General features: G+C 69.0%; 54 protein-coding genes (2 of these 54 only partly in view). 41 read left to right on the top strand and 13 right to left on the bottom strand.

Annotated features, from left to right (window positions below):
* The 6 genes from JOF42_RS01560 to JOF42_RS01535 all read left to right on the top strand — a co-directional run.
* A protein-coding gene (locus JOF42_RS01560; RefSeq protein ID WP_210096244.1) for an alpha-galactosidase crosses the window boundary here: on the top strand, positions 1-1,488 show its 3' portion. 633 nt of this gene lie to the left of the window's left edge; only the last 1,488 of its 2,121 coding nucleotides appear in the window; its start codon lies beyond the left edge, outside the window; it ends in the stop codon at positions 1,486-1,488.
* 160 nt (positions 1,489-1,648) lie between these two features.
* A complete protein-coding gene (gene rpmB / locus JOF42_RS01555) occupies positions 1,649-1,885 on the top strand; it encodes a 50S ribosomal protein L28 (RefSeq protein WP_042540533.1) in 237 nt (78 codons plus the stop codon).
* Complete coding sequence (gene rpmG / locus JOF42_RS01550; protein ID WP_017203558.1) at positions 1,885-2,055, top strand: 50S ribosomal protein L33; 171 nt, start codon at positions 1,885-1,887, stop codon at positions 2,053-2,055. Before rpmB ends, rpmG begins: the two co-directional genes overlap by 1 nt.
* Before the next feature lie 3 nt (positions 2,056-2,058).
* Complete coding sequence (rpsN, locus tag JOF42_RS01545; RefSeq protein ID WP_042540535.1) at positions 2,059-2,364, top strand: 30S ribosomal protein S14; 306 nt, start codon at positions 2,059-2,061, stop codon at positions 2,362-2,364.
* Positions 2,365-2,624: 260 nt separating this feature from the next.
* Positions 2,625-3,743, top strand: a complete 1,119-nt coding sequence (locus tag JOF42_RS01540; protein ID WP_210096243.1) for an Ig-like domain-containing protein — start codon at positions 2,625-2,627, stop codon at positions 3,741-3,743.
* A 344-nt stretch (positions 3,744-4,087) separates the two neighbouring features.
* Positions 4,088-4,912, top strand: a complete 825-nt coding sequence (locus tag JOF42_RS01535; protein WP_372443540.1) for a DUF559 domain-containing protein — start codon at positions 4,088-4,090, stop codon at positions 4,910-4,912.
* A gap of 274 nt (positions 4,913-5,186) precedes the next feature.
* Here the strand turns inward: JOF42_RS01535 and JOF42_RS01530 are convergent, their stop codons facing one another.
* Positions 5,187-6,011 carry an alpha/beta hydrolase gene (locus JOF42_RS01530; protein WP_210096241.1) on the bottom strand — a complete coding sequence of 275 codons (825 nt, stop codon included), beginning with the start codon at positions 6,009-6,011 and terminating at the stop codon, positions 5,187-5,189.
* A gap of 149 nt (positions 6,012-6,160) precedes the next feature.
* Between JOF42_RS01530 and JOF42_RS01525 the strand changes: the two genes are divergently transcribed.
* The 3 genes from JOF42_RS01525 to JOF42_RS01515 all read left to right on the top strand — a co-directional run bounded on the left by JOF42_RS01525 (position 6,161) and on the right by JOF42_RS01515 (position 9,395).
* On the top strand, positions 6,161-6,769 hold the full coding sequence (locus JOF42_RS01525) for a TetR/AcrR family transcriptional regulator (protein WP_210096240.1): 609 nt from the start codon (positions 6,161-6,163) through the stop codon (positions 6,767-6,769).
* Positions 6,770-7,012: 243 nt separating this feature from the next.
* A complete protein-coding gene (locus JOF42_RS01520) occupies positions 7,013-7,300 on the top strand; it encodes an HU family DNA-binding protein (protein WP_042541574.1) in 288 nt (95 codons plus the stop codon).
* Between the two features lie 187 nt (positions 7,301-7,487).
* The gene (locus JOF42_RS01515) at positions 7,488-9,395 is read left to right on the top strand and encodes a bifunctional copper resistance protein CopD/cytochrome c oxidase assembly protein (protein ID WP_210099036.1); all 1,908 of its coding nucleotides are present in this window, start codon (positions 7,488-7,490) and stop codon (positions 9,393-9,395) included.
* A 51-nt stretch (positions 9,396-9,446) separates the two neighbouring features.
* Here JOF42_RS01515 and JOF42_RS01510 read toward each other — a convergent pair whose 3' ends face one another.
* Positions 9,447-10,517, bottom strand: coding sequence for a hypothetical protein (locus JOF42_RS01510; protein WP_210096239.1), 1,071 nt, complete (start codon positions 10,515-10,517; stop codon positions 9,447-9,449).
* A 114-nt stretch (positions 10,518-10,631) separates the two neighbouring features.
* Here JOF42_RS01510 and JOF42_RS01505 point away from each other — a divergent pair, with 114 nt between their 5' ends.
* The gene (locus tag JOF42_RS01505) at positions 10,632-12,026 is read left to right on the top strand and encodes an ATP-dependent DNA helicase (protein WP_210096238.1); all 1,395 of its coding nucleotides are present in this window, start codon (positions 10,632-10,634) and stop codon (positions 12,024-12,026) included.
* 14 nt (positions 12,027-12,040) lie between these two features.
* On the opposite strand, the gene JOF42_RS01500 is transcribed toward JOF42_RS01505, so the two are convergent.
* Complete coding sequence (locus JOF42_RS01500; RefSeq protein ID WP_210096237.1) at positions 12,041-12,688, bottom strand: biliverdin-producing heme oxygenase; 648 nt, start codon at positions 12,686-12,688, stop codon at positions 12,041-12,043.
* A gap of 54 nt (positions 12,689-12,742) precedes the next feature.
* Positions 12,743-13,057, bottom strand: a complete 315-nt coding sequence (locus JOF42_RS01495) for a DUF2470 domain-containing protein (protein WP_210096236.1) — start codon at positions 13,055-13,057, stop codon at positions 12,743-12,745.
* Between the two features lie 89 nt (positions 13,058-13,146).
* On the opposite strand from JOF42_RS01495, the gene JOF42_RS01490 reads away from it, so the two are divergent.
* The 11 genes from JOF42_RS01490 to JOF42_RS01440 all read left to right on the top strand — a co-directional run bounded on the left by JOF42_RS01490 (position 13,147) and on the right by JOF42_RS01440 (position 29,083).
* The gene (locus JOF42_RS01490) at positions 13,147-14,430 is read left to right on the top strand and encodes a serine hydrolase domain-containing protein (RefSeq protein ID WP_210096235.1); all 1,284 of its coding nucleotides are present in this window, start codon (positions 13,147-13,149) and stop codon (positions 14,428-14,430) included.
* Between the two features lie 49 nt (positions 14,431-14,479).
* A complete protein-coding gene (gene corA, locus JOF42_RS01485) occupies positions 14,480-15,496 on the top strand; it encodes a magnesium/cobalt transporter CorA (protein WP_210096234.1) in 1,017 nt (338 codons plus the stop codon).
* A 181-nt stretch (positions 15,497-15,677) separates the two neighbouring features.
* Positions 15,678-17,024, top strand: coding sequence for an ABC transporter substrate-binding protein (locus JOF42_RS01480; protein WP_245340691.1), 1,347 nt, complete (start codon positions 15,678-15,680; stop codon positions 17,022-17,024).
* 70 nt (positions 17,025-17,094) lie between these two features.
* Positions 17,095-18,006, top strand: a complete 912-nt coding sequence (locus JOF42_RS01475; protein WP_210096233.1) for a carbohydrate ABC transporter permease — start codon at positions 17,095-17,097, stop codon at positions 18,004-18,006.
* The gene (locus JOF42_RS01470; protein WP_245340690.1) at positions 18,003-18,929 is read left to right on the top strand and encodes a carbohydrate ABC transporter permease; all 927 of its coding nucleotides are present in this window, start codon (positions 18,003-18,005) and stop codon (positions 18,927-18,929) included. The genes JOF42_RS01475 and JOF42_RS01470 overlap by 4 nt, the downstream gene beginning before the upstream one ends.
* Positions 18,926-19,621 carry a hypothetical protein gene (locus tag JOF42_RS01465; protein WP_210096232.1) on the top strand — a complete coding sequence of 232 codons (696 nt, stop codon included), beginning with the start codon at positions 18,926-18,928 and terminating at the stop codon, positions 19,619-19,621. Before JOF42_RS01470 ends, JOF42_RS01465 begins: the two co-directional genes overlap by 4 nt.
* On the top strand, positions 19,618-21,678 hold the full coding sequence (locus JOF42_RS01460; protein ID WP_210096231.1) for an alpha-galactosidase: 2,061 nt from the start codon (positions 19,618-19,620) through the stop codon (positions 21,676-21,678). The genes JOF42_RS01465 and JOF42_RS01460 overlap by 4 nt, the downstream gene beginning before the upstream one ends.
* A complete protein-coding gene (locus JOF42_RS01455; RefSeq protein WP_210096230.1) occupies positions 21,675-22,568 on the top strand; it encodes a family 43 glycosylhydrolase in 894 nt (297 codons plus the stop codon). The genes JOF42_RS01460 and JOF42_RS01455 overlap by 4 nt, the downstream gene beginning before the upstream one ends.
* Positions 22,565-23,566 (top strand): hydroxyacid dehydrogenase, encoded by a 1,002-nt coding sequence (locus JOF42_RS01450; RefSeq protein ID WP_210096229.1) that lies wholly within the window; start codon positions 22,565-22,567, stop codon positions 23,564-23,566. Before JOF42_RS01455 ends, JOF42_RS01450 begins: the two co-directional genes overlap by 4 nt.
* Positions 23,566-25,161: a glycoside hydrolase family 43 protein gene (locus tag JOF42_RS01445; RefSeq protein WP_210096228.1), complete on the top strand. Its 1,596-nt coding sequence runs from the start codon at positions 23,566-23,568 to the stop codon at positions 25,159-25,161. Before JOF42_RS01450 ends, JOF42_RS01445 begins: the two co-directional genes overlap by 1 nt.
* A gap of 94 nt (positions 25,162-25,255) precedes the next feature.
* Complete coding sequence (locus JOF42_RS01440; RefSeq protein ID WP_210096227.1) at positions 25,256-29,083, top strand: carbohydrate-binding protein; 3,828 nt, start codon at positions 25,256-25,258, stop codon at positions 29,081-29,083.
* Positions 29,084-29,157: 74 nt separating this feature from the next.
* Here the strand turns inward: JOF42_RS01440 and JOF42_RS01435 are convergent, their stop codons facing one another.
* Entirely contained in the window at positions 29,158-30,246 is a 1,089-nt protein-coding gene (locus JOF42_RS01435) for a LacI family DNA-binding transcriptional regulator (RefSeq protein ID WP_210096226.1), read from the bottom strand.
* 138 nt (positions 30,247-30,384) lie between these two features.
* Between JOF42_RS01435 and JOF42_RS18150 the strand changes: the two genes are divergently transcribed.
* A complete protein-coding gene (locus tag JOF42_RS18150; protein WP_210096225.1) occupies positions 30,385-32,067 on the top strand; it encodes a DUF7927 domain-containing protein in 1,683 nt (560 codons plus the stop codon).
* Positions 32,068-32,074: 7 nt separating this feature from the next.
* On the opposite strand, the gene JOF42_RS01425 is transcribed toward JOF42_RS18150, so the two are convergent.
* Positions 32,075-32,299, bottom strand: a complete 225-nt coding sequence (locus JOF42_RS01425; protein ID WP_210096224.1) for a multidrug transporter — start codon at positions 32,297-32,299, stop codon at positions 32,075-32,077.
* 241 nt (positions 32,300-32,540) lie between these two features.
* Here JOF42_RS01425 and JOF42_RS01420 point away from each other — a divergent pair, with 241 nt between their 5' ends.
* Both JOF42_RS01420 and JOF42_RS01415 read left to right on the top strand, forming a co-directional pair.
* A complete protein-coding gene (locus tag JOF42_RS01420; RefSeq protein ID WP_210096223.1) occupies positions 32,541-33,185 on the top strand; it encodes an MIP/aquaporin family protein in 645 nt (214 codons plus the stop codon).
* 298 nt (positions 33,186-33,483) lie between these two features.
* Complete coding sequence (locus JOF42_RS01415) at positions 33,484-34,155, top strand: GOLPH3/VPS74 family protein (protein ID WP_210096222.1); 672 nt, start codon at positions 33,484-33,486, stop codon at positions 34,153-34,155.
* Positions 34,156-34,160: 5 nt separating this feature from the next.
* On the opposite strand, the gene JOF42_RS01410 is transcribed toward JOF42_RS01415, so the two are convergent.
* Positions 34,161-34,910: a DeoR/GlpR family DNA-binding transcription regulator gene (locus JOF42_RS01410; RefSeq protein ID WP_210096221.1), complete on the bottom strand. Its 750-nt coding sequence runs from the start codon at positions 34,908-34,910 to the stop codon at positions 34,161-34,163.
* Positions 34,911-34,979: 69 nt separating this feature from the next.
* On the opposite strand from JOF42_RS01410, the gene JOF42_RS01405 reads away from it, so the two are divergent.
* Complete coding sequence (locus JOF42_RS01405) at positions 34,980-35,351, top strand: DUF4406 domain-containing protein (protein WP_210096220.1); 372 nt, start codon at positions 34,980-34,982, stop codon at positions 35,349-35,351.
* A 9-nt stretch (positions 35,352-35,360) separates the two neighbouring features.
* On the opposite strand, the gene JOF42_RS01400 is transcribed toward JOF42_RS01405, so the two are convergent.
* Positions 35,361-36,251, bottom strand: coding sequence for an AraC family transcriptional regulator (locus tag JOF42_RS01400; protein ID WP_307803501.1), 891 nt, complete (start codon positions 36,249-36,251; stop codon positions 35,361-35,363).
* Between the two features lie 223 nt (positions 36,252-36,474).
* Between JOF42_RS01400 and JOF42_RS01395 the strand changes: the two genes are divergently transcribed.
* The gene (locus JOF42_RS01395; RefSeq protein ID WP_210096218.1) at positions 36,475-38,745 is read left to right on the top strand and encodes a beta-galactosidase; all 2,271 of its coding nucleotides are present in this window, start codon (positions 36,475-36,477) and stop codon (positions 38,743-38,745) included.
* 15 nt (positions 38,746-38,760) lie between these two features.
* Entirely contained in the window at positions 38,761-41,703 is a 2,943-nt protein-coding gene (locus JOF42_RS01390; RefSeq protein ID WP_210096217.1) for a DUF5107 domain-containing protein, read from the top strand.
* Between the two features lie 4 nt (positions 41,704-41,707).
* Here the strand turns inward: JOF42_RS01390 and JOF42_RS01385 are convergent, their stop codons facing one another.
* Positions 41,708-42,613 carry an SDR family NAD(P)-dependent oxidoreductase gene (locus JOF42_RS01385; protein ID WP_210096216.1) on the bottom strand — a complete coding sequence of 302 codons (906 nt, stop codon included), beginning with the start codon at positions 42,611-42,613 and terminating at the stop codon, positions 41,708-41,710.
* A 160-nt stretch (positions 42,614-42,773) separates the two neighbouring features.
* Between JOF42_RS01385 and JOF42_RS01380 the strand changes: the two genes are divergently transcribed.
* The 8 genes from JOF42_RS01380 (at position 42,774) to JOF42_RS01345 (ending at position 46,565) form a co-directional block, all read left to right on the top strand.
* Complete coding sequence (locus JOF42_RS01380) at positions 42,774-43,298, top strand: Asp23/Gls24 family envelope stress response protein (protein ID WP_210096215.1); 525 nt, start codon at positions 42,774-42,776, stop codon at positions 43,296-43,298.
* Positions 43,295-43,483 (top strand): DUF2273 domain-containing protein, encoded by a 189-nt coding sequence (locus JOF42_RS01375; RefSeq protein WP_056512003.1) that lies wholly within the window; start codon positions 43,295-43,297, stop codon positions 43,481-43,483. The genes JOF42_RS01380 and JOF42_RS01375 overlap by 4 nt, the downstream gene beginning before the upstream one ends.
* Positions 43,483-43,875, top strand: a complete 393-nt coding sequence (locus JOF42_RS01370; protein WP_056311292.1) for a hypothetical protein — start codon at positions 43,483-43,485, stop codon at positions 43,873-43,875. Before JOF42_RS01375 ends, JOF42_RS01370 begins: the two co-directional genes overlap by 1 nt.
* The gene (locus tag JOF42_RS01365) at positions 43,872-44,456 is read left to right on the top strand and encodes an Asp23/Gls24 family envelope stress response protein (RefSeq protein WP_210096214.1); all 585 of its coding nucleotides are present in this window, start codon (positions 43,872-43,874) and stop codon (positions 44,454-44,456) included. Before JOF42_RS01370 ends, JOF42_RS01365 begins: the two co-directional genes overlap by 4 nt.
* Positions 44,453-45,067 (top strand): hypothetical protein, encoded by a 615-nt coding sequence (locus tag JOF42_RS01360; protein WP_210096213.1) that lies wholly within the window; start codon positions 44,453-44,455, stop codon positions 45,065-45,067. The genes JOF42_RS01365 and JOF42_RS01360 overlap by 4 nt, the downstream gene beginning before the upstream one ends.
* A gap of 44 nt (positions 45,068-45,111) precedes the next feature.
* A complete protein-coding gene (locus JOF42_RS01355; protein WP_210096212.1) occupies positions 45,112-45,324 on the top strand; it encodes a hypothetical protein in 213 nt (70 codons plus the stop codon).
* Between the two features lie 99 nt (positions 45,325-45,423).
* Positions 45,424-45,597 carry a CsbD family protein gene (locus tag JOF42_RS01350; protein WP_210096211.1) on the top strand — a complete coding sequence of 58 codons (174 nt, stop codon included), beginning with the start codon at positions 45,424-45,426 and terminating at the stop codon, positions 45,595-45,597.
* A gap of 89 nt (positions 45,598-45,686) precedes the next feature.
* Positions 45,687-46,565 carry a hypothetical protein gene (locus tag JOF42_RS01345; protein ID WP_210096210.1) on the top strand — a complete coding sequence of 293 codons (879 nt, stop codon included), beginning with the start codon at positions 45,687-45,689 and terminating at the stop codon, positions 46,563-46,565.
* A gap of 34 nt (positions 46,566-46,599) precedes the next feature.
* On the opposite strand, the gene JOF42_RS01340 is transcribed toward JOF42_RS01345, so the two are convergent.
* Genes JOF42_RS01340 through otnK form a run of 3 tightly spaced genes read right to left on the bottom strand, consistent with a single transcriptional unit; the run spans position 46,600 to position 49,309 of the window.
* Complete coding sequence (locus JOF42_RS01340; RefSeq protein WP_210096209.1) at positions 46,600-47,409, bottom strand: DeoR/GlpR family DNA-binding transcription regulator; 810 nt, start codon at positions 47,407-47,409, stop codon at positions 46,600-46,602.
* A 12-nt stretch (positions 47,410-47,421) separates the two neighbouring features.
* Complete coding sequence (locus tag JOF42_RS01335) at positions 47,422-48,078, bottom strand: class II aldolase/adducin family protein (RefSeq protein WP_210096208.1); 657 nt, start codon at positions 48,076-48,078, stop codon at positions 47,422-47,424.
* On the bottom strand, positions 48,062-49,309 hold the full coding sequence (gene otnK, locus JOF42_RS18145; RefSeq protein ID WP_307803500.1) for a 3-oxo-tetronate kinase: 1,248 nt from the start codon (positions 49,307-49,309) through the stop codon (positions 48,062-48,064). The genes JOF42_RS01335 and otnK overlap by 17 nt, the downstream gene beginning before the upstream one ends.
* A 163-nt stretch (positions 49,310-49,472) precedes the next feature.
* Here otnK and JOF42_RS01325 point away from each other — a divergent pair, with 163 nt between their 5' ends.
* The 5 genes from JOF42_RS01325 to JOF42_RS01305 are packed head-to-tail and all read left to right on the top strand — an operon-like array spanning position 49,473 to position 55,330.
* On the top strand, positions 49,473-50,771 hold the full coding sequence (locus tag JOF42_RS01325; RefSeq protein WP_210096207.1) for a homoserine dehydrogenase: 1,299 nt from the start codon (positions 49,473-49,475) through the stop codon (positions 50,769-50,771).
* Positions 50,768-51,766: an amidohydrolase family protein gene (locus JOF42_RS01320; RefSeq protein WP_210096206.1), complete on the top strand. Its 999-nt coding sequence runs from the start codon at positions 50,768-50,770 to the stop codon at positions 51,764-51,766. The genes JOF42_RS01325 and JOF42_RS01320 overlap by 4 nt, the downstream gene beginning before the upstream one ends.
* Entirely contained in the window at positions 51,766-53,061 is a 1,296-nt protein-coding gene (locus JOF42_RS01315; protein WP_210096205.1) for an MFS transporter, read from the top strand. Before JOF42_RS01320 ends, JOF42_RS01315 begins: the two co-directional genes overlap by 1 nt.
* Complete coding sequence (locus JOF42_RS01310) at positions 53,054-53,986, top strand: amidohydrolase family protein (protein ID WP_210096204.1); 933 nt, start codon at positions 53,054-53,056, stop codon at positions 53,984-53,986. The genes JOF42_RS01315 and JOF42_RS01310 overlap by 8 nt, the downstream gene beginning before the upstream one ends.
* A 36-nt stretch (positions 53,987-54,022) precedes the next feature.
* A complete protein-coding gene (locus JOF42_RS01305; protein ID WP_210096203.1) occupies positions 54,023-55,330 on the top strand; it encodes an MFS transporter in 1,308 nt (435 codons plus the stop codon).
* Positions 55,331-55,412: 82 nt separating this feature from the next.
* Here JOF42_RS01305 and JOF42_RS01300 read toward each other — a convergent pair whose 3' ends face one another.
* Positions 55,413-56,354 carry an SDR family NAD(P)-dependent oxidoreductase gene (locus tag JOF42_RS01300; RefSeq protein WP_210096202.1) on the bottom strand — a complete coding sequence of 314 codons (942 nt, stop codon included), beginning with the start codon at positions 56,352-56,354 and terminating at the stop codon, positions 55,413-55,415.
* 90 nt (positions 56,355-56,444) lie between these two features.
* On the opposite strand from JOF42_RS01300, the gene JOF42_RS01295 reads away from it, so the two are divergent.
* On the top strand, positions 56,445-56,481 hold the 5' portion of the coding sequence (locus JOF42_RS01295) for a TetR/AcrR family transcriptional regulator (RefSeq protein ID WP_210096201.1). Its footprint extends 524 nt past the window's final position; the window shows 37 of its 561 coding nt (coding positions 1-37); the start codon lies at positions 56,445-56,447; its stop codon lies off the right edge, out of view.

Here is a 56,481-nt window from a genome sequence, read left to right as displayed (position 1 = left end):
TGGGCCGCGCACGTCGCGTGGAGCGGCGACCTCGAGGTCGGCGTCGAGAGGCTGCCCGAGGGCGCCGGTGTGCACGGCGCGGTGCTCGGTGGGGGAGAGCTGCTGCTCCCCGGCGAGATCCGGCTCGCGGCGGGGGAGACCTACGTCTCTCCTCGTGTGTTCCTCACCTATGGCGACAGCGGCCTCGACTCGGTGTCTGCGCGCCTGCACCAGACGGTGCGCGGGTTCGCCGCGCACCCGACCACGCCGCGACCCCTCGTGCTCAACACGTGGGAGGCGGTGTACTTCGACCACGACCCGGCGAAGATCGTCGAGCTCGCGGAGGCTGCGGCATCCGTCGGGGTCGAGCGGTTCGTGCTCGACGACGGATGGTTCCGTGGTCGCCCAGACGATCGGTCGGGGCTCGGCGACTGGTACATCGATCACGCCAAGTGGCCCGAGGGGCTGCGGCCGCTCGCGGAGCACGTGCACGGGCTCGAGATGCAGTTCGGCCTCTGGTTCGAGCCTGAGATGGTCAACCCGGTGTCGGACCTCGCCCTGCAGCATCCGGACTGGGTGCTGCAGGCGTCGCCCGACTCGCCCACCTGGCGGCACCAGAAGGTGCTCGACCTCACGAACCCGGATGCCGCGGCATACCTTCTGGAGCGCCTCGACGCGCTGGTCTCCGAGATCGGCGTCGATTTCATCAAATGGGACCACAACCGCGACCTGCATGCGGCGGTGTCACCGCGCACGGGTCGCGCGGCCGTGCACGCCCAGACCGCGGCGTTCTACGCCCTGCTCGACGCGCTACGCGAGCGGCATCCAGATCTGGAGATCGAATCGTGCGCGAGCGGCGGCGCCCGCGTCGACCTCGGCGTGCTGCAGCGCACGCAGCGCGTCTGGGCCTCGGACTCGAACGACCCGGTGGAACGTCAGCGCATCCAGCGGTGGACCGGCACACTCGTGCCGCCGGAGGTCGTGGGCTCGCACGTCGGGCCGCCGATCGCCGAGACGACTCATCGCGCAGCATCCCTGCCCTTCCGCATGACGACCGCGCTGTTCGGCCACGCCGGCATCGAGTGGGACATCACCGGATGCACGGATGACGAGCGTGCGATGTTGGCTCGCTGGACGGCGCTCTACCGCGAGCTGCGCCCGCTGCTGCACTCGGGTGTCACGGTGCGCAGCGACGAGGTCGACGACGAGACCCTGCTGCACGGCGTGGTCGCGGTCGACGGTTCACGCGCGGTGTTCGCGTGGGTGAGGCTCGGTGCCTCGGTCGATGCGTTCACGCCGCGCACCAGGATTCCGGGGCTGCAGGCGGGGGAGCGGTATCGGCTGCGGGTGCGCGAAGAGCTCGGATCGGTGGGACGCCATCAGGTCTCGGACCCCGCATGGCTCGGCGAGGGGGTCGAAGCATCCGGCTCCTTCTTCGAGTCCGTCGGGGTACCGCTGCCGCTGCTGGCGCCGGGGGCGGCGCTTCTGCTCGAGGCCGTTCGAGTCTGAACCTCGGTCATGCTAAACTGACTCTTTGTCTGCGCACACTCCTGTGCGTAGTTCGCGCGCTTCCCCTTCTTCGGCCGAGAGATCGGCGATGCGGGGTGGCGCGCAGACAAGGGATCTTGGGTGAGGCCGTCCGGCCTCACGGTATAGAAGGAGTCACATCATGGCAGCAGTGTGCCAGGTGACAGGAGCTGTTCCCGGCTTCGGTCACAACGTCTCGCACTCGCACCGCCGGACGAAGCGTCGCTTCGACCCGAACGTGCAGAAGAAGACCTATTTCGTCGCGTCGCTCGGTCGTAAGATCACGCTCAACGTGTCCGCCAAGGGCATCAAGGTGATCGACGTCCGCGGCATCGAGAACGTGGTCAAGGACCTCCAGGCGAAGGGTGTGAAGCTCTAATGGCCAAGAAGGCTCAGGACGTACGTCCGATCATCAAGCTGCGTTCGACGGCAGGTACGGGCTACACGTACGTGACCAAGAAGAACCGCCGCAACACCCCCGACCGCCTCGTGCTCAAGAAGTACGACCCGGTCATCCGTCAGCACGTCGAATTCCGAGAGGAGCGTTGATCAATGGCTAAGAAGAGCAAGATCGCTCGCAACGAGCAGCGCAAGGTCATCGTCGAGCGTTACGCAGAGCGTCGCGCCGAGCTGAAGAAGACCCTGGTCGACCCGAACGCCACCGACGAGGCCCGCGAGGCCGCACGCGTCGGCCTGCAGAAGCTGCCGCGCAACGCGTCGCCGGCTCGCGTGCGTTCGCGCGACGTCATCGACGGCCGCCCCCGCGGTGTCCTCACGAAGTTCGGCGTCTCGCGCGTCCGCTTCCGTGACATGGCACACCGTGGCGAGCTGCCCGGTGTCACCAAGTCGAGCTGGTAAGTCTCAGCAGACAAGCCGAAAGGGGCGAGGATCTTCGGATCCTCGCCCCTTTCGCTATGCCTGGGGCGGTGCTGCAGGCCGGGCAGTTCCCGTAGTTCCCGCAACTCCCCAGCCTGTGACGTCAACAACAGAAATATTAATACTTGGATATATTGAAATATTAATGTATGTTTTGAATGTCGGCCACCGCCGACGCGTCGGGCGGAGAGCTCCGGGCCGGCGCCCGCGACAGCGTCGCGACGACCTACCGAAGGAACCCCATGACCATCCCGAGCTCCTCCGCGCGCCACGCGCCGCGACCGCGCGCTACCTCCGGTCCCGCAGCCGCGATCGGCATCGCCATCGCGGCCGCATCCATCATCGGCTTCGCCGCACCCGCGTCCGCGGCGGCCTCCGATGACGCCATGGTCGACTCCCTCACGGCGGCGGCCATCGTTGCCCTCGCTGAGGACGCGCCGGTCGCGGCCGAAGCTCCGATCGACGCGTCCTCCGAGGCCCCGCTTCCGACCGAGTCAGATGTCGAGGCCCCCGTCGAAGCAGAACCGCCTGCGAGGGACGTGCGCGCTGACCCGGCCCCCGAGATCCTGCCGGTGAACGAGCGCGCATTCGTCGCCGCCCCCGTCTTCGATACCCCCTCGATGGCGATCGGACCGACGGCAGCCGTCACCGGAACCGGCGTCGTCGGAGCCACGGTGCACGTGTCGATCTATCAGGGAGCCCTGATCGGCACTGCCGTGGTCGCTGAGGACGGCAGATGGAGCGTCATCCCGACAACGCCTCTCGCGCACGGAATCAATCGACTCTCGGCATATCAGAGCTCAGTCGACGGCGATTCGATGAGCCTCGGCGGCATCGTGCTCGTCGACGCACTCGTCGACCCGCCGACCGTCGTCGGCCCCGAGGGCGAGCAGAACCTCAGTGAGCCTGTCGAGCTCGTCGGAACGGGCGAGCCAGGGGCGACCATCGTGGTGCGCGACGATGCAGGCAGCGTCATCTGCTCGACCACTGTCGAGACCGACGGGACCTGGGCCTGCGTCATCCCCGCTCTCGACGATCGTGACCAGGAACTCTCCGTCACCCAGACCGACCGCGTCGGCAACGTCAGCACGCCGGTCGCCGTCAGCATTCACAAGACTTCCGCACCGGCCCCCCAGCCCGGTGACGGGTCCACTCCGGAGGCGGGACCCCAGCCCGCATCCGGTACCGCTGCCGATCCGAGCTCCCCCTCGGACGCATCGGCGCCCTTGACGGCGCCGACGCGGGCAGCGGCGTTGGCTGCCACGGGCGGTGAGGTCGACGGCATCCTTCTGGGTGCCGGTGGGCTCCTGCTCGTCGCCGGCATCCTGTCGCTCGCGATTCCCCGTCGCAGAGCGCAGTAAGCCGCCAGACAGCCGGGAGGGGCGAGGATCTTCGGATCTTCGCCCCTTTCGTACTTCGTCCGCCGGGCCGAACGTCGCGTCCGCTGTCCCGCGCCTCTCCGGGAGGAGAACTGCGCCTCGGGAGGAGAACTGCGCCCCGGGAGGAGAACTGCCGAGCATCGGTCCTCCCGAAGCGCAGTCTTCCTCCTGAGGCGCATGGCGAGGTATCGAGCGGGGCGGAAAGGCGCGAAGAGCGCGATCCAGCAGCGCCACTTCTTCTGCACGCAGCGTCGGTCGACCGGAGCGGTGCACGATTCGCGGCTTTCGCGCGAAGTCCGGATGCCGCAATCGGCGATCCTGGATCCGTGACCCCGACGCAGGCCCTGGCTCAGTATGACGGCGTGGCGCGCACAGAGACGTTGAGTCGGCTCGGGGTCAGTCGGCATGCTCTTCGGTCCGCAGTCCGACGCGGTGAAGTCATGGCCGTCCGCCGAGGATGGGTCGCGTTGCCCGACGCTGACCCGATGCTTCTGGCCGCTGCGCGCCGTGGGGTGCTTCTGAGCTGCGTCACGCTCGCGGCGCGGAGAGGACTGTGGGTGCTCGACGCCTCCGAGCCGCATGTCTCCGCTCCGGCGAGGTCGGGGCATGTGACCGTCTCGCGCGGAACCGTTCATTGGAACGAGCCGGTGTTTCCGAGGGACCCGGATTCACTCGAGGACTCACTCGAGAACGCGTTGATCCTGGTCGCGGGTTGTCAGCCGTACGAGAGTGCACTCGCGACATGGGAGTCGGCGATGCGACAGAATCTCGTGGACCCGGGGATCCTCGAGCGAGCGCCGCTTCCGCCGAAGGCCAGACGGCTTCTCGCCGACGCTCGCCCATTCGCCGACTCCGGCACGGAGAGCATCTTCCAGGCGCGATTGCGGTGGTTGCAGATTCCCGTTGTCCCGCAGGTCTGGATTCTCGGCCACCGGGTCGACTTCGTCATCGGCGAGCGGCTTGTCATCCAGATCGACGGCGGGCACCACGTCGGACGACAGCGCACGAGCGACATCGCCCACGATGCGCTGTTGACACTGCACGGATATCACGTGATCCGTATCGGGTACGACCAGCTGATGGGGCAGGGGGCGCAGGTGCAGCAGGTGATCCTGACCGCCATCGGTCAGCGACTTCATGTTGCGGCCTGAGTGCGACCTGCCCCTCGGGAGGAGAACTGCCTCTCGGGAGGAGAGAATCCGTAGAACTCTCCTCCCGAAGAGCAGTCCTCCTCCCGAAGCGCAGTGCGCGGTGGGCGGTCGGGGGGAGGGGCAGGGCGGCGGGCGGTCGGCGCGGCGGGCGGTCGGGCTGAGGGGCAGGGCGGCGGGCGGTCGGGGGAGGGGCAGGGCGGGGGGCGGTCGGGGGGAGGGGCAGGGCGAACCGCACGGAGCCGGCGGAGGATGCCGGAGGGGCAGCGCCCCACCATCAAACGGATGCTGTCGCGTGCGCCACCGCCCAGGTCAGGGCGTAGTCGGCGATCTCCTCCCAGCCGTCCTGGCTGACGAGTCGGTGGGTGCGACCCGCGTACTCCTTGTATTCGACGATGGCCGGGCTCCCGGTGGAGCGGTACTTCTTCTCGATCGCGCGGACGATGGTCGGGGGCACCACGTGGTCGATCTCGCCGGCGATCAGCAGGAGCGGTGCACGGTCGGCCCGGGTGTAATCGACGTGGGTGACGCCGCCCTTCTCGTTCAGCACAGAGGTGACGCCCTCGAAGAAGACCCGGTTGTACGAGTTCACGGCGTACTCCTCCCAGAGGGCATCGGATGCCGCGCGCGACAGGTCGTTGCCGAACGTGAAGTGGAAGTGGCGCTTCGACAGCGGCTTGGCGCCGTTGCGTCCGAACGGGTTCGACAGGATCGGCGTGCCGGTCCAGAGCGTCGAGAGGGGGAGCGCGGTCACGCCGGCGGTCTGTCCGGGGGCGACGCCCACGTAGGCGGCGCCGAGTCCTCGGTCGGCGAGCATCTGGGTGAGCACCCCGCCGAAGGAATGGCCCATGATGATCGGCTTCACGGGGAGTGCGCGGATGATGCGCTCGTAATGGTCGGCGATCTGCTTCAGGCCGATGCCCTTCAGCGCCGACGGGTCGCGGCGGATGTCCTCGACCGAGCGGTCGTCGATCCCGGGCCAGCCGGGGACGATCACGTCGTGGCCCTGTGCCCGGAAGCGCTCGGCCCACGTGTTCCAGCTCTTGGGCGTCATCCAGAGTCCGTGGATGAGGACGATCGGAGTCTTGTCGGTGCTGTTCATTGTCTCTTCTCCTGTGTCTGCCCCCGCCGTGTGCGGGTGCGTTACGCTGATAGTAGACCGAACGTTCTATCTACCGCAATCTATTCCCCATGAATCAGAAGTCGCGGTTCGCATCCCGCGATTCGGATGACACGATGAGAGGGATCACCATGGACACCACCACTCGCACCACGACGACCGCCGACGCTCCGAAGCGGCCCAGCGCAGCCCGCACCCGGCTGATCGACAGCGCGACGAGGCTCTTCTACGAGGAGGGGATCCACGCGGTCGGCGTCGACCGCATCATCGACGAGGCCGCGGTCACCAGGGCGACCCTCTACAAGCAGTTCGGCGGCAAGGAGAATCTCGTCCTCGCCTACCTGCGCAACGAAGACGGGATGCTGCGGGCGATGTTCGCCGACGCCGGCGCCGAGGTCACCGACCCCGCACAACTGGTCGATGCGGTCATCGAGGGGATCGCCACCGACATCCGCCTCCGTCACACCCGCGGATGCCCCTTCATCAACGCCGCAGCCGAATACCCCGATGCCGAGGGCGCCGTGCGCCGGCTGATCGACGAGCACCGAGAGTGGTTCCGGTCGACGCTGCAGGCGGTCGCCGAGCAGGCAGGCCTCGATGAGCCCGCGGATGTCGCGGCATCCCTCGTCCTGCTTCGAGACGCGGCGCTCGTCGGGGGCTACCTCGACGGCGAGGACCGCGTCGCTCCGGCTTTCGCGCGCACCGCCCGCTCCGTCGTCGACGCGCATCGTCCGCGCTGACGCACGCGATCCGGCCGAGATCACGGGGGTTACGACGCCGGACGAACCGGCGTGAGAAGCCGCCACACGAGTCACATTCGTCACTTCTGACCCACGACACGCCGCCGAAAAGCCCAAAACCCGCGAAATGACGCGGAAATGTGGGTGGTGGTTGGTACATTCAAGGCGGTCACTCGACCAACGGAGGGCATCAGCCCCCCGAACACCAACGATGCGACGGGAACCTCGTCGCTGGAGGATGACATGGCTGACAAGTCCATCACCAAGACCGAGCTCGTCGCGAGCATCGCTTCCGCCACCGGCCAGAGCCAGGCCACCGTCTCGGGTGTCCTCGACGCGCTGTTCTCCTCGGTCTCCGACGCTGTTGCCAAGGGCAGCAAGGTCTCGATCCCGGGCTGGATCTCGTTCGAGCAGGTCGCGACCGCAGCTCGCACGGGCCGCAACCCGCAGACCGGTGCCGAGATCAAGATCCCGGCCGGCCACCGCGTCAAGGTGACCGCTGGTTCCAAGCTCAAGGCTGCCGTCAAGTAAGACTGCACCTCTTCGAAGGCCGCTCCCGATCCGTCGGGAGCGGCCTTCGTGCTCTCTCCCCGGTGCGGCGGCTTAGGCTTGAGGGGTGAGTGCCCGCGCCGTGCAGACCCAGACCAGCTCCGCGTATCGCGCGGGCGGAATCGGCATCCTGCTCGCGGCCGCCCTGATCGGCGTGCTCATCGCCCTCATGATCGGTGGCGGAGCGGCCCCCCTGCTGCTGCAGGACCCAGGCCCTTTCGTGCGGTGGGCCACCCCGATCGTCAAGCTCGTCATGAACATCGCCTCCGCGGCGATGCTGGGCTCCCTCGTGCTCGCGCTCTTCGCGCTGCGCAGCGAGGAGAAGTCCTTCGACGTGGCACTCAACACGGCATCCGCCGGCGCAGCGGTCTTCACGGTCACCGCCGGCATCGGCGGGTTCTTCACGTTCATGGCGGCTTTCAACCCGCAGCTGAGCGCTGAGCGCGAATTCGGCCAGCAGCTCGGCCGGTTCCTGCTCGAGCTGCCTCTGGGTCAGTCGTGGCTGATCACCACGATCATGGGCTCTGTCATCACGGTGCTCGCGTTCGCGTGGCGCACCTGGACGCCCACCCTGATCACCGCGCTCCTGGCCGCGGCATCCTTCCTGCCTCTGGCGACTCAGGGGCACTCTGGCGAACTGTCGGGTCACAACATCGCGGTCAACTCGATCCTGCTGCACACCATCGGCGCCGCCGTCTGGCTCGGGGGGCTGCTGCTCGTCGTGATCCTGCGCGGCCGCTCGGGCATCGGCACCGCACAGCTCGTCAGTCGTTACTCGAGTCTCGCGATCGCCGCCTTCGCGGTCGTCGCCATCTCGGGACTCACCCGTTCTTTCGTCGCCCTCGGCGACATCTCGCAGCTGTGGACGCCGTACGGCATGATCCTGCTCGCCAAGGTTGTGCTGCTGATCGCCATGGGCCTGCTCGGCGCCTGGTACCGCATCCGTCTGATCCCCCGTCTCGACGGGGCGAACGCCTCGCGGTGGTTCTGGATGCTCGTGCTGTGCGAGGTCGCTCTGATGGGCCTGGCCTCGGGTGCCGCCGCTGCGCTCGCGCGCACCCCTCCGCCCACCGGTGAGGAGGCGGCCTTCGTGCAGACACCGGCCGAGAACCTCACCCGCTCGCCGCTGCCGCCCGAGTTCACCATCGACCGGTGGTTCACCGCCTGGGACATCGACGTGCTCTGGCTGGTCGCCGCCGGCTTCGGACTGTTCTTCTATCTCGCGGGTGTGCGCAGGCTCCGTCTGCGCGGCGACCGCTGGCCGATCCATCGCACCGTCTTCTGGGTGCTGGGCATGCTGATGCTCCTCTGGGTCACCGGCGGTCCGATCAACGCCTACCAGGAGTACCTCTTCAGCGTGCACATGCTCGGGCACATGATGCTGTCGATGGCGATCCCGCTGCTGCTGGTCTCCGGCGCACCGATCACCCTGGCGCTGCGCGCGATCCACAAGCGCGACGACGGCACGCGCGGCGGTCGCGAGTGGATCATGTGGGCGGTGCACTCGCCGTTCTCTCGGGTCGTCACGCATCCGTTCGTCGCGGCGGGCATCTTCATCCTCTCGCTGTGGGCGTTCTACTTCACCGATCTGGTGCGCTGGTCGATGTTCGAGCACCTCGGACACGAGTGGATGGTCGCGCACTTCCTGATCTCGGGCTACCTCTTCGTGATGAGCCTGATCGGTGCGGACCCCGTGCCGTACCGGCTGCCGTACCCCGGTCGCCTGATCACGCTGATCGCGATCATGGCCATGCACGCCTTCTTCGGCATCGCGATCATGATGCAGGAGGGGCTTATGGTCGCCGACTGGTTCGGGTCGATGGGCCGGACCTGGGGCCCCTCGCCTCTCGAAGACCAGTACATCGGTGGGGGCATCGCGTGGTCGATCGGGGAGATCCCGACGCTGATCCTGGCGATCACCGTGGCGATCCAGTGGAGCCGCGACGACACCAAGCTGCAGAGGCGGCGCGACCGGCATGCCGACCGCACCGGTGAGGCGGAGCTCGAGGAGTACAACGCGAAGCTCGCGGCGCTGGCGGAGCGCGACCGGCGCGAGGCAGAGCGCGAAGCGCGCTGATCCTGCGCTGACCGAGGGTCAGCCTGAACCGGGATCAGCAGTGAACGGTTCTCAGCCCGCCGAGTCCTCGTCGGGCGACCCGACCCGGATCGACGCCGAGCCGTCGGGGAGGATCGTGATCGATCCATTGACCTGGAATGCCACGTCCTCGGACACGTCCTCGATCGAGCCGTCGAAGAGCGACTGGATCTCGACCTCGACGTGGGCGACGGCATCCGTCGGCGGGATCTTCCAGTGTCCGGCGTCCGGGACCACGGTGACGTGCGGCTGCGTCGCGATCGACCACTCCGGCAGCGAGGCGATGCGGTTCGAGACCTCGAGCCCGAAGGGGCACGCGGTGGGCTGCAGCACCTGCTGCGACGTGCACTGGGTGAGGAACTCCTCGACCCGCTGCTGCACCACCTCGACGAACTCGTCGGTCGGGGTGGTCTGCACGTCGACGGGGGTGGTCGCGAGCGGGGTGTCGGCGAGGACACCCACACCCTCGGAGTCGGCGATCGCCGTGTCGACGGTCACCGAATAGAGGCCGGGGGTGAAGACCAGCAGCGGCAGGGGGTCGAGCGGAGCGGCGTCGACGCCGGCGAACGACACCTGTCGGCGGTCGACCTCGAACCCGTTGACCGCGAACTGGTCGGCCCCGAGCAGCGTGAGATCGACCACCGCGAGGGGGCTCGTCGTGAAGCGCCAGTTGGGGGTGACGCCTGCCCAGCCGTCCTGTTCGACGGTGAACGTCGTGACGCCCTTGTGGCCGCCCGCGCTGTACGAGACGGTCACGGCGGTCTTGTCGCCGTCGGGCTTCTCCGACACCACCTCGACATCGGAGAGAGGGGCGAGAGCCGCGTGCCGCAGCAGAGCCTCGGATGCCGTGGCGCCGACGCCTGCGGTCTCGAGTGTCTCGCGGTCGATGGCGACGCCGGGCACGCGCAGGGCGTCGGCCGCACGCCCCTCCGAGAGGAGGTCGAGGTAGCGTACGACGAAGGCGGACGGGCCGTAGAACTGGCTGTAGAGCGTGGCACCGCCCGCCGCGAGAGCGGCGACGAGCACGAGACCGATCACGGCCAGCATCGCCAGATCGGCAGCGAGGCGGGCGCGCCGGGGCGCCTTCGTCTCGACCGTCTGCATGGCGTCAGTCTAGGAGCGCGGCCTGGGACGACGCCGTGCGTCGGTCGCTGCGTGACGGTGAACGGCGGCGGTGTCCCGCGGATGTCGGGCGGCGGCGCCACGTAGCATGGGGGAGTGTCGCTTCCCGCCCTGTCCGAAGAGCAGCAAGAGCTGTTCCGGTTGATCGAGGACACCGGCGAGCACGTCTTCATCACGGGGCGCGCTGGCACGGGCAAGTCGACGCTGCTGCAGTACTTCTCGTGGAACACGAAGAAGCAGATCGCGATCTGCGCGCCCACCGGCGTCGCCGCACTGAACGTCGAGGGACAGACGATCCACTCGCTGTTCCGCCTCCCGATCGGCCTGATCGGCGACTCGGACATCGATCAGAACGACAACACGCGCCGCATCCTCAACGCCATCGAGACCCTCGTGATCGATGAGATCTCGATGGTCAACGCCGACCTCATGGATGCGATGGACCGCTCGCTCCGCCAGGCTCGGGGAAAGCGCGGCATCCCCTTCGGCGGTGTGCAGATCGTCATGTTCGGCGACCCATATCAGCTCGCTCCTGTGCCTCCTCGGGGCGACGAACTGCGCTACGTGAAGGACCATTACCGCTCGTTCTGGTTCTTCGACGCCAAGGTGTGGGCCGGGTCGGGTGGAGGCGATGTCGAGGAGTCCGACGGCGGCCTCTTCGCGGTCGACACCCGCGCAGAGCTGCACGTGCGCGAACTCGTGCAGATCCACCGGCAGTCGGATGACGGATTCAAGGCGATGCTGAACGCCGTGCGCTACGGGAGGGTCACCGCCGAGATCGCCGGCGTCCTGAACACACAGGGCGCGCGCACGCCTCCCGACCCCGAACCGGGGGAGGTGCCGATGATCACGCTCGCCACCCGCAACGACATCGTGAACACGATCAACAGCCGTCACCTCGCCGCCCTCCCGGGCAAGGAGCAGACGGCCAGGGCCGAGGTCAGCGGAGAGTTCGGCAGGGGCGAGGCCTCGCTGCCCGCGGAGTCGGAGCTCAAGCTCAAGATCGGCGCGCAGGTGATGTTCCTCCGCAACGACACGTCGATGTCGGGGGAGCCGCCCCGGTGGGTGAACGGCACGATCGGCACCGTCGTGCGCATCCTCGGCGAGACCGTGCGCGTCGAGATCGACGGCGAGGAGGTCGACGTCGAGCCCGCGGTCTGGGAGAGGTTCCGCTACTCGTACGAGTCGAGCACCAAGAAGCTGACCCGCGACGTCGTCGCCGAGTTCACGCAGTTCCCGCTGCGCCTGGCCTGGGCGGTCACGATCCACAAGTCGCAGGGCAAGACCTACGATCGGGCCATCATCGACCTCGGCTCCGGGGCGTTCGCGCCGGGGCAGACATACGTGGCGCTGTCACGACTCACATCCCTCGACGGGCTCTACCTGTCGCGGGCACTGCGCCCGAGCGACATCCGGGTCGACGAGGACGTGCGTCGCTTCATGCGCGACGCGTGGCTCGCGGCATCCACACCGGAGGTCGGGAAGGCCTGAGCCGCGGATGCCTCTCAGGCGGCGACGCGAGCGCGGTCGAGGTCCTCGAAGAGCTCCGTGTTGAAGCGGTAGGCGAGGAGGACCTCGTCGATCACGCGCTCCCGCTCGGCGTCGTCCCACGGGGCCGCATCGAGCTGCTCGCGGTAGACGTCCTTGAACGCGGCGGGATCGGCGATGTCATCGAAGAGGTAGAACCCGATGCCGTTGGTCTCGAAGCCGAAGCGGCGAGCCATGACGCGCCCGATGAAGATGCCGCCGGAGAGGTCGCCGAGGTAACGCGTGTAGTGGTGAGCGACGAAGCCACCGGCCCAGGTCGCGCCGACCTGGCGGATGCGCTCGACGTAGCGCTGCGTGGTGGGCAGCGCGACGATCTCGTCGCGCCAGTCGGCGCCGAGCAGGAACTCGAGGTCGGCCTCCAGCGCGGGCAGGCGGGTCAGCTTGTCGCTGATGAAGACGGATGCCACGGCGTCCTGGCGCATGCGGTCGCCCGCAGACTCGAGCGCCTCGTAGATGAAGTAGTGCTGCGCGACGAGCGCGATGTAGTCCTCGCGCGATCCTTCGCCTTTGAGCAGGTCGGACATGAAGCCTGCGCCCTCGCTGCGCGAGTGCGAACCGGAGGAGCGCTCACGGAGGGCGGCGGAGAAGGACAGGATCTCGGACATGTGCCCAGTGTAAGGGTTGCCTAACCTCTGGCGAAACCCCGGGTTCTCAGACCGTCACGCGTGCGGGCGCGGCTCGACCCCGAGTCTCTCGCAGGCGAGGTCGTACAGCGCGACGACCTCGCGGCGCACAGCGGGCCGCTCGGTGATGGATCCGCCGGGCCAGGCCACTCGCAGCTCGGACGCGACATCTGCTCGGGTGATCTGCCAGACTCCGCCGTCGCCGTCGAGGCCCGTCATCACGGCATCCGAGATCTCGCCTCCCTCCGCCGGCGCGAAGGCGCGGGCGATCAGCAGGTTGTCGTCGGTGTGGTCGCCGTTCATGTGGCGCAGGATCGCGGAGACGACGTCGGCATCGAAGATGTGGGGCATGCTGATCACCCTAAACGCGTGCAGGCGATGCGTTCTTTCAGGATCGGCGTTCTAGACTCGGGAGACACGTCTTCCGGGGGTTCCCTTTCATGCAGCTTCTCTCGTCGCGCAGGTTCCGCGCAGCAGCGGCCAGCGTCGCCGTACTCGGGCTCTTCCTCACCGGGTGCACAGCCGAGTCCGATTTCACCTACGAGCCGCCGGCGCAGGCCGACGGTGCTCTGCCCGACGACACGGTCGCCGCGATGGAGGCCGCCGTCACCAACGCGCTCACGGCCACGGGCGCGTCCGGAGCGGTCGTCGGAGTGTGGGTGCCGTGGAGCGGCAGCTGGGTCACGGGGATCGGGACGCAGAAGCCGGGCGCCGGTGACGAGATCAGCACCGACATGGCCTTCCGCGTCGCAGACGTGACCCGCCTGATGACCTGCGACGTGCTGTACGGACTGGCTGACGACGGCGTCGTCGACCTCGACGACCTCGTGCCGGAGTACGTCTCGGGTGTCGCGGACATGAAGGACATCACGCTGCTCGACCTGTGCAACAGCACGAGCGGGGCCGGATCCTCCGAGGAGACGGTCAAGTCGGCGTGGATGACCACCCCCGAACGTGTGTGGGCTCCGCTGGAACTCGCTTCGTACGGTCTCGGTGCCGCCCGTGGCACCGCGCACACCACCTACCGCAACTCCGATGCGGGCTACCTGGTTCTCGGCCTCGCGCTCGAGCGGGCGTCGGGGATGACGGCCTCCGAGCTGATCGCCGAGTACGTGACCGAGCCGCTCGAACTGACGAACACGTCGCTGCCGTCGGCCGCGGCCGCTGCGCCGTCGACCGGACCGGTCATGAACGGTCACTACCTGACGGCGGTCGAGGGCGGATACAACTGCGCCGCCCCTGTCGACACCACCAAGATCTCCTCCAGTACCGGATACACCGACTCCGGGGTCGTCTCGACCATCGAGGACCTCGGCCGCTACGCACAGGCCGAGGCCGCCCAGACGCTGCGCACCAAGGAGGAGCCTGACCGCTTCGGCGCTCCGCTGCCCGTGAGCGACAAGTCGCCGTCGTGGTACCAGGCGACCGGCGGCGCGCTGCTCGTCGGCTCGATGGTCGGTCAGTTCGGATGGACTCCCGGGTACCAGACGGCTGCTTTCTCGGATCCGGAGACCGGTTTCACGGTCGCGGTGTCGCTGAACGATTCGACGACCGGGGGATCGACCGCCGCCTACCTCTCGTGGGAGCTCGCAGCGATCGCGTCGAAGGCTCCGGCGGCCGAGGGCGAGACGGCTCCCGACTTCGGCCTGCCGTTCACCGCCGAGCAGTACCACAAGACGATCACGGACTCCGCGATCACCTGCGTCGCTCCTCCCGAGGGGTGACGCCGGGCGTCGGGTCGCCCAGCGACCCGACCCGAGGGAAGGAGCGCCGATGGCCATCATCGACAACGCGATCTACGTCGACGGCGTCCGCACCGCGAATCCCCACAGCCTGAGCGAGACGTTCGAGGCGATGCGCGAGCGCGGTGGGCTGAGCTGGATCGGGCTGTACCGTCCGAGTGAGGCCGAGATCCGCGAGGTGGCCGACGAGTTCGGCATCCACGCCCTGGTCGTCGAGGACGCGCTCTCGGGTCATCAGCGATCCAAGCTCGAGCGCTATGACGATGTGCTGTTCATGGTGCTGCGCTCGGCCCGCTATCTCGACGAGTCCGAGGAGGTCGAGTTCGGCGAGATCCATGTGCTCGTCGGCAAGGACTTCGTCGTCACCATCCGGCATGCGGAGTCTCCTGATCTCGGTCGTGTGCGCCGCCGGCTCGAGGGCGACCCGACACTGCTGAAGCTCGGCCCCGAGGCCGTGCTCTACGCGATCCTCGACGAGGTCGTCGACGAATACGCACCGGTGCTCGCCGGGCTCGAGAACGACATCGACGAGATCGAGAGCCAGCTCTTCGAAGACGGTGTCGACGCGACGCAGCGCATCTACGAGCTGGGGCGCGAGGTCATCGACTTCCAGCGGGCGGTGCAACCCCTGGCGGGGATGCTCGACGCCCTCCTGCGCGGTTCGGCGAAGTACCAGGTCGACGAGGAGCTGCAGCGATATCTGCGGGACGTGCTCGACCACACGCTGCGGGTCTCGGAGCGGGCGAACACCTTCCGCACTGTGCTGGACAACGCGCTGACCGTCGAGTCGACGATCGTCGCGCGGCGCCAGAACGAGGAGATGACCAGGATGACGGAGCTCAGCATCCGTCAGAACGACGAGGTCAAGAAGATCTCGGGCTGGGCGGCGATCCTGTTCGCGCCCACCCTCGTCGGAACGGTCTACGGCATGAACTTCGATCACATGCCCGAGCTGCACTGGGCGCTCGGCTATCCCATGGCGATCGCCCTGATGGTCGGGATGGGCTTCGGCCTGTACTGGGCGTTCAAACGCAAGGGCTGGCTCTAGTCGCCAGCGATATCCGCACGTTCGGCGCACGGTTTCCGGGCGCGCCGAACGTCGCCAGGGTTGATTCTCGCGAGTTCCCGAGTAAAGTGCAACTAGTTACAAAAAGTGCTTGGAAACCGCTATCCCGTCGGCTACCGTCGGTGTAGCCGACGAGAGTCCGGCACGAATCAAGGGAGATCACATGCACAACGCAATGACGCGGACGGCACGAAGCCGCCTCCTGCTGGTGACCGCGGGCCTCGCGACCTCTGCTCTCGCGCTCGCCGGATGCGCGGGCGGCGGCGGCGACGCGGCAGCGTCGGGAGACAAGACCACGATCCGCTTCCTCTACGCCACGGGAGACGAGACCTGGAACGGCGTCGTCGACCAGGTCGTCACGGCGTTCAACGAGCAGAGCGACACCACCGAGGTCAAGCTCGATCCGCTGCCGGCCGGTTCCGACTACGCGACGGCGCTCAAGACCGTGGATGCCACGGGCAACTGGCCGGCCGTCGTCGACATGCGCGACACGCTCACCTACGTCAACGCGGGCAAGCTCGCCCCGGTGCCCGACGAGGTCACGGCACTGCTCGAGCCCGACGCATTCGCCCCGGCGGAGGACGGCAACGTCTACACGGTGCCGTACAGCGCGCTCAACGGCGAGCTCGGTATGAACATCGTCTACAACAAGACCTACTTCAAGGATCACGACCTCGAGGTGCCTGAGACCTACGACGACTTCATCGACCTGCTCGACGAGATCAAGGCCAACGGAGACGTGCCGCTCGCCACCGCCGCCGCGGAGGTCTGGCCCTCCGACCAGCTGTGGAAGCCGCTGGCGGCGCCCACCTTCGCCGAGTACAGCGACGAGGGCGGCTTCTGGAACGCGGCCGCCGCGGGCGACGCCTCCGTCGCGGATCTGAAGGCTCCTCTCGAGGAGCTGAAGATGATCATGGACGACTACGTGCTCGAGGGCTGGCAGTCGACCGCGGATGCGCAGACCACCACGCTCCTCGTGAACGAGCAGGCTGTGATGGCCACGTCGTCGGCGGGCCTCGGCCGCCTGATGGACATCAACAAGGTCGATCCCGAGTTCGACGCGGGGCTGTTCATCATCCCGGACGAAGACGGCAAGCTCAACGTCCTCAAGAACAGCGTGATCGGCGATACCGCCGGCGGTCTCGCGATCTCGTCGCAGGCGGCGGAGAACGACGACGAGTACGCGTCCGCCGTCGAGTTCCTCACCTACTTCTACTCGGTGGATGCCGCGAACCTCATGGAGGAGAGCGGATGGATCTCGCCCAACATCCTCAAGGCTGACGAGGTGACGCGCAACGACACCATCCCGGGGGCGGACGACTTCTTCGCTCTTCTCGAGAACCCGAACCTCGTCTGGTACGAGAACGCCCCGACGCTGAGCACGTTCAGCTCGGTGAACACCTTCTTCCGGCAGTCGCGCATCGAGATGCAGGACGGCCAGACCACGATCGACGAGACGATCGCGAAGGTCCAGGCGGAGCTCGACGCACAGGTCGCCGCAGCCGGTTGAGTCGCGACGCCGGGGCGCGGAACAGACCGCGCCCCGGCTCCGACGAGCGGTGATCGATCAAGGAGAGAACATGAGTGCACACACCGAGGTCAGAGCGAGACCACGATTCGGACGAGGGCGTCTGGCGATGTTCGGGTTCGTCGTCCCCGCCCTGGTGATCTACCTCCTGATGGTGATCGTCCCCTCGCTGCAGACGCTGCAGCTGAGCCTGACCGACTGGGACGGCATCAGCGACGGCTACGAGTACATCGGCATCCGGAACTACGAGGACATCGTCGCGAGCGGCCGCTTCTGGAACGCGGTGCGCAACACCCTGATCCTCGGGCTCGGCTCAGCGCTCGTCATCAACGTCATCTCGCTCGCCGTGGCTCTCATGCTCGACAAGCTCAACCATGCGCAGGGGTTCTTCCGCACGGCGGTCTATCTGCCGGCCCTGGTGAGCGCCTTCATCATGGCGACCATCTGGAAGTACCTGCTCAACTACAACTTCGGCTCTGTGAACACGGTGCTCCGAGACCTGGGTCTGCCCGACTGGGCCCGCGACTGGCTGGGCGACAGCAGCATCGTGATCTGGGTCATCCTCTTCATCACCTGCTTCACCCTGGGCGGCAACACCACCCTGATCTACCTGGCGAACCTGCAGTCCGTGCCGCAGGAGCTCATCGAGGCCGCGCGCATCGACGGCGCGAGCGGGGCGAAGGTCTTCTGGAACGTGACGTGGCCGATGATCGCCGGTGCCGTCACCGTCAACATGACGCTCGCGATGATCGCCGGCTGGGTGATCTTCGACCAGGTGCTCGTGCTCACCTCGGGCGGCCCCGGGTTCGTGAGCGAGACCATGGCGTTCTTCATCTACAAGGTCGGCTTCGGCGAGTACCGAGCAGGGTTCGGATCGGCCGCCGCCGTCGTGCTCTTCCTCGTGGTGATCGTGAGCACCGTCGCCGCGAACGCCTACATGCGCAAGAGGGAGATCCAGGCATGACCGAGACGATGACCCAGGTCACCATGAAGATCGAGCCCGAGGCCCGACCGGCGGGCATCGCCCGCATCCCCCGCGCGCCGCGCGTGCGCCGCGAGAAGAAGAAGTGGTCGGTCGGCGAGATCGTCGTGATGGTGGTGCTCAGCATCCTGGTGCTGATCGTCGCGTCGCCCGTGATCTACGCGCTGCTGAACTCCTTCCGCTCCTACGCCGAGATCACGAAGGATCCGATGGGTCTGCCCACCTCCTTCGCGTTCGACAACTACGTGGCCCTGTTCCAGCAGACCGACTTCCTCGAGGCGGTGCTGAACACGCTCATCATCACGGTCGGTACGGTCGTGATGCTGGTGATCATCGTGCCGATGGCGGCCTACGGGATCGAGCGCATCGGAGGCCGCACCTCGCGCTTCCTGTACGTGCTGTTCATCGCCGGGCTCATGATCCCGTTCCAGGTGCGCATGATCCCGCTGGTGAAGGGGTTCGACGACGTCGGCCTCTACAGCACCCTGCTCTCGGTGATCCTGGTGCACCTCGGCGGGGCGGCGAGCTTCGGCATCCTGCTCTACTGCAGCTTCATCAAGGGCATCCCGATCGAGGTCGAGGAGGCCGCACACGTCGACGGCGCAGGTCGCCTGCGCACCTTCTGGCTCATCGTCTTCCCGATGCTGCTGCCGGTGACCTCGGCGTTCGTGATCATCCAGTCGCTCGGTCTGTGGAACGACTTCTTCATCCCCCTGGTGTTCCTCGACTCGTCGTCGGCGGGAACCATCAATGTCGCGATCAACCGCATGGTGGGCCTGCTCACCTCGCAGTGGCAGCTGATCTACACGGGCGCGATCCTCGCGATCGTCCCCTCCGTGGCGATCTTCGCGGCGTTCCAGCGCTACTTCATCAAGGGCATGTCGGTCGGGGCGGTCAAGGGATGAGCACCGTCACCTCCTCTCGCCTCGGTCGCCTGCTGGGCTACGACGGCGTCATCGCGACGCTGCTGCTGGGCGCCTTCCGGTACTTCCTCGTATCGCTGTCGTTCGTCGCGTGCGTCGTGCCGATGCTCGCCTTCCAGGCTCTCGTCGGATGGCAGGCCACTCACATCGCGCTCTGGTTCGGCGCGGCCGCAGTGCTGCCCGTCGCCCCGGCGCTGCACGGACTGATCCGCGCAGCCGCGGCCCTCCTCGACTCCGAGCCGCACGTCGCTCGGATCTTCTGGCGCGGGTTCGCGGACGCCGTGCGCCACCGCTGGGGCTCAGCGCTCGCGCTGAGCGCTGCGGTGCTCGTCCTCGGCTACGACATCGCCCTGCTCGGAGCGGATGCCGGTGTGCTGCTGGGCGCTGCGGCCGTGGCCGCCGTGGTCGCCTCGATCGTCGTGGCGGCGGGGTTCCTGGCGGACTCTCCGCTGCGCGGTGCAGCATTCGCACTCGCCGCCGCACGGATCGTCCTGCAGCGCCCCCACCTCGCGCTCGTCTGGCTGCTGCTCGCCGCTCTCGCGGCGCTCGCCACATCTCTTCCGGTGATCGGCGCAGTGGCCTGGATGTCGATGCCCGCGCTCGCCGCGGTGGCCGCCACGATCTGCACTCGCACTCTCGGATTCGCGACCGCGCGTGAGCGGGTGGGCGCATGATCGCCCGCATCGGCGGCTTCACGATCGCAGGCGGTTCGAAGGGTCCCGTGACACTCGCGGTCGGTGACGGCCACCCTGCGACGCTCGTCGAGATCTTCACGGCCGCGGAGCAGCGCGCGCGCACGAGTCAGGCCTACGTGCGCTCGGCACTGGGTGCTCGGCTGCGCGTCGAGCGGACGGACGTCGCACCGACGGACATCGACCCCGACGCCGTCACGCTCCTGCAGCGCGACGCGCTCACCGGACTCGAGGTCACGAGCGTGCTCACGCTGTCAGGATCCGCGCTGCGCGTGCAGCACACGCTGCGCGGCACCGCGTCGGAGCCGGTCGTCATCACCGCGGTCAGCTCGGTCACGGTCGGGTTCGGTGCGGGCCCACAGGCGGGTGAGCAGTACGACCTGCTCACCGCGCGCAGCGAATGGCTGGCGGAGAACCGCTGGCACCGCAGGCCTCTGACCGACGAGCTGCCCTCGCTGTCGCTTCCGATCCACGCGCAGGACGGCCGCGGTCACGCGACCCTGACCAGCCACGGCGCGTGGTCGACCGGTGAGCACCTTCCGGTCGGCGCCCTGGTGCATCGAGACGGCTCGGCCCTGGCCTGGCAGATCGAGAGCGGCGCCGGCTGGCACGTCGATCTCAGCCAGGGCCTCGAGGGTCTGTCGCTCTCGCTGCTCGGCCCCACGGATCTCGAGCATCAGTTCGCCCATGTGCTCCGGCAGGGCGACGAGTTCCTCACGGCGCCGGTCGCCCTCGCCGCATCCTCGTCGGGAACCGCGGGCCTCGGGGGATTCGAGAGGGCGATCGCCACGCTCACCTCCCATCGACGGGCCATCCGCCGCGTCGACGGCCCGGATCTGCCGATCGTCTACAACGACTTCATGAACACCCTCATGGGGCAGCCCTCGTCCGAGGCGCTGCGCCCGCTGATCCGCGCCGCAGCCGAGGCCGGGGCGGAGGCGTTCTGCATCGACGCCGGCTGGTTCGCCGACCCCGAGACCGGCGACTGGTGGGACACGGTCGGCGAATGGGTGGAGGCCCCGAGTCGTTTCGACGAGCACGGCCTGCGCGGCATCATCGACGAGATCCACACGGCCGGCATGCGCTCAGGCCTCTGGCTCGAACCCGAGGTCGTCGGAGTGAGCAGTGCGGTCGCGAAGACGCTGCCGGACGACGCCTTCTTCCAGCGGTTCGGTGTGCGCGTGCGCGAGCACGACCGCTACCACCTCGACTTCCGGCACCCCGCGGCGCGGGCGCACCTCGACGACGCGGTCGATCGGATCGTCCGCGAGTACGGCGTGAGCTTTCTGAAGCTCGACTACAACATCAACCCCGGTGCGGGCACCGAATGGCAGGCGGCGGCAGCCGGCGACGGCCTGCTGGGACACATCCGTGCCTTCGGGAGCTGGCTCGACGACATCCAGCGGCGGCATCCCGAGCTCCTGATCGAGAACTGCTCGTCGGGCGCGATGCGCGCCGACTACGCGCTGCTGTCGCGCACTCATCTGCAGTCCACCAGCGATCAGCAGGACTACCGGCTGTACCCGCCGATCGCGGCCTCTGCGCCCGCGTCGATCCTCCCGGAGCAGGCCGGCAACTGGGCCTACCCCGACGCAGGAATGACGGATGCCGAGACGGCATTCACCCTCGTCACAGGGCTCAGCGGGCGGCTCTACCTGTCGGGTTTCCTGGGCGAGCTGCGCGCCTCGCAGAGGGAACTCGTCGCCGAGGCGGTCGCGCTGCACAAACTGCTTCGTGGCGGGCTGGCGACGACTGAGCCGTTCTGGCCGCTGGGTCTTCCCGCATGGGACGACGACGTCGTCTGCCTGGGACTCCGCGGTCAGGGGGAGTCGCTGGTGTTCGTGTGGGACCGTTCGGAGGATCCGATCTCGTTCACGATCCCGGATGTCCGCAGCCCCGAGACGCTCTTCCCTGCGCGCCCGGCCGCCGACCGTTGGGAGATCGAGAGCGCCGATGACGGCATCCGCATCGCCACGGGAGCGGGACTCGGGGCGCGCGTGCTCCGCGTCGAGGCTCGGGTCGAGGGGGCCGGCGCATGAGTGCGAGCATCCGCGTCGGCGAACTCTTCACCGACGACCGCGGGCGCACCGCGCAGCTGCACGGCATCGGCATCCAGCGCGTCGGCGACCATTGGTACGCCTGGGGTGAGGACAAGACCGCCGGCGATCGGTTCACGGCGGTCGCCTGCTACCGCACGTCTGACCTCGCCGAATGGGAGTTCGTCGGCGACGCGCTCACCGCCGGCACCGGTGACCTCGCCCCGGACCGCATCGTCGAGCGTCCGAAGGCTCTGCGCCGCCCCGACGGAGGCTGGGTGCTGTTCCTGCACATCGAGAGTGCCGACTACTCCGACGCCAGAGTCGGCTACGCCATCGGCGATACGCCCGAGGGCCCCTATGAGTACCTCGGCAGTGAGCGACCGCTGGGCAACCTCAGTCGTGACATCGGCGTCTACCAGGAGGACGGCGTCGGGTACCTGCTGTCGGAGGACCGCGACAACGGGCTCCACATCTATCGCCTTCGCGATGATCACTGTGGGGTCGAGTCGATCGTCGCGACGCTCCGCCAGCAGGATCGCCCCGAGATCGGGTACGAGTCTCCGACGCTCGTGCGTCACGAGGGCCTGTACTACGTGTTCGGATCCGACCTCACGGGTTGGGATCTCAACGACAACAAGTACGCCACCGCCCCTTCGCTCGAGGGGCCGTGGTCGCCGTGGAAGGACGTCGCGCCCGTCGGCAGTCGCACGTTCGATTCGCAGGTGAGCGTCGTGCTCCCTGTCGACGGCGGGCACGTCTACATCGGCGACCGTTGGGCACGAGACGACCTCGCGTCGTCCGCACCGATCTGGCTGCCGTTGCGGGTGGAGGAGGGTCGCGCCGAACTGGTCTGGCGCGACGACTGGAGCATCGAGGAGCTGAAGAAGTGAACGCCCGACCCCGCGCGATCGTCGCGATGAATCCCCCGGCACTCGCCGAGAACCTGTTCGGTCCGCACCGGGCCAGGCTGACCGCCCTGGTCGACGTCAGCGCCGAGGTGCTCACCGAGTTCGAGAGCGACCACGCGTCCCGTCTCATCGGCGAGGCCGAGGTCCTGCTCGCCGGCTGGGGATGCCCTCAGGTCGATCGAGACATGCTCGAGCGGATGCCGAATCTGCGCGCCGTCGTCTTCGCCGGCGGCACCGCCAGCGCCGTGCTCGACACGGTGGAGGCCGCACGCCGAGGAATCGTGTTCACGAACGCGGGGGAGGGCAATGCCCAGGCCGTCGCCGAGTACACCGCCGCGACCATCGTGCTCGCAGGCAAGCGGGCACGCTACGCCGAGCAGATCTACCGCGAGGGTCGGGCGTTCGTCGACCGCGAGGCCGACCTGCTCGACACGGGCAACTTCGGGCGGACAGTGGGTCTGGTCGGCGCGTCGCGGATCGGCCGCCGCGTGGCGCAGCTGCTGCAGGCGACCGACCTGCGCGTGCTGGTCTACGACCCCTACGCCTCCGACGAGGAGATCGTGGCGCTGGGCGGATTCAAGGTCACGCTCGACGCTCTGCTCGCGGCATCCGACATCGTCTCTCTGCATGCGCCGGCCACGCCCGAGACCGAGCACATGATCGGCGCTCACGAACTCGCCGTGATGCGTGACGGAGCCGTGCTGATCAACACGGCTCGCGGTTCGCTGATCGACCACGATGCGCTGCGCACGCACCTGCGAGCGGGGAGGATCGATGCGATCCTCGACGTCACCGAACCCGAGCCGCTCGCGGCCGACGACGAGCTGTGGAGCCTGTCCAACGTCACGCTCACCCCGCACATCGCCGGAGCCACCGGCAACGAGCTGCACCGGCTCGGCCGTGACGTGATCGACGAGATCGCCCGCTTCGTCGCGGGGGAGGCGTTCGTCGGCTTCGAGCGGGTGCCGGGGGTCGTGTGATGGGCGTCGTGCGCAATCCGATTCTCCGGGGCTTCAATCCCGACCCGTCGATCCTGCGGGTCGGCGACGACTACTTCATCGCCACGAGCACGTTCGAATTCCACCCCGCGGTCCGCATCCACCACTCCACCGATCTCGTGAACTGGACTGTCCGGGGGCACGCGCTCGACGAGGACTTCGACCTGCGGGGCATCCCGGATTCGGGCGGGGTGTGGGCTCCGAGCCTGTCGCACTCCGACGGGCGGTTCTGGCTCGCCTACTCGATCGTGCGTTCCATGGACGGCGATGACAAGGACATCGACAACTACCTGGTGACGGCCGAGAGCATCGACGGCCCGTGGAGTGAGCCCGTGCACCTGGGATCGAGAGGATTCGACTTCTCGTTCTTCCACGACCCCGACGGCACTCACTGGATCGTCGGAGTGCAGTGGGACCAGCGGCCGGAGCATCCGTCGTTCAGTGGTCTCGTGCTCGAGCAGTACCTTCCCGACGAGAAGCGCGCCTCGGGCACCGCCACCGTCATCCACCAGGAACCGAGTCTGGTCGAGGGCCCCAACCTCTACCGCGTCGGCGACTGGTACCACCTGCTGATCGCCGCCGGTGGCACCGGGTGGAACCACGCGATCACGGTGGCGCGATCCCGGGACCGCCTCGGCCCCTACGAGCGGGACCCGAAGCCGTTCGTCCTCACGAGCCGCGATGCTCCCGGCCTGCCGTTGCAGAAGGCCGGTCATGGTGAGCTCGTGCAGACTCGGAGCGGCGAGTGGATGCTGGTGCACCTTGCCAGCCGGCCGACGCTGCACCTCGGTGAGCGGTACAGCACGCTCGGGCGCGAGACCTGTCTGCAGCACGTGGAGTTCGGCGAGGACGGTTGGCTGCGGCTGGCGCAGGGCGGGCATCATGCCGCGCTCGAGGTCGAGGTCGCCGGAGAGAGCGCCGGGCGCGCTGACGCGTCGGGCTTCGCCGACTCCTTCGACGCACCGCAGCTCGACAACCGGCGCTGGTCGACCCTGCGCACGGCGCTCGATCACGACACCGCCGACCTGACCGTGCGGCCCGGGTGGCTGCGGCTGCGCGGCGGGCATTCGCCGGCATCCGTCTTCGAGCAGTCGATGATCGTGACGAGGGTCGAGGAGCATCGGGCCACCTTCGAAGCCAGGTTCGACGCCGAGCCCACCAGCACACGCGAGCTCGCCGGGCTGATCGCCTGGTACGACCGCAACGGCTGGATCTGGCTGCAGCTGGGGTGGGATGCCGACAACGGTCGGCACATCCGCGTGGTGAGCCGCGACGGCGCGCGCACCACCCGCTCCGCGCCGGTCGCAGCGCCCGACGGGCCGGTGCGTCTGCGGGCCGACCTCGACGGTCCCGACCTGCGGTTCGCCGTCGCGGCGGTCGGTGACGCTCACTGGACCGACGTGCCAGGCACTCACCCGGCCTGGACGCTGTCCGACGACCACGGCGACCGGCTGCGGTTCACGGGTCTGTTCTTCGGCGTCCGCGCCGACGATCTCGACGGTCGCGGGTGGTCCGCCGACATCGCCGACATCTCGCTCCGGTTCGCGCGCGATGCCGCTCCCGCGGGGGCGGACTGACACCCGCACCTCAGAACCCCTGACCGTCGCGAAGTTCCTGCTCATGCATGCCCTCGCGCCGTCGATCGACGGCGCCGTCACGGAAGAGAGATCGATGAAGATCGAACGACGCAGTATCCGAAAGGCGGTCGGTGCGCTGACCGCCGGCGTGATCGCCCTCAGCGGGGCGCTCCTGGTCGCACCACCGGCAGCCGCGGCACCCCCGGTCGCCGCAGCGCCACCCGTCCCGGTCACGGCGCTGACGCCCCCGCCCGAGATCGTCGAGACGGTCAGCGACGCCGGTTTCGCGCATCCGGGTGTCGGCTTCACGGCCGACAACCTCGAGAACATGCGCACCCAGGTGCTCGCCGGGGTAGACCCGTGGGCCAGCTACTACGACGCGATGGTCGACACCCGGTACGCCGCGATCGACTACCGCGTCGAGAACGCGCAGCCGGGCACCGACGTCGCGAAGAACGACGCCTATGCGAGCGTCGCGATGCGGGCGATGGCGCAGCGCGACAGCATCGGGGTGATGACCCAGGCGCTCGAGTACGTCGTCACGGGCGATGAGCAGTACCGTGCGAACGCGCTGCACGGGCTCCGGGCCTGGAGCAGCCTGGACCCGGCGAAGTACGAATACTTCGCCGACGCGCACATCCACACCGGCGTGCCGCTGTACTACATGCTGATCGCCGCCGAGGTGATCCGCAGCACCGAGCCGGCGAACGCCGACCTCGACGGCTACGACCTGCGGTGGACGGATGCCGATGAGCAGCGAATCGAGGCGAACCTCATCCGCCCGGTGCTGGACACGTTCCTCTCGTCGAAGAACCGTCTGTGGAACCAGCACCTCTACGGTGTGATCGGCATGATCTCGGCGGCGATCTTCCTCGACGACGCCGACCTGTACGCCGAGCGGGTGGAGTGGTTCACGGTCAACGCGGGTTACGAGAGCGAGCACGACCTGTACGGCGGCAACGTGAACGGCTCCCTGGAGCAGCTGTTCCGTGAGATCCCGGCGGATGCGCCCGGCAACACGACCGGCCAGCCGTTCGTGCAGCACATGGAGATGCTCCGAGATCAGGCGCACGGTCAGGGCGACGTCGACATCTTCGTCGCCCTCGCCCGGATCGTCGACGCGCAGGGCACGAAGGTCGATCCGGACTCCGGCACGGTGTCGGAGTCGACGGATGCCGTCTCGCCCTACGACTTCCTCGACCACCGCATCCTCGACGGCGCCGACACCTTCTACGCCTTCATGATGGGCGAGGAGGTGCCGTACATCCCGGCGAACGAAGGCGGTGCGATCTCGCAGGCGTACCGCGGTCGACTGCAGGATCCGCTCAGCGAGGCGTACCTGCAGTACCGCTATGTCGCCGACGTCGATGTCGCCGCCGAGGCACCCCATGTCGCGGAGCTCTACGAGCAGCGCGACGGTCCGCTGTACTACTACGGCACCGGCATCCAGAACTTCTGGAGCGACCGGGGATCCGACTACACGGGAGCCGAGTACTGGGTCGCGTTCCCCGAAGAGCTCGCCGAGGTCGACGACTCCGTCGCTCCGCTCGCCGACAGCGCCGAGCTGCCGGTGAGCACCTTCGGCACACCCCTCGGCGACGGAGCCGTCCGCGACGAGGAGGGCGGCGCGTCCTTCATCCGGCTCGACGCCGGTGCCGACGACGCGAATCTCGCGATCAGGCGAGCGATCTGGGGAGACCGAGCCGCCGCGCAGTCGCTGGTCGCCGTGAAGGTGCGAAGCTCCGGAACCGCCCGTCTGCAGGCATCCCGCACCGCGGAAGAGTCGCCGTTCGCCGAGATCGTCGTGCCCGACACCGGTGGCGAGTGGCGCTACGTCTGGCTGGATCTGGCCCTGGCCAAGACCCCGGGTGCCGTGGGCGAGAACATCCTGTTCCTCCGGGCGACCGGGTCGGACGCGAAGGTCGACGTCGCGGGGCTCCTCGCGCAGGCGAACGGCGTGATCACGCCGCCCGTGTTCACCGACGCTCCCGAGCTCGACGCCGTTCTCGTCGCAGGTGAGCACTGGACGCGCGACATCCGGACCACGGATGCCGCCGGCGAGACCGTGGCCCTCGCACTGCATGACGCTCCGTCGGGCGTGACGCTGCGGGGGAGCGAGCTGAGCTGGACACCCGCGCAGTCGGGCGACGAGGAGATGACCCTCGCCGCGTCGGACGGCACGACCGTGACCGCGCTGCCCGTGACGATCACGGTCGCCGAGAGTCGGGATGCCGCGATCGACGAGCTCGTCGGCCGCGCGGGCGGGAGCGGCGAGTACACCTCGGCGAGCTGGGCGCGATTCGTCGAGGCGCGCACGAGCGCGGAACAGGGAGTGTCGGATGCGGATGCCGCAGCCTTCGCGACCCTTCTCGACGGGCTCGGCGACGCTGTCGCAGATCTCGTCGTGCTCGACCCGGTGCTGCCGGACGGCACGCTCGACTACCGTTCGATCGTCAGCGCGCCGCCGCTCACCGCCGCACAGCTGACCGCGATCACCGACGGTGACAACCAGACGACCTGGGGTGACCAGCGAGTTCCGAGCATCGTGTTCGACTTCGGGTCGGCCTTCCGAGTCGGCGCCGAGCGCATCGGCATCCAGGCGAGGGACACGTTCGCGAACCGCGCCGAGGGGACGAATGTCTACGGCTCCGACGACGGGTCGACGTGGACGCTGCTCACCGAGCATCCGAACGCGGGACAGGACGCTTCCATGGAGTGGATCGATGTGCGTGAGGACGTGCGGGGCCAGCCGTTCCGGTTCCTGAAGTTCCAGGTGGACGAGCCGGGTGTGCCGTCCGATCCCGCATACCCGGGGATCTGGAGCATCGCCGACATCCGCATCGACGGGTCCCGCGCCGAGGCCGTCGGGTCGATGGACACCGTCTCGCTCTCGTCGCCGGATGCCGTCGCAGGGCGCATCGTGGCGGGCGACGTCGTCGAGGTGCGGGTCGCGGGCCCCGCAGGCAACACGGATGTGGAGGTCACTGTGCTCGGAGCTCCCGCCGCCGTGACGTCTCCCGCAGCGGGTGAGTGGGTCGCGACGGCCGCTGTGCCCGAGAGTGCGCAGCGCGGTGCACGGGTCGACTTCACTGTCGACTTCACCACGGTCGACGGGCGGGATGCCGACACCATCCACGCCACGACCGACGCATCGAAGCTGTTCCTCTCGAGCGACAGCGAGCGCATCGACTCGGCGTTCCGCGAGGCCACGGTGCTGCGCCCCGACGGAGTCGCCGACGCCGCGTGGACCCAGTACACGGCCAGGATGCTCGACGGAGACCCGGCGACGCACTCCGACACCCGGCTGAACTCCGGGCTCTACGGAAACGTCTGGGACTTCGGACCCGACACGACCGTGTCGTTGAGCGGGGCTGAGCTGCTCGTGCGACAGGACGGGTACGGAACCTCCCGCATCGCCGACATGCGCGTGGAGGGGTCGAACGACCTGCAGACGTGGACGCGGCTGACGCCCACGGTTCCGGTGAAGACCCTCGACTGGCAGCCGTGGGCGGTGAGCGACGACACCTCGTTCCGGTACATCCGACTCGTGAACGGCCAGATCCTGAACGTGGCCGAGCTCATCGTGTTCGGCGAGGTGGCGACCGCTCCGGCCGTGCCCGCCTGGGATGCGGCCACGGTCTACGACGTCGGTGACGAGGTGTCGCACGACGGAGCCGTCTACACGGCGCAGTGGTGGACGAGGAACGAGTTGCCGGGGAGCACCGTCACCGGGTCGTGGATGCAGCAGGGCGACGCTGTTCCCGCGGCGGGCGACGGCGTGCGGGCGTGGACGACGTCGTACGTCTATGTCGGCGGCGAGACCGTCGCGCACGACGGGCACTCGTTCCGCGCGAAGTGGTGGACCCGCAACCAGGAGCCCGGTGACGTGAACGGTCCGTGGGAGGATCTCGGCGCCTACTGACAGGCGAGCGCAGCGGTGCGGTCAGGGTCCCCCGATCGCGCCGCTGCGATGCGCCCGCCTGCGAAGGCGGACGCTCAGGCGCGGACGGGCCCGGTCGAGCCGCGCACGATCAGCTCGACGGGCAGCACCGCGGGCCCGTCGTAGACACCGCCGACGGCGATGCGACCGGCGAGCTCGCCCACGCGGTGGAAGGGCGCGCGCACGGTCGTGAGCGACGGCGTCAGATCGGCGACCAGCTGCATGTCGTCGAACCCGACGACCGAGATCTGCGCCGGGATCGCGATGCCCGCATCGTGCAGCGCACGGCAGACGCCGACCGCCATGACGTCTGTCTGGCAGACCATCGCCGTGACCTCGGGGTGTCTCTCGATGAACGCGACCGTCGCGGACGCTGCGTCATCCGAGGAGTTGCCGCTCTGCACGGTCAGGTCGGCATCGAACTCGATGCCGGCGTCGGCGAGCCCGTCCTGGTACCCGAGGAAGCGCTGGTGCGGAGTGGTCATGTCGTCGAGTGAACCCACGAAGGCGATGCGGCGATGCCCGAGTCCGACGAGGTGCTCGACGCCGCTGCGCACCCCTCCGCGGTGGTCGTAGTCGATCGACGCGATCTGGGGATGCTCAGGAAGGGCCGCGCGACCGCACAGGATCAGCCGGGCTCCCACGCGTGCGAGGGTGTCGGAGTATCCCTGTGCTCTCCGTTCGAACTCCTCCGTCGCGGGGGTCGAGCCGACGAGGAGCACGGCGGCGACCCGCTGTTCGCTGAGGGTCTCGATCAGCGCCGCCTCCCGATCGAGGTCGCCGCCGGTGGTGCACATCGTGAACAGGTGCCCTTTCGCCGTGGCGATGTCTTCGGCGCCGCCGGCCATCGTGGCGAAGGTCGGGCCGACCATGATGCTCGACACGAACGCGATGCTGCGACGACCGACGCCCATCATCGAACGGGCGAGGCCGTTCACCACATAGCCGAGTTCTTCGGCCGCGGCGAGCACGCGAGCGTGGCTCGCCGACTTGCCCGCCGCGCGGCCCGCGAGGACGCGTGAGGCGGTGGCACGGGAGACGTCGGCGAGGCGTGCGACGTCGGCGAGGGTGGCGCCGCCGCCGCGCTCCGGCCCGGGCGTCGCGTTGCGGCGCGCGGGCGGTTCGTCGGCGATGGTCGTGGTCACAAGGGAAAACCTATCGCGATGCGGCCGCGACGGAGCCGCGACCCGCAACTAGTTCCGCCGCGCCCTGCCGCCACGGGCGCATGAGGGGGCACGCCGATACGCTGGGGCCATCCCCACCGATGTGTCTGGAGACCTGCTGTGCCCGTCGAACGTCGTTCCCGTCGCCGCTTCGCCGCGGTGCTCTCCCTCGCCGCAGTCCTCGGCGCCGCACTGGTCGGGGGAGGCATCGCCCCCGCATCCGCTGCCTCGTCCTCGCCCGTGACCGCCGTCTCGGTCGCCCCGTACGAGGCCGCGAACCCGCTGGTGCCCTCGGCCGCACTGCCGTTCCTGGCCGTCACGGTCGTATTCGACCGCGAGCTCGCGAGTGCCGGTGAGATATTCGACGTCCGCACCCCGGCAGGGACGCGAGCGGTGCTCTCGACCGCTGCGACTGTGACGGATGCCGAGGGTGGGACGCCACTCGTCGAGGTCACCGTCGCCGACTCCGGAGCGGCCGGCGATCTGGTGCGGGGCACGTTCACCGCAGCTGCCGCGGATGCCGTCAGCGTCACCGGCTCGTTCACGTTCTTCCTGCAGGTGGTCGGCTCGGGCATCCTCGACGCGGCCGGTGGCGTCTACTCGGCCGAGTTCGAGAGCGGTGGCCAGGTCTTCCGCTCCGACGTGGCCTACGGCACCGCGCTCGACCTGTTCCAGCGGGCGGGCGGCCACTGGACGAGCGGTGCGACCGCGACGTCTCCCGCTCGCTTCGTGGTGCAGGCGAAGGCGATCGGCGATGCGTCGGCCGCCGACTTCGGCGGGCAGTGGGTCGCCGCCGGTACCGAGGAGACGGCGCCGTTCGGAGGGTCGGTCGCGGACTGCTCGTCGACCACGCTCCGGGTGTTCGACGTGGACCCGGGCCCGGTGAACGTGCCGGTCGAGGGGGGAACCCCGCTGACAGAGGGCATCGACTTCACGGTGAACTGCGACGACACTCTCGACGGTCAGCCGATCGTGAGCGCGACGATCGCCGCGCCGCGGCAGGGAGCGTTCTACGTGCTCTCCTCCGCGAGGAACACGACGGGTGAGGGCACATGGTTCCCCGTCGACAACCTCGACATTCCCGAGGTGGCCCGTCAGGTCGCGCTGTACTCGGCGGTCGGCGCTGTCAGCGACGCGTCGCGTGATCCGTCGCACCCCACGCAGAAGAGCACCCTGCTGCTCTATGCCGGGCGCACCGCCGGCACCGCGACGACCGTGGCGGCGGTACCCCGCCTCGCCCTCGAGGCCTCGGCCGTGCCGGGCGCCGGCGCCGAGGTGCGCCCTGGCGACCGCATCCGATATCAGATGACTCTCACCAACACGGGCAACGTGCCGTTGACGGATGCCACCCTCACCGCCGATCTCGCTTCGCTGCTGCGTTCCGCCGGCATCGACGGCGCGTTCCAGGCGAGCGTCGGACAGGCGCGTCTCGACGGAACCGTGATGCGCTGGGTCGGCACGCTCGCCCCGGGTGAGTCCGTGACGGTGTCGTTCACCGCGCTCGTGCGGGTGGGGGGATCGGTCATCGACGTCGACGTCACCGCCGAGAGTCCCGGCGCTCGCGGTGGCGCCGCGGCCGCCGAACCTCAGTCGTTCGAGCACGAGGTCCTCGCGGCGGTGCCGACGGATCCCGGCCTTCCGACGGACTCCGACGGCCCGACGGACCCGCCGAGAGGCGCGCTGGCGCAGACCGGTGCAGACAGTTCCGGGGCGGCGGCTCTGGGCGGGATGCTCCTGCTCGCGGGCGTCGTGATCAGCACCGTGGCGGGACTCCGCCGCCGCACGACGCCGTCACGCTCGTGAGCGCCGTCTACTCCTGAGGCGCGTCGTCGACGTCGGTCTCGACGCCGGGGCCAGGGCCGGGTCGCACGGCGGCATCCGGAAGGATGTCGATGCGCGTGTTTCCGTCGTGCTCCGAGACCTCGATGCGCGGCGCGGCATCGGCCTCGGTGGCATCCGGTGCGGAGGTGAGCTGGTCGTGCCGCTTCTCTTCGCTCGTCATGGCGTCATCGGGGGTCTGGTCAGGCGTGCTCATGGTTCTCCTTCTGGTGGGGATCGATCCTCGAACCCTAGGAACCGGGCGGCAGCACCGCGACGGGCTTGACACCACGGCAACGACGCGGCATTCAGGAATTTCACAGAAAGCCCGCGCGGCGCGCATCCGCGGGGCGTTCGCCGTCGATATATTCGGGGCGTCATCGGAGGGCGCGTCAGCCGGAGTGCGCGGGCGGACGAATCGGTCGCCTTCCGCCCGAAATCTCAGAAAAGAGCAACTCATGACCGGTACTCCCCGTAAGGCGCTCGCAGAAGCGATCGCCACCTTCCTCTTCGTCCTCACGATCATCGCCGCGGTGAACAGCGAGAGCCCGCTGACGCCGCTCGCGATCGGTTTCACGCTCGCCGTGCTCGTCTTCTCGACGGGTCACATCTCGGGCGCTCACCTGAACCCGGCCGTGTCGGTCGGTGTCTTCCTGCGCGGCGGCCTCAGCGTCGTCGACTTCATCGCCTACCTCGTGGCGCAGTTCGTCGGCGGCGCGCTCGCCGCGCTGACCAGCTTCGCCGTGTGGCCCTCGGGTGGCGAGGCCGTCGTCATCGAGGTCGGCCCGGCGTTCTTCGTCGAGGCGCTGTTCACCCTGATCCTCGTCTGGGTCGTGCTCAACACGGCGACCTCGAAGGACACCGAGGGCAACTCGTTCTACGGTCTCGCCATCGGTGCCACCGTGTTCGTCGGCGCGGCGACCGTCGGCTCGATCTCGGGCGGCGGCTTCAACCCGGCCGTGGCGCTCGGACTCTCGGTCGGCGGCTACTTCGACTGGGCCTCGCTGTGGCTCTACATCGTCGCCCCGGTCGTCGGTGCGGTCATCGCGGCCGTGCTCTTCCGCCTGCTCAACACGGACGACGCCAAGAAGATCGGCGCGTAACTCCTCACCTCGAACGCCGCGTCCTCCCCGGAGGGCGCGGCGTTCGTGCGTTGCGGTGCTGTTCCGGTCGCACTTCGTGCCGCGCATGTGCCGTTCCGGTCGCAATTCGTGCCGTGCAGATCGTGCACCGGCGGCACGAATTGCGACCGGAACAGCCGGATGGCGGAACTGCGACGGGAACGGCCGGATGGCGGAACGGCGACCGGGACAGCCCGGCGGCGCGAACAGCCGGCGACCGCATCCGAAGTCATCCGTGAGGGGGATGCAACGGCCCGAAGCGCCGTTCTAGCGTGGATGCATGCTGATCGTCGAAGAACTCCACATGCTGCTTCTCCGGCCCGATGGTCGTATCGAGAGCGCCGTGAGCGTGAACCGCCTCTACGGCGAGGTCGCCGCCGTCATCGTCGACCTCGTCCTGCACAGGCGCGTCGCCGTCTCGGAGGGCAAGAACCCGACCGTCGAGATCGTGTCGACCGAGCCGACGGGCAATCCGATCCTCGACTCGACGCTCGAGCGTCTCGTTCCGCTGCGGGGCAAGCGTCTGCAGTCGCTCGTCACGCGTCCCAAGCTCGACCCGCTCGAGGTCGTCGTGGAGTCGCTCGTGGTGCAGGGCGTGCTCATCCGCGGGGAGCGCGGCTTCTTCGGATGGGGTTCGGCTCGCACGCCCGAGTCCGATCCCGCTCCCGAGATGGTGCTGCGCTCGCGGCTCGCCGCCGTGATCGCCGGCACGGGGGTGCCGACGCAGGCCGACCTCGCCCTGCTCTCGATCCTCCAGAACCTCAACGCGGCCCACGGGATCCTGCGCGATCAGTGCGGCGGCATGTCGGCGCGCGACCTCAAGAAGCGGATCGAGGAGCTCACGGCGGGGTCCGCCGCGGGGGATGCCGTCGCCAAAGCGGTCAACGATGCGATCACCGCCGCGATGGTGGCCATCATGACCCCGACGATCGTGGCCGCCACGATCACCTGACGTCGTCAGCGCAGCACGGGCACCCGCTGCGCGAGCTCGTCGATCACCGGGTCGGCATCGCGAGGGTCGACGACGATGCCGGCGACCGCGTCCAGGTCGAGCACGGGGAAGTGCGAGGTCACGCCGATCTTCTCCTCACTGCCGAGCACGAACGTCCGGGCGCAGCGCGCGGCGATCGCCCGCTTGGTCACGGCGTCGTCGAGGTGCCCGGTGGTCAGGCCGCGTACCGGGTCGATGCCCGTCACGCCCAGGAAGAACAGGTCGGCGGCGAGGTGCTGCACGGCCTCCATCGCGAGCGGGCCGCTCGCGACCATCGAGAATCGTGCGAGCTCACCCCCGATCATCACGACGCGTGCGGCGGAGTGCTCGGCCACGGCGAGGGCGATCGCGGGACTCGGCGTGATGACCGTGAGGTCGGCACCGTGCGGCAGCATCCGGGTCATCGCGAGCGTGGTGGTGCCGGCATCCAGCACGATCGTCGAGCCGGGCGCGATCAGCTCGACCGCACGGCGAGCGACCCGCTCCTTGCTGTCCGTCGCGAGTGAGGTCCTCTGGTCGACGGGCCTGTCGGCGGGCGGCACCGGCAGGGCTCCGCCGTAGACGCGCACCATCTCCCCCGCGTCGGACAGTTCTCGCAGGTCGCGTCGGATCGAATCCTCCGAGACGCCGAGGTCGAGGGCGACGTCCTTCGCGACCACGCGTCCGTCTCGGCGGAGGATCTCCCGCAGGTGGTCTTTGCGCTGTGCGCCCAGCATCCGACTCCTCAGGTCTTGATCTTTCACGAAGTTGCACGTTCTTGCACGGTTAACGTTACAGTCTTCCCCATGACAACTCCACTCCTCATTCTCATCGCCGGCCCCTACCGCTCGGGAACCGGCGGCGACCCCGCTCTGATCGCCCGCAACCTCGAGCGGCTGGAAGAGGCCGCGGCGCCGATCCATCGCCTCGGCCATGTGCCGATGATCGGCGAATGGGTCGCCCTGCCGATCCTCCGCGGGATGGATGACACCGATGCCGCCCAGGGAGACGTGATGTACGAGACCGCCCACCGCCTGCTGCAGCACTGCGACGCCGTGCTGCGCCTGCCCGGTGACTCCGCCGGCGCCGACAAGGACGTCGAGATCGCGCACGAACGCGGGTTGCCCGTGTACCGCTCGATCGGTGAGATCCCGGTGAGGGGGGTCCTGGTCTCCTGAGGAAGCGGCTCAGGAGGGCGACAGGCGTTCGGATACCGACTGGCGACGGAACTCCGACGGGCTCACCCCGTTGATCGAGCGGAACTGGCGTGAAAAGTAGAGCGCGTCCTCGTATCCGACGGCCTGGGCGATCTCGGAGACCGTCGCCTCCGTGGTGATCAGGAGTTCTCGCGCACGCGCACTGCGCAGACGCTTGAGGTAGTCCTTGACGGACCTGCCCACGGACCCGCGGAACAACGCGGAGAAGTGCGAGGTGCTGATGCCGGCCATCGCGGCGAGCTCGGGCACCGAGAACTGCGTGTCGAGGTTCATGCGCAGGTAGTCCTGCACATGGCGGATGCGGTCGCTCGTGGCGGCCGTTCCCCGAAGCGCGCTCGACGTGATCGCGGCGAGCATCCGCCAGGCGGCTCCGGACGCGGCGAGGAGCATGGGTAACGACTCGTCTTGCTCGAGGGCACTCACGGCCTCTTCCAGAGACTGCACCACGGCGAAGACGTCGTGCAGTTCGACGATCGGGCCGCGGTCGTCGGCGAAGATCGTCGCGATGAAGTCGTCGACGTCGGATCCGGTCACATGCGCCCACCAGATGGTCCACGGGTCGTCGACATCCGCGCGGTACCGGTGGCGGACACCCGCGGGGAGGATCACGGCGGAACCCCGCGCGACGCGCACCGGTTCGTGGTCTCCCCACTCGACCCAGCCGGCGCCGTCGGTGCAGACGATGATGATCGTCTCGGGCGCGCCCGCAGCGCGCACCCGACCGTGCTGCGCCGCGTGGGGGAAGTAGCCGACATCCGTGACCAGCAGTCGGCGCACGATCGGCTGGTCGTGAGCCGCGCGCACCGCGGGGCGCGGGATCACTCGAAGGCGTTGGCCCAGGAATCCCTCATGCACGTACACGGCGGCAGGCTCCTTGCTCGAGGCGATCAGAGTTTCGTCTATCGAAAGCGGGGCGGGTTTCGAACGAATCCCCGAATCATAGCGCTGGGATGCGAATCTTCGCGTCCCAGCAGTGATCGCGTGACATGGATTCATCCATATGCCGGCGACGGATCGTACTTCCTCCCCTCTGCGTCCTGGCCGTAGTCTCGGGAGCGCTCGCCCCGTCTTTCGAAGGAGAATCATGCCCGCGACGTCGACTCTCCGCACCATCACCCTTCTCGACGATCGGCCCCCGCTGACCGAGCCGGCGATGAGCAACACCGAGGACCCGCATGAGCGGCTGCGCCTGACGAGTCGGTGGATCGAGGTCGACGGAGCACCCACGGTGCCGGTGACCGGCGAGCTGCACTTCAGCAGGATCCCGCGCAGGCGGTGGGAGGAGCAGCTGCGCCTGCTCGTCGCGTCGGGTCTCACATCGGTGTCGACCTATGTGTTCTGGATCCACCACGAGCGCGAACGCGGGCAGGTGAGGTTCGACGGGGATCTCGACGTCGCGGCCTTCCTCGAGACGGCCGAGCGGGTGGGGATCGACGTGATCCTGCGCATCGGGCCGTGGTGCCATGGAGAGGTCCGGAACGGTGGGCATCCGGACTGGGTCGTCGCGGCTCTCGGAGATCGTGCGCGCACGAACGACGCGGAGTACCTCACGCTGGTCCGCGACTGGTACGGGAGGATCGCGGAGCAGGTGCGTCGGTTCTGCGGACCGGATCGGCCGATCGTCGGCATCCAGCTCGAGAACGAGCTCCACGACCAGCCGGATCACATCGCCGCCCTGAAGGCGATCGCGCAGGAGTCCGGGCTCGCGGCGCCGCTGTGGACGGCGACCGGTTGGGGCGGGGCGATCCTGCCCCCTCACGACGTCTTCCCCCTCTACAGCGGCTATGCCGACGGCTTCTGGGCGGGTCAGGGATCCACGTGGGACGACAGCTTCCGCGACCACTTCCGGTTCACGCACGTCTGGGACGATCCGGGTGTGGGCGGCGACTTCCGCGAGGGCGCCGAGATCGTCGTCCGGCCGGTCGACCCCGAGTTCCCTCCGTCGACGTGCGAGCTGGGCGGAGGCATGGCCACCGCGTACCACCGGCGCCCGATCGCGCGCGCTCGGGACATCGCGGCCCTCGCGAACGTGAAGATCGGCAACGGTTCGGCCTGGCAGGGCTTCTACATGTACGCGGGCGGAGTGAATCCGGAGGACGGACTGCAGGAGAGCCTGGCCACGGGGTACCCGAACGACCTGCCGCGGTTCGACTACGACTTCCAGGCGGCCTTCGGTGCCACAGGCCGTCCGGGCCCGAGCCTGGGCGTTCTCCGCGACCACAATGCCTTCCTCGCCGCCTTCGGCCCACTCCTCGCCGACACATTCAGCTCTCTTCCTGACGATGCGCCGGTCGACGTGCGCGACCTGGACTCGCTGCGTTGGGCGGTGCGCGGGGACGGGGTGAGCGGCTTCCTCTTCGTGAACACGCACCAGCCCCATGAGCCGCTGTCGGCGGTTCCCGCAGTGCAGTTCCGCATCCCGGTCGCGGGCGGCGATCTGGTGGTCCCCGACCGGCCGGTCGACGTCCCGACCGGGGTGGTCGGCCGCTGGCCGCTGCGGGTCGACATCGCCGGCGCACGGGTCGAGTGGGCGACGGCATCCGCCTCCGGCATCGTCGAGGGCGAGGTGCCCACGCTGGTGCTTCGTGCGCACGACGGCGTCCCCGCACGGCTGCAGCTCGGTGAAGGGTCTCGCGCTCTTCGTCGAGGGGTCGAGGTGGATGCGGCGGCGCCACTCGATCTCACCTCGGGCGATGTCGTCGTGGTCGACGGCGCCCTGCGCATCCTCGTGGTCGACGAGGAGCGCGCCGAACGGCTCTGGTACCTGGGCGCCGACCTGGTGGATTCGGCGGATGCCGTGTGGCGGGAATCCGGCCGCCTCGTGGTGCGCGCGGAGCGCGAGCCGACGGCGCACATCTGGACGGGGGAGGAGTTCGCTCCGCTCGACCTGCGCACCGACGCGCACCCCGGCACCACCCGACTGACGATCGAGGAGCTGCGCCCCCCGGGGGATGTCCCGGCCCGCTACGGCGAATCGATGGGCCGGTCGGCCGCGCCCGACGACGAACAGTTCGACGAGGTCGCCGGAGTGTGGAGGGTAGTGCCTCCCGAACCGCAGCATCTCTCGGAGGGCGACCTCGTCGAGCTCGTCGTCGACTGGGAGGGCGACGTCGCGCAGCTGCGCGCCGACGGCGTCGTGATCGCGGATCGCTTCTGGGACGGACTCGTCTGGCGCGTCGACATCACCGATCTCGCACCCACCGCCGAGCTCACCCTGCACGTCGCGCCGATCGGCGCGCACAGCGTGATCGACCTCGACGCCTCGGTGCGCGAGCGCGTCGATGCGGCGGAGCGACTCGGCTCGGTGCTCCGCGTGGACCGCGTCGTGTCCTCCCGCTGGACCTCGGCTCTCTGAAGAGGAGAACAGATCATGAGCACCGACACCACGACCGAGACCGCCGACCGCTCGAACGCGGAGCTCGTCCTGCCCGACGTGCCCGCAGCGCTGCGGGCGGACCTCGACGCCGGCCGCGCGGTCGCCTGGTACGAGGCGGTCGAGATCGACACGTACGAGCCGGATGCGCCGTCGACCTACCCGATGTACCTCGACCAGCGCGTCTATCAGGGGTCGAGCGGGCGCGTGTATCCGATGCCGTTCATCGAGCGGATCGCGTCGGCCCCGGTGCGTCGCCGGTGGAACGCCGTGCACATCGAGAACGCCTACCTCCGGCTGATGATCCTGCCCGAGCTCGGCGGACGCATCCACGTCGCCTACGACAAGACGACCGGCTACGACTTCTTCTACCGGAACAACGTCATCAAGCCCGCCCTGGTCGGGCTCACGGGGCCGTGGATGAGCGGCGGGGTCGAGTTCAACTGGCCTCAGCATCACCGTCCCGCGACGTTCCTGCCGGTCGAGTCGACCATCGAGCGCCACGACGACGGCAGCGTCACGGTGTGGTGCAGCGACCACGACCCGTTCGCCCGGATGCGCGGTACGCACGGCATCCACGTGGGCGCGAACAGCTCCACCGTGCGGGTCGACGTGCGACTGCACAACCGCACGAGCATCGCGCAGACCTTCCTCTGGTGGGCCAACGTCGCCGTGCGGGTGCACGATCAGTACCAGTCGTTCTTCCCCGAGGACGTGCGCCACGTCGCCGACCACGCGCGTCGCGCCCTCACCGGGTACCCCCAGGCCGACCGTCCGTACTACGGCGTCGACTACCGGGAGCGCGCCCGCCGCGAAACGGGTGCCGACCGCATCGACTGGTACCGCAACATCCCCGTGCCGACGTCGTACATGATCGTCGACACCGAGCACGAGTACTTCGGCGGGTACGACCATGACGCCCAGGCGGGCTTCGTGCACTGGGCCGACCGCCGTGTCGCACCGGGCAAGAAGCAGTGGACCTGGGGGGATGCGCCCTTCGGCCACGCGTGGGATCGGCTGCTCACGGATGCCGATGGGCCCTACGTCGAGCTCATGGCCGGCGTCTACACCGACAACCAGCCCGACTTCAGCTGGCTGGCGCCGGGCGAGACCAAGCGGTTCAGCCAGTACTGGTACCCGATCCCCGGGATCGGCGTCGCCCATCAGGCATCCACCGAGGCCGCGATCCACGTCGACAGGGACGGGGATCTGCTCGTGAAGGTGGCGGTGACGTCGCCGCAGGCCGGCGCTCGTCTCGAGATCCGGGACGCCGACGGCATCCTCCGCTCGGAGCACACGGCTGACCTGGTGCCGGGAGACGTGTGGCTGGTGGAGTCCGGCATCCCGTCGGCATCCGGGCTGCGCGTGAGGCTGCGGGCCGCGACCGGAGCGACGCTCGTCGCGTGGCAGGAGGTCGCCTCCGACGAGGGCGAGGAGCCGTGGACCGCCACGGCCCCGTCCGCACCCGCCGATGTCGACAGCACCGACGAGCTCTACCTGATCGGGCTGCATCTGGTGCAGTACCGGCATCCGAGCCGTTCGCCGCTGCCGTACTGGGACGAGGCGCTGCGCCGGGATCCCTCCGACGCGCGGGTGCTCACCGGACTTGCCGAGCTCGCCTACCGGGCGGGCTCCTACGGCCGGGCGAAGGAACTGCTCGACCGCGCGCTCGCGCGCATCACCGCCCGCAATGCCAACCCCCGGCACGCGGACGCCCTCTATTTGCTCGGCCTGGTCGAGCAGCGTCGTGGAGACGCCGCCGCCGCCCGCCGCTCCTTCGCGAAGGCATTCTGGGATGCAGCCTTCGTCGCTCCCGCCGGGCTCGAGATGGCGCGTCAGTCGGCGCAGGCGGGCGACCACGCCGCGGCCCTGCACGACCTCGACGAGCTGGATGCCGTGGCCTCCGACGACCGCCGACGAGGCGCGCTGCGAGTGGTGCTGCTGAGACGACTCGGACGTGACGCCGATGCCGGGGCGGCGCTCCGGCGGCTTCGCGCCGAAGACCCCCTCGACCCGCTGCTCGGCTTCCTCGACACGGGTGCTCTACCCGGCGACGGCCGCACCTTCCTCGACCTGGCCGGCGAACTCGCGCGGGCCGGCGAGGCGGATGCCGCCCTGTCGGTGCTCGACGATGCCACCCGCGTGCCGCCGAGTGCCGCCGGCAACGTCGCACCGCTCGCCCGCTACCACCGCGCAGCGATCCTCGACCGGCTCGGCCTCGCTGACGATGCCGCACGCGAGCGCGCCGCGGCCAGGGAATCGGACCGGCGCTGGACCTTCCCCGCCGGACTCGACGACCACGACGTGCTCGTGGCGGCGCTCGCCGCAGAGCCGGACCCGGTCGCGGCGAGCCTGCTCGGTGCGCTCCTCTATGACGCGGGGCGCCGTGAGGATGCCCTGGCGTTGTGGGAGCGGGCGATCGAGGGGGGCCTCGACGACCCGGTCGTGCATCGCAACGCGGGTTTGGCGAGCTACAACGTGGCGCACGACGATGTCCGCGCCGTGGCGCACTACGAGCGAGCTGTGGCCCTCGATCCGGGCGATGCGCGGCTGCTGTTCGAGCGCGACCAGCTGGCTGTCCGACTCGGAGAGACCGATATCGAGCGACGGGAGCGTCTCGCCGACCGGTTCGACGTGGTCGCCGCCCGTGACGATCTCGTCGTGGCCTACGCCGACCTGCTGGTCAGCACGGGATCGGCCGCGGAGGCACTCGCGCTTCTCGAGAGCCGCGTCTTCCAGCCGTGGGAGGGCGGCGAGGGTCGGGTGCTCGGCGCCTGGGATCGAGCGCGCGACGCTCTCGGCCTGCCGCAGGGAGAGCCGCCGCTCAGCCTCGGCGAGGGGCGCCCGGCGTACACGCCGCCGATCGCGCGGCATGCCGACGGCGAGATCGACTACTTCGCGACGAGCCTGCCCGACCTGCTCCTGTTCTCCCGGAGCTGAGCGTTCAGACCGTGAAGCGCACGCCGGTCATGTGCTCGGCGACCGACCACAGCTCGGCTCCCACGTCGACCGAGCGCACCTGCGCGCTCGCGGTGACCCGCTTCGGCGCTCCGCGGAACTCGAGCAGACCGCCGGGACCCCAGTAGTCGCCGCCGGTGGCATCCGCCGCGACCGCCGCGTGCACGATCGGCGCGGCCCCGGCATCCTTCCCCTGCACGAGCGGGCGGGTGAGCGAGGCGAACGCCCGCGCCGGGCCCGAGACGTCGGCGAGGCCGTCGCGGTGCGGGGTGAGCGGATCCACGGCGTAGCCGGGGTGCGCGCACAACGCCGAGCGCGCCGTGCCCCGCCACCGACGGTTGAGTTCGAAGGCGAACGCCATGAGCGCGGCCTTCGACCGGCCGTACTGACGCAGGGAGGCCCCGGTCCACGGCTGCGAGAGCGTCGCGGGGTCGATCTGCGCGAAGCGGTGCGCGAGTGAGCCGACCGCCACGACCCGCGCATCGTCGGCGAGCACATCGCCGAGCTGCGCGAGCAGGGCGAAGTGGCCGAGGAAGTTCGTGCCCACCATCAGGTCCAGCCCGTCGGCGGTGCGAGCGGCGCGATCCGCCGCCTTGACCCCCGCATTGCAGATCACGGCGTCGAGACGCTCGCCGAGCGAGGCGGCGGCGGCCCGGATGCTCGCGAGAGACCCGAGATCGACCGGGAGGATGCCGAGGTCAGCCCCCGGCACATGAGCACGGATCGACGAGGCGGCGACCTCCGCGCGCTCGGACGACCGGCATCCGAGCAGCACCCGCGCACCGTGTGCGGAGAGGATCTCAGCGCACCAGTATCCGATGCCCGCGTTCGCTCCGGTGACGAGGATCGTGCGGCCGTGCAGGTCGGGTATTCCCGCCGAGGAGGACGTCATGCTCTCCAACCTAGGCGGCGCTCGAGGGGCGCTCAGAAGATTCTTCGACGAATCTGTGACGAATCCTCGCCCTCGCACGTCCTATCTGTGAGCGACCAACACGCTCCCGGTGAGGCCATCAGGTCTCGCAACCGGCACCACGTGAGACGAAGGAAAAGTCATGGCAACTCAGGATCAGAACACTCCCGCCAGCCCCGCCGAGAAGGAACTGGCACAGACTTCCGCCGCGCCGAAGCCGGCCGCATCCACCTCGCGTGTGGACCGCTCCTCCAGCTTCTCGACGTCGCGGATCCCCGCAGACACGGATGCCGCGGGCAAGACGGTCATCGCCGACGGCGTGGTCGCCAAGGTCGCCGGTATCGCCGCCCGTGAGGTCGCCGGCGTGTACGCGCTCGGTGGTGGCGGAGCCCGCGCCTTCGGCGCAATCCGCGACGTGATCAACGCCACCGACCTCGCCCAGGGCGTCAAGGTCGAGGTCGGCGAGACCCAGGCCGCCGCAGACCTGACGATCGTCGTCGAGTACCCCGCCCCCATCCAGGAGGTCGCGAACAACGTCCGCGCCGCCGTCGCCGGAGCGATCAGCCGCCTGGTCGGCCTCGAGGTCGTCGAGGTCAACGTCGAGGTCAACGACGTGCACGTGCCCGGTGACGACAGCAACGAGAACGAGGAGTCGCGCGTCTCATGACCCCCACCACCACGGGCGCCCTGATCGGCGCCCTCCTCGCCCTCGCTGCGCTGATGTTCGGATTCTGGGGCTTCCTGCTCATGGCTCTGTTCGCCGGCATCGGGGCACTCATCGGTCGGATCGCCTCCGGCAAGCTCGACGTCCGCGGTCTCGCGGACGCCTTCACCGGGCGGCGTACCTCCTGATGCGCGCCGACCAGCACCTCGCCGCCGGTGGCGGCCCCGAGCGGGCCGCCACCGAGGCCACCGTCCCTGGTCGCGTCGACGTGAAAGAACGCGTCTACCGCACGGTCACCGAACAGGCGTCCGCAACCCTGATCGGTGTCCCTCGCGGTGACGTGAAGGTCGACGTGACCGAACACCCCGGCGGGATCGCGGTGCGCATCGCCACACCGCTTCCCGTCCCGGATCTCGACGACACCGTCGCGATCTCCCAGAGCGTCCCCGTGCTCGATCGGGCCCGCCAGCTGCAGGAGCAGCTCCAGCGGAACCTGACCGACGTCCTCGGACGCGACGTCACCCGCATCAACCTCACCATCACCGGTGCGACCATCCCCGAGAGGAGACGAGTGCGATGAGCACCCCGGTTCTTCGTCGCGTCATCCGACGCGAGACGCATTCGCCGCGCACCGTCGCGATGTTCGTGGCGGTCATCCTCCTCATCCTCGCCCTGGCCTACATCGGGCTCGAGATCGTGCTGAGCCTCGCCGCCCAGCCCGCGCTCCTGCTCGGTCCGGCCGCGGCCGGCGGATGGCTGGTCGGCCTTCCCACCGCGCAGCCCGCCGGGCTCGTGATCGCCGGCAGCGTCGTGCTCGCCCTCATCGGGGTCGTGTTCGTCGTTCTCGCCCTCACGCCGGGCCGCCTGTCGAAGCACACCCTCGACGCGGGAGACCGGGCGGTCGTCGTCGACAACGGCGTGATCGCGAGCGCTCTCGCCCAGCACCTCTCGGAGGAGACGGGCCTCGCCCGCGACAACATCACCGTCGGCGTGGGCCACCGCGGGGTCGACGTCACCGTGCGCCCCGGCGCCGGCATCCCGATCGACAAGAGCGCGGTGCAGTCCGCTGCCGACGCCGAGCTGCAGACGTACCGACTCGCCAGGAGCGTCCGTACCCGGGTGCGCATCGAGCGCCCCACCGAGCAGGAGGACGAGCTGTGAACAACACGAACCGTGCGTTGAACCGCACTCTGCTGCTGATCATCGGGCTGCTGTTCCTGGCCCTCGGCGCCCTCGGCATCGCGATCATGAGCTGGCCCACCGCGACGGACATCTGGACGTCGGCCGGCAAGGACGCCCGCTCCTGGCTCGACCAGGCGATCACCGCCACCGCGATCGCCGGCGGCAGCCTCTCGTGGATCGGGATCGGCGCCGTCGCGGCGATCCTCGTGGTCATCGTGCTGCTGATCCTCGCCCTCACCAGCATCGCCGGGCGCCGCTCGAAGACGGCCTTCCGTTCGACGGGGGCGCAGAACCCGCTCGGTCGGGTCACCGTCACCGAATCGTTCGTGTCGGATGCCGTGAAGAACTCGCTCGCGACGAGGGACGAGATCCTCTCGGCCCAGGTCACGGCGAACGACATCCGCAACACCCCGGTGCTGCACGTGGCGGTCACGCCGCGACAGAACACCGACCCGCGTGAGGTCGTCGATCACATCGACCGTCTGCTCACCAACCTCGCCACCCTGACCGGCCGTGACACCGAGACCTATGTCTCGATCCACACCGGGCTCCGTGCGCGTCTCGCCCACGACCAGCGTCGGCTGTCCTGAACACCGGCCGTCGTCCCATCTCTCAGGAAGCAGGAACCCGCATCATGCGAAACAAGATCCTCCTCATCGGCGCCGTCGCCTTCGTCGCCTACGTCCTGGGCAGCCGGTCGGCGACCGTGCAGGTGAACAAGGGCGAGTCGGTCCGGCATCAGCTCGTGCGGATGTGGAACGACCCCAAGGCGAAGAAGGAACGAGCCAAGACCGCCAAGAAGGCGGCCAAGGCTGCGGAGAAGGCGCTCGACAAGGTTCGTCGCTGACATCCGTCCACCCACTTATCGTCGGTCGCGAAGAGCAACGGCGATAAGACCGCGGGAATCCTCCCGCAGTCAACGATCACCTCACGAAAGGAGCTCCTCATGGGACTCGACGACAAGATCAAGAACGCCGCTCAGGACATCGCCGGCAAGGCGAAGGAAGCGATCGGCAACGCGACCGACAACGACAAGCTCGTCGCCGAAGGCAAGGCCGACCAGGTCAAGGCCGACGCGAAGAAGGCCGGCGAGAACGTCAAGGACGCGTTCAAGAAGTAAGACCCCCGGCGCGGGCGGGTGGAGGGTGATTCACACCTCCACCCGCCCGTTGCTGTGCGCGCGGGGGTCGTCATGAGACGATGCCGGGGATGGATGCCGCCGCCGAAGCCGAACTGCGTGAGCTGCGTGCTCGCGCCTACGGCCCCCATGCCGACATCGCGACGGACCCGGCCGCACTGCGTCGCTTGCAGGAACTGGAGTCGTCCCGCGTCGCGGCATCCATACGGCGCGGGGGCGGCAGCACGACCGCGGGTGGCGGTCCGGGGGCCGCCCGCGACACCGGTGATCGCCGCGATTCCGGCGAGATCGCCGAGCTGCGCGTCGTGCTCCCCGCCGCCGACGAGTCACGGGCGAGCGATGACCTCATCGAGAGGCTGGATGACGACTCGTTCTGGGACGACTCCGACGCGGGCGATGAAGAGGCCGAGGAGACCGACTGGCGCGCGCGTCTCGTGCGCTGGCGAGCACCGCTGTGGGTGGCATCCGTCGTGGCGGCCGCGGCGCTGGCAGGCACGATGGCCTTCGCTCTCGCGTCGATAGCGCCGGTGTCGTCGTCTGCCGGAGCGCCCCAGATCGACACGCTCACCCTGTCGAGCGCGGGCGTGATCCCTCCCGGCTGGTTCGGTGCGGAGAAGGATGCCGAGTCCGCGGACTTCTACGGCCTGACGGTGTTCGTGACCCCGCTCTGGTCCTCGGAGTCGGGCGATCGCTCGGCCGAAGACCGTTGCATCAATGTGGTGAGCACCGACCAGCTGCCGGAATGGCGTGACTACAACGAGTCTTCCTGGGGGTTCGAAGGACAGATGTACTCGGACTGCGGCATGGGGGTGTTCCCGGCGACCGCCGAGGTGCCTCTCGGTGGATTCGCCCCCGACGAGCTGCGCGAACGCTACCCCTCGGGCACCACGCTGCAGTTCGTCCTCGACGGCGACAGCGTCGGGGTCTTCCTCGACTCGAGCGAGGAGTAGCGGGTCGGCCGCACCGGTGAGCCGCCGACGCGGTCTATCCGGCGTCTCCGCCGGTGCGGACGACCGAGACTCCGAGCTCTTCGATCCCTGTCGCCGTGGCATCGCTGAGGCCGGCATCCGTGACGATCATGTCGAGATCGGTGAGGTCGAGCACGCGGTAGCGGCCGAAGGTGCCGTACTTCGAGCTGCCGGCGACGAGCACCGTCTCGCTCGCGCTCTCGAGGGCCGCCGTCTTGGGGGCGATCTTCGATTCGGTCGGCGTGGTGACGCCTCGGCGCAGATCCCATGACGATGACGAGAGGAAGGCGATGTCGATCGACAGCTCGTGCAGGGTGAGGGCGGCCAGTCGACCGGTCGTCGACTGGTTGGCCTTCTCGACCCGCCCGCCGATCGCGATGATGTCCGCCGTGGGGTGGTCGAGGAATGCGGCGATGATCGCGAGGTCGTTCGTCACGACGGTCAGATCGCGGATGCTCTCGAGGTGGGGCCGCATCGCCTGGATCGTCGTGCCCGCATCGAGGTAGATCGTCATCGACTCGGTGACGAGTGATGCCGCATGGCGTGCCATCCCGTCCTTCTCGGCGACGTCCTGACGGGCCTTCTCGAAACGCGACGGCTCGGTCACCAGACGTGAGGCGATCTTGGCGCCCCCTGGCGTGGCCAGCACGCGGCCGGCCTCTTCGAGCACCGAGATGTCGCGGCGGATCGTCATGTGGCTGACACCGACGAGGTCTGTGAGCTGGCGATAGCTCAGCACCCCTTCGCGGCGGAGGTGCTTGACGATGAGCTCGCGTCGCTGCTCGGGAATGAGCGGCGTCGATGCGGCAGAGGCGGGCTTCGTCATGTCGTGGTCAGCCTAGCGAACGAGGGCGGCGCTCTCGGCCCAGGGAGTGCCCCACCGCGCGGCCAGTGCGGCGACGTCCTCTGCGGGAAGCAGGCGCCGGGGTTTGCCGTCGGTGAGCAGCGTGATGCGGCATGCCTCTTCGAGCTCGATCGCCGCCTCGATCGCGGCGTCCAGCGTGGTCGCGGAGACGATCTGCCCGTGGTTGGCGAGCAGCGCGCCATGGAACGCGTGCGGGAGCGCGAGCAGCTGTGCCGCGAGGTCGGGGTCGCCGGGCACGCGGAACGGGACGAGCGGGCTCTGCCCCACGCGCATGACGAAGTAGGGAGTCAGGGGCGGGATCGCGCTCGTCTCCGACCAGGGCTCGAGGCAGCTCGCCGCGACCGCGAACGGGGAGTGCAGGTGCACGACCGCCGTGTGGCCGACGTTCTTCTCGTAGAAGGCCAGATGAAGAGCGAGCTCCTTCGAGGGCTTCGCGCCGCGCACGAACGTGCCCTCGCGCGTGACGACCGCGATGTCGTCTTCCGAGAGGCGGCCGAGGTCGGTGCCCGTGCCCGTCATGTAGACCAGGTCGTCGGCGAGGATGCTGACGTTGCCGCTGCTTCCGGGGCTGATCCCCGCTGCCGCGACGCGGGCGCCCGCGGCGATCAGGTCGTCAATCGGTGAGGTCATCGAGCGCCCTCCAGGCGGTGGTGAACATGTCCTCGGAGCCGAAGTTCCCGGACTTGAGTGCGATGGTGAGGGGGCCGTGCGCGGCATCGGCGGCGCTCCAGCAGACGCCGGGCGCGATGCGAGGGCCGATGTGCAGACGCTGGATGCCGAGGTGCTGGACGACGGCTCCCGAGGTCTCGCCGCCCGCGACGATCACCTGGGTGACGCCGAGGCTCTCGACGGCGCGGGAGACGATCTCCGAGAGCACGTCCTCGATGAGCCCCGCGACGGTGTTGCCCGCGGACCCGCGGCGGATGTCGTCGAGCGAGCCGACCGAGTAGACGACGGGGATCTCGTCGGCGGCCAGGCCCTGCAGCCACGACACCGCCTCGGCGATGACGCTCTCGGGGTCTGTCGCGAGGGCTTCGATGTCGAGCTTGCGGGACGGCAGAGTCTCGGCTGCATGAGCGATCTGCGCGCGGGTCTTGGCCGAGGCGCTGCCGCACACGATCAGGCGTCGCCCTGGCACCGGCTCGATCTGCGAGAGCGTGCCGGGGCGTGGGCCGGTCATCCCGAGAGCCAGGCCCGCTCCTCCGCTCACCACGCGCCAGTCGGAGACGGCGGTGGCGATGGTCTCGAGGTCGGCGTCGGTGATCGCGTCCACCACGGTGTACCCCGCGGGTGACGACGCCAGCGCGCCGCGCAGTGCTGCCGGGCCCGCCCAGACGGTCGGGGCGGCGATCTCGTGGATCTCGCGGCCGGTCTGCGGGGCGAGGATGTCGCGGAGCCGCGACTGCGTCATCGGGGTGAGCGGGTGATGGCGCATGGGGGAGTGCTCGAGCAGCTCCTCGCCCACGAAGAGGTGACCGCGATAGACGGTGCGGCCGTTGTCGGGGAAGGACGGCACGACGATGGTGCGCTGTTCGCCGAGCTCGTCCATCACGGCGTCGAGGATCGGACCGATGTTGCCTTCGGGGGTGGAGTCGAAGGTCGAGCAGTACTTCACATAGAACTGCCGCGCATCGAGCGCTTCGAGGGCCGCGACGGCGCGCACGCTCTGGGCGACGGCAGTGGGGACGGGGGCGGTCCGCGTCTTCAGCGCCACGACGACGGCATCCGCATCGCCGAGGTTCTGAGGGTCGAGGGGAGAGTCCTCGATCGACACCACCGCACGGAAGCCGCGTTCGCGCAGGGCGATGGCGAGATCCGTCGCGCCGGTGAAGTCGTCTGCGACTGCGCCGATTTCGATCACGCGTCCTCCTCGGGTAGGTCACACCATTTGACCACGTGTTAATCCTTGTGAACAAATTTGATAATTCTGTACGACTGTGGAAAAGTGATCGACGCCCACGGGAGAACCCGCTCCCCGGGCATCGCACGACCGCACGGAACGTCCCGTGCAGAGGGGACCACCGATGACCCGCACTCCTGTTCGCGTCGCTCTCACCGGCGCACGCGGAGGCTTCGGCCGCACCTTCCTCGCCCAGCTCCGGTCGATCGACCGGATGACGGCGACGCAGCTCATCGACCCCGATGTCGACGGCGTGCGCACCCTCATCGCCGACCTCGGCGGTCTTCCCGACGCCGAACCGATCCCCGGTCACGATGACGTCCGCTGGGACGAGATCGATGTGCTCGTCGAGGCCTCCGGTCGCGTCGAGGCGGGCTACCGCTATGCCGCAGAGGCGATCAGCCGCGGCATCCACGTCGTGATGGTCAGCAAGGAGATCGAGAGCGTGGCGGGCGTCTCGCTCGCCAACGCGGCGCGGGAGCGCGGTGTCGGCTACCTCCCCGGAGACGGTGACCAGCCCGCCAACCTGCTGCGCCTGCTCGACTGGGTCGAGAAGGTCGGCCTGCACGTCGTGGCGCTCGGCAAGTCCGGAGAGTACGACCTCGTCTTCGACCCCGCCACCGGCATCCTCGACCAGCAGGGCGAGCGGATCGACGCGTCAGGTCTCGGCGATCACCTGTTCCTCGCGGACGACATCGACGAGACCCTCGCCGCACGCGCCGCGATCGTCGCCCCGCTCAAGCGCGCTGCCGCCGCCGACTCGTGCGAGATGGCCGTCGTCTCGCTCTACTCGGGTGCCACCGCCGACACCGAGCGGATGCACTACCCGGTCGCGCGTCCCAGTGAGCTGGCCGACATCTACGCCCGCCGCTCCGACGGCGGCCTGATCGGCACCGACCGCGCGGTCGACGTCTTCTCGGCACTGCGCCTGCCCGGTGAGACGAGCTTCGCCGGCGGCGTCTTCACGATCGTCACGACCGGAGACGATGAGGTCTGGGGCCTGCTCGCGGGCAAGGGGCACATCGTCTCGCGCTCGGGCGAGTACGCCTGCATCTACTGGCCGTACCACTTCATGGGCGTCGAGACGCCGCTCACGATCGACGCCGTGACGTCCGGCTCGACGCCGTTCGCCGAGCCGCGCCACCACACCGTGCTCGCCGCTCGGGCCTCCGAGGCGCTCGCCGCCGGAACGACGTTCGAGGTGCGAGGGCACCACCATGAGATCGCCGGCGTCCGCCCCGTGATCATCGACCGCGCCGATGCGCTCAGCGACACCGACGATGCGCTCACCGCCGCCTACTACCTGCTCTCCGGCGCGCGACTCGTGCGTGACGTCGCCGAGGGCGACCTCATCCGCATCTCCGACCTCGAGGGTGTCGCGGACGACGTGCGCGCCGCGTTCGTGGAGGGTGTGCGACTGTGACCCGCGAGGCCGCTCGCCGCATCCGCGAGGCGCGTCTCCCCGACGGATACGAGCTGCGGATCGTCGACGCGCATCACCACTTCTGGGATCTCGACGGCGACGGCCACTGGCCCTGGATCCAGGACGAGTACAACGAGGACTTCTTCCTCGGCGACTACACCGCCATGCGCCGTTCCTTCCTGCCGCGCCAGTACCTGGCGGCGACCGAGGGCTGGGATGTCATCGGCACCGTGCACTGCGAGGCCGAGCGCAGCCGCAGCGAGCAGGTCGAGGAGGACGACTTCCTCCAGGGGCTCAGTGACGCCACCGCCGGACGATTCCCGCTCGCCGCCGTCGCGCACGTCGGGTTCCTGCAGCACGATCGCGACGAGGTCCTGGACGCTCACGCGCAGCGCTCGATCGTCCGCGGCATCCGCTCGAAGCCCGTGATCGCCGCTCGCGCCGACGAGCGTGCGAACGGGGCGGGCACGCTCCACGACCCGGAGTGGGTCGAGGGGATCGCCGCCCTCGAGGCGCACGGATTCTCGTGGGATCTGCGGGTGCCCTACTACCACCTGGCCGAGGCGGCTGACGTGCTCGCCGACTTCCCCGACCTCCCCGTCGTGGTGAACCACTGCGGCCTGCCGCTCGACCGCTCCGCCGACGGACTGCGTGTGTGGCGCGACGGCATGGAGCGCCTCGCCGCGCTGCCCCGCACCGTCGTCAAGGTGTCGGAGCTCGGCCTGTACCGCAACCTCTGGGATCGCCCGTCGAACGAGGTCGTCGTCAGAGACACCCTCTCGATCTTCGGTGCCGACCGCGCGCTGTTCGCCTCGAACCTTCCGGTCGCGACGCTCACCGCTCCCGACTTCGACGAGGTCATGGACACGATCCTCGTCGGCGCCGCAGGACTCGACGCCGCAGGTCTCGACGCCCTGTTCCGCGGCACCGCTGCACGGGTCTACCGACTCGACCTCTCTTCACTTCCCTCCGCTTCACTCTCCAAGGACCACTGATGACCACCGTTGACCAGGGCACCGCCGCCCGCACCGCCCGCCCCACGAAGATCCGCTGGTGGGTCATCGTCGTGCTGTTCGTCTTCTACACGATCAACTGCATCGACCGGGCGTCGCTGTCGGTCGCCCTGCCCACGATCAGCGCTGAGTTCCTGCTCGAGCCTGCTGTGCAGGGCGTCATCCTCTCGGCGTTCTTCTGGACGTACTGCCTGTTCCAGATCCCCGGTGGAGCGGCCGCCGACAGGTTCGGACCGCGCAGGGTGATCGGCATCGCCGCCGTGATCTGGGGTTCGTTCACGGCCCTCGCGGGCCTTGCCGTGAACGCCGTGATGCTCGTGCTCAGCCGCCTCGGCCTCGGAGCCTTCGAGGCGCCGTACATGCCGTCGGCCAACAAGCTCGTCACCCGTTGGCTGCCGGCGAAGCACCGGTCCACCGGCGTCACGCTCATCGACTCCGGCGCTCCGCTCGGATCCGCCTTCGGCGCGCTCGTCGTCACCGGCCTGATCACGGCGACGGGCTCGTGGCGCTGGTCGTTCCTCATCATCGGCGTCGCGACGATCGTGATCGGCATCGGCGTGGCGCTGTTCATCCGCAACCACCCGTCGGAGCATCCGCTCGTCAACCGCGCCGAGGAGGAGCTGATCCGCTCGGGCGGCGTCGAGGAGCGCGTGGAGGAGGAACCGCCGGGCATGAGCAGGGCGACCGTCTTCTGGATGGTCGTCGGGCGCATCGGCTGGGCCATGGTCTTCTGGGGCCTGGTCACCTGGGGGCCGACGTACCTCTCACAGGCTCGGGGCCTCGACCTCGCGGCGATGGGATTCGCGACTTTCCTCATCTTCCTGTGCGGAGCCGTCGGTGAGATCCTCAGCGGCATCCTCGCCGACACCCTGCAGAAGCGGATGTCTCCGAACCGCGCCTTCAAGCTGCTTTTCGGAGGATCCGGTGCCCTCAGCCTGCTCGCGCTCGCCGCACTGCCGTTCGTGAGCGATGCCGCGACAGCGGTGACCCTGCTCTGCATCGGCGTGTTCTTCAACCTGTTCGGCGGCCTCTACTGGACGATCCCCGGTCGTCTGGCCAAGCCCGAGCGCGTCGGCGTCGTCGGCGGAGTGATGAACTTCGCCGGCACCTCGGCGGGCATCGTCGTGCCGATCGTCGCGGGTCTCCTCGTGCAGTTCACCGGCGGCTACACCGCGGTGCTCATCTACCTCGCCGTCTGCGCCGCGATCTATCTCGTCGGCTCGCTGTCGATCGACTTCGAGGGGCGTGGCGTGCGCAAGGCGGTCGCGCATGCCTGACCTCTACGACGGGCCGATCATCGACGCCCACCACCACGTGTGGGACCTCGGTCTCGGCCGTCATCCATGGCTGGCTCCGGGCGCGAGAGTCGCGCATCGGTACGGCGACTACGAGCCCATCAAGCGCGACTACCTGCCGGCCGACTATCTGCGGGACATCGCGGGGACGGGCGTCGTCGCCTCGGTCTACATGGAGGCCGAATGGGTGCCGGGCGACGGCATGGCCGAGGTGCTGACGATCGAGCGGTACCGCGAGGAGTCCGGCGTGCCCGGCTCGATGGTCGCTCAGGCCTGGCTCGACGCTCCGGATGCGGCCGAACGCCTGGCCGAGCTGGCCGCCATGCCCGCCGTGAAGAGCGTTCGGCACAAGCCGGGTGGGGCGACGTCGCATGCTGAGGCCGAAGCGGGCGTGCGCTCGCTGCTGAGCGACGACTCCTGGCGCGAGGGCTATGCGCGTCTCGCCGGGCACGGTCTGCACTTCGACCTGCAGACGCCGTGGTGGAACCTCGACGACGCGCACCGTCTCGCCGCCGACTTCCCCGAGACGACGATCGTGATCGATCACGCCGGCGTGCTCGCGTCACGCGACGACGAGACGGTCACGGCCTGGCGCGCTGCCCTCGGGCGGGTGGCCGAGGCGCCCAACGTCGTGATCAAGGCGTCGGGGCTCTGCGTCGCCGGAACGCCGTGGACCGTCGAGGCCAACCGCGGTCCGATCGAGGATCTCGTGCGGATCTTCGGTGCCGAGCGCGTCATGTTCGGCAGCAACTTCCCCGTCGACGGCATGTTCATCGACTTCCGTGGCCTGGTCGACGGCTACCGCGAGATCCTCTCCGCCTTCGACTCCGACGCCCAGCGTGCGGTCTTCCACGACACGGCGCAGCGCGTGTACGACCCCCGACCTCTCATCGACGCGATCTCCTGACACAGACCGATCCCTGACAACGACCAAGGACCCCCCATGAACGTCAACGACGACAAGCTCTTCCGGAAGGTGATGCTGCGCGTGCTCCCGCTCGCGATGCTCGGCTTCTTCCTCTCGTACCTCGACCGCGTGAACATCGGATACGCGCAGGCGACCATGAGCGCCGACCTCGGCTTCTCGAACGTCGTCTACGGCCTCGGCGCCGGGCTGTTCTTCATCGGATACTTTATCTTCGAGATCCCTTCGAACCTGATCCTCGCCAAGGTCGGCGCGCGCCGCTGGATCGCGCGCATCATGATCACGTGGGGCCTCATCTCGGGTCTCATGTTCATCGTCGACAGCGAGTGGATGTTCTACCTCCTGCGCTTCCTCCTGGGTGTCGCCGAGGCCGGGTTCATCCCCGGCATCCTCTTCTACATGGCGCACTGGTTCCCGGCCAGCCGTCGCGGACGCGCCTGGGGCATCTTCTACATCGCGCTCGCGTCGTCCGGTCTGATCGGCGGACCCGTCTCCGGATTCATCCTCAGTGGCATGGACGGCGTCTGGGGCCACGCGGGATGGCAGTGGCTTTTCGTGATCGAGGCGATCCCGACCGTGCTGCTCGGCATCGTCATCCTGTTCTGCCTGCAGGAGGACTACCGCACCGTCACGTGGCTCACCGAACCCGAGCGCGCGCGTCTCGGCACCCTGCTCGCCGCCGAGCGCGTCGACGAAGCCGAGACCCCGCTGCGCAAGGTCTTCACGAGCAAGCTGATCTGGCTGCTCACCGCGGTGTACTTCTCCTACAACTTCGCCCTCTACGGCATCAGCTTCTGGCTGCCGACCCTGATCGGCGACCTCGGCATCACCGACACCGTGCAGGTCGGGTTCCTCAGCGCCCTGCCGAGCCTCGCCGCGATCGTGTCGATGGTGACGTTCGGGTTCCTGTCGGACCGTGCAGGCGAGCGACGCAAGTTCATCGCCGCGGCATTCCTGCTCAGCGCCACCGGATTCGCGATCTGCATCATCGCGGGCACCGATCCGGTCTGGGGCATCATCGGACTCTGCCTCGCGAACGCCGGCGCCCTGTCGATCCCCGCCATCTTCTGGAGCTTCCAGACCTCGATGCTCGCGGGAACCGCTCTCGCCGGCGGTATCGCGCTGATCAACTCGACCGGAAACCTCGCCGGCTTCGCGGCGCCGTACCTGATCGGCTTCGTGAAGGACGCCACCGGAGTCGCGACGATCGCGCTGTACATCACGGGTGCCATCATGATCATCGGTGCGATCCTCACCATGACCGTGCGGCAGCATCGCGCGGTCAACACGGCCGAGGATCTCCCCTCGGAGCTCGTCTCGAAGTAGTCCCCCGCTGCTTTCCCCCGGGACCGGCGACGCCCCCGCACGCGACTGCGTGCGGGGGCTTCGCCGTACGGCCGACCGCTGATCAGCGTCGGATCGGCAACCCCAGACGAACGTCCGCGAGTTCTTCGAGCTGGTCCCACACGCTCTGCGCGAGTTCGGCCGAAGGAGTGTGGGTGCGGGGGAGCGGCTCGACCCGTACGGGCAGCCCGCGCAGCCGTCCGGCGGGCGCGTAGTACTCGCCGCCCTGTGCTGTGGGATCCGTGAGCGCGCGGACCGCCGCCCAGGCGGCGGTGTCTTTGCCCTGGGCCCAGGGCGTGTAGGGATTGCGCTGATACGGCGTCGTGGCATCGCGGATGCCGGCTCGCTCGGGGGTCTTGGCATCGACGCCCACTCCGGGCCGCACGACGAGCGAGGCGACCGGAAGGGCCGCGGCCCGCAGGCGGCGGTCGAGTTCGAACGCGAACACCTCGGTGATGGTCTTGGCCTTGGTGTACGCCGCGATGGCAGTACGCGGGGTCGCGCTCACGTCCTCCACCCCGAGCCGGAACTGCGACACGAATCCGGTCGACGTGTGCACGATGCGGCTCGCGACCCCCTCCGCCTCTCCGGTGGCGATCAAGGAGGGCAGGATGCCGGCGAGCAGCCGGACGTTCGAGATCACGTGAGTTCCGAGGATCGGGGGAAGACCGTCGGCCGTGGGCGCACCGCGCCAGCCGGTCATGGCGCCGCCGTTGAGGAGCACTCCGTCTACTCGGGGGAGCGCCCTCAGCTCGTCCGCCGCCCGAGACACGGAGTCGAGGGAGGAGAGGTCGATCACCACGCTCCGCACGGAGGCTCCGGGCACCTGGTCGCGGATGGATGCTTCGGCGAGGCGCAGCTTCGACTCGGACCGCGACGCGAGCACGACCTCGGCGCCGGAGGCGGCGATCTGCTCGGCAGCGAAGTAGCCGATGCCCGCGGTCGCGCCCGTGACGACGATCGTGCGTCCGGTCCGGTCGGGAAGACGGTCGGGATTCCAGTTCACTTCTGCCTTCGTTCTCTAAGCGGATTTCTTATCCGGTTAGACCGTAGCATAAACGGAATGTCTATCCGTTTGCGCTGCTAGGATCGGAGGATGGCGCAGATACGGGCGGATGCGGCGCGCAGCCGAG

This window comes from Microbacterium phyllosphaerae, from assembly GCF_017876435.1.
GTDB classification, from domain to species: domain Bacteria; phylum Actinomycetota; class Actinomycetes; order Actinomycetales; family Microbacteriaceae; genus Microbacterium; species Microbacterium phyllosphaerae.
The sequence above is the reverse complement of the archived record's forward strand: the minus strand, read 5'-3'. Positions and strand labels throughout refer to the sequence as shown.

Bases quoted from the DNA above. Each gene is read 5' to 3' on its own strand.
- rpmB (WP_042540533.1), top strand. From the start codon at position 1,649: ATGGCAGCAGTGTGCCAGGTGACAGGAGCTGTTCCCGGCTTCGGTCAC.
- rpmG (WP_017203558.1), top strand. From the start codon at position 1,885: ATGGCCAAGAAGGCTCAGGACGTACGTCCGATCATCAAGCTGCGTTCG.
- rpsN (WP_042540535.1), top strand. From the start codon at position 2,059: ATGGCTAAGAAGAGCAAGATCGCTCGCAACGAGCAGCGCAAGGTCATC.
- JOF42_RS01540 (WP_210096243.1), top strand. From the start codon at position 2,625: ATGACCATCCCGAGCTCCTCCGCGCGCCACGCGCCGCGACCGCGCGCT.
- JOF42_RS01530 (WP_210096241.1), bottom strand. From the start codon at position 6,011: ATGAACAGCACCGACAAGACTCCGATCGTCCTCATCCACGGACTCTGG.
- JOF42_RS01525 (WP_210096240.1), top strand. From the start codon at position 6,161: ATGGACACCACCACTCGCACCACGACGACCGCCGACGCTCCGAAGCGG.
- JOF42_RS01520 (WP_042541574.1), top strand. From the start codon at position 7,013: ATGGCTGACAAGTCCATCACCAAGACCGAGCTCGTCGCGAGCATCGCT.
- JOF42_RS01515 (WP_210099036.1), top strand. From the start codon at position 7,488: ATGATCGGTGGCGGAGCGGCCCCCCTGCTGCTGCAGGACCCAGGCCCT.
- JOF42_RS01510 (WP_210096239.1), bottom strand. From the start codon at position 10,517: ATGCAGACGGTCGAGACGAAGGCGCCCCGGCGCGCCCGCCTCGCTGCC.
- JOF42_RS01500 (WP_210096237.1), bottom strand. From the start codon at position 12,688: ATGTCCGAGATCCTGTCCTTCTCCGCCGCCCTCCGTGAGCGCTCCTCC.
- JOF42_RS01495 (WP_210096236.1), bottom strand. From the start codon at position 13,057: ATGCCCCACATCTTCGATGCCGACGTCGTCTCCGCGATCCTGCGCCAC.
- JOF42_RS01490 (WP_210096235.1), top strand. From the start codon at position 13,147: ATGCAGCTTCTCTCGTCGCGCAGGTTCCGCGCAGCAGCGGCCAGCGTC.
- corA (WP_210096234.1), top strand. From the start codon at position 14,480: ATGGCCATCATCGACAACGCGATCTACGTCGACGGCGTCCGCACCGCG.
- JOF42_RS01480 (WP_245340691.1), top strand. From the start codon at position 15,678: ATGCACAACGCAATGACGCGGACGGCACGAAGCCGCCTCCTGCTGGTG.
- JOF42_RS01475 (WP_210096233.1), top strand. From the start codon at position 17,095: ATGAGTGCACACACCGAGGTCAGAGCGAGACCACGATTCGGACGAGGG.
- JOF42_RS01470 (WP_245340690.1), top strand. From the start codon at position 18,003: ATGACCGAGACGATGACCCAGGTCACCATGAAGATCGAGCCCGAGGCC.
- JOF42_RS01465 (WP_210096232.1), top strand. From the start codon at position 18,926: ATGAGCACCGTCACCTCCTCTCGCCTCGGTCGCCTGCTGGGCTACGAC.
- JOF42_RS01460 (WP_210096231.1), top strand. From the start codon at position 19,618: ATGATCGCCCGCATCGGCGGCTTCACGATCGCAGGCGGTTCGAAGGGT.
- JOF42_RS01455 (WP_210096230.1), top strand. From the start codon at position 21,675: ATGAGTGCGAGCATCCGCGTCGGCGAACTCTTCACCGACGACCGCGGG.
- JOF42_RS01445 (WP_210096228.1), top strand. From the start codon at position 23,566: ATGGGCGTCGTGCGCAATCCGATTCTCCGGGGCTTCAATCCCGACCCG.
- JOF42_RS01440 (WP_210096227.1), top strand. From the start codon at position 25,256: ATGAAGATCGAACGACGCAGTATCCGAAAGGCGGTCGGTGCGCTGACC.
- JOF42_RS01425 (WP_210096224.1), bottom strand. From the start codon at position 32,299: ATGAGCACGCCTGACCAGACCCCCGATGACGCCATGACGAGCGAAGAG.
- JOF42_RS01420 (WP_210096223.1), top strand. From the start codon at position 32,541: ATGACCGGTACTCCCCGTAAGGCGCTCGCAGAAGCGATCGCCACCTTC.
- JOF42_RS01415 (WP_210096222.1), top strand. From the start codon at position 33,484: ATGCTGATCGTCGAAGAACTCCACATGCTGCTTCTCCGGCCCGATGGT.
- JOF42_RS01410 (WP_210096221.1), bottom strand. From the start codon at position 34,910: ATGCTGGGCGCACAGCGCAAAGACCACCTGCGGGAGATCCTCCGCCGA.
- JOF42_RS01405 (WP_210096220.1), top strand. From the start codon at position 34,980: ATGACAACTCCACTCCTCATTCTCATCGCCGGCCCCTACCGCTCGGGA.
- JOF42_RS01395 (WP_210096218.1), top strand. From the start codon at position 36,475: ATGCCCGCGACGTCGACTCTCCGCACCATCACCCTTCTCGACGATCGG.
- JOF42_RS01390 (WP_210096217.1), top strand. From the start codon at position 38,761: ATGAGCACCGACACCACGACCGAGACCGCCGACCGCTCGAACGCGGAG.
- JOF42_RS01385 (WP_210096216.1), bottom strand. From the start codon at position 42,613: ATGACGTCCTCCTCGGCGGGAATACCCGACCTGCACGGCCGCACGATC.
- JOF42_RS01380 (WP_210096215.1), top strand. From the start codon at position 42,774: ATGGCAACTCAGGATCAGAACACTCCCGCCAGCCCCGCCGAGAAGGAA.
- JOF42_RS01375 (WP_056512003.1), top strand. From the start codon at position 43,295: ATGACCCCCACCACCACGGGCGCCCTGATCGGCGCCCTCCTCGCCCTC.
- JOF42_RS01370 (WP_056311292.1), top strand. From the start codon at position 43,483: ATGCGCGCCGACCAGCACCTCGCCGCCGGTGGCGGCCCCGAGCGGGCC.
- JOF42_RS01365 (WP_210096214.1), top strand. From the start codon at position 43,872: ATGAGCACCCCGGTTCTTCGTCGCGTCATCCGACGCGAGACGCATTCG.
- JOF42_RS01355 (WP_210096212.1), top strand. From the start codon at position 45,112: ATGCGAAACAAGATCCTCCTCATCGGCGCCGTCGCCTTCGTCGCCTAC.
- JOF42_RS01350 (WP_210096211.1), top strand. From the start codon at position 45,424: ATGGGACTCGACGACAAGATCAAGAACGCCGCTCAGGACATCGCCGGC.
- JOF42_RS01345 (WP_210096210.1), top strand. From the start codon at position 45,687: ATGGATGCCGCCGCCGAAGCCGAACTGCGTGAGCTGCGTGCTCGCGCC.
- JOF42_RS01340 (WP_210096209.1), bottom strand. From the start codon at position 47,409: ATGACGAAGCCCGCCTCTGCCGCATCGACGCCGCTCATTCCCGAGCAG.
- JOF42_RS01335 (WP_210096208.1), bottom strand. From the start codon at position 48,078: ATGACCTCACCGATTGACGACCTGATCGCCGCGGGCGCCCGCGTCGCG.
- JOF42_RS01325 (WP_210096207.1), top strand. From the start codon at position 49,473: ATGACCCGCACTCCTGTTCGCGTCGCTCTCACCGGCGCACGCGGAGGC.
- JOF42_RS01315 (WP_210096205.1), top strand. From the start codon at position 51,766: ATGACCACCGTTGACCAGGGCACCGCCGCCCGCACCGCCCGCCCCACG.
- JOF42_RS01310 (WP_210096204.1), top strand. From the start codon at position 53,054: ATGCCTGACCTCTACGACGGGCCGATCATCGACGCCCACCACCACGTG.
- JOF42_RS01305 (WP_210096203.1), top strand. From the start codon at position 54,023: ATGAACGTCAACGACGACAAGCTCTTCCGGAAGGTGATGCTGCGCGTG.